This window comes from Leucobacter allii (assembly GCF_022919155.1).
In the GTDB taxonomy this organism is placed as follows: Bacteria; Actinomycetota; Actinomycetes; order Actinomycetales; family Microbacteriaceae; genus Leucobacter; species Leucobacter allii.
Genome location: NZ_CP095045.1, coordinates 2,546,964 through 2,603,308, shown reverse-complemented (window position 1 = coordinate 2,603,308; position 56,345 = coordinate 2,546,964). Strand labels below are relative to the sequence as shown.

The 56,345-nt window shown below is 69.6% G+C and carries 52 protein-coding genes, 2 tRNA genes and 1 pseudogene (1 of these 55 only partly in view); 24 read left to right on the top strand and 31 right to left on the bottom strand.

Features of this window, described 5'->3' with window-relative positions:
- Positions 1 to 407: the beginning of a phosphoserine transaminase gene (serC, locus tag MUN78_RS12075; protein ID WP_244726723.1), read on the bottom strand. It extends 709 nt beyond the left edge of the window; the window shows 407 of its 1,116 coding nt (coding positions 1-407); the start codon lies at positions 405 to 407; its stop codon lies off the left edge, out of view.
- A gap of 126 nt (positions 408 to 533) precedes the next feature.
- On the opposite strand from serC, the gene MUN78_RS12070 reads away from it, so the two are divergent.
- The 3 genes from MUN78_RS12070 to MUN78_RS12060 all read left to right on the top strand — a co-directional run bounded on the left by MUN78_RS12070 (position 534) and on the right by MUN78_RS12060 (position 3,651).
- Positions 534 to 1,226, top strand: a complete 693-nt coding sequence (locus MUN78_RS12070; protein WP_244690184.1) for an iron-dependent transcriptional repressor DtxR — start codon at positions 534 to 536, stop codon at positions 1,224 to 1,226.
- Between the two features lie 134 nt (positions 1,227 to 1,360).
- Positions 1,361 to 2,713 (top strand): NADP-specific glutamate dehydrogenase, encoded by a 1,353-nt coding sequence (gene gdhA / locus MUN78_RS12065; protein ID WP_244726720.1) that lies wholly within the window; start codon positions 1,361 to 1,363, stop codon positions 2,711 to 2,713.
- A 200-nt stretch (positions 2,714 to 2,913) separates the two neighbouring features.
- Positions 2,914 to 3,651, top strand: a complete 738-nt coding sequence (locus tag MUN78_RS12060) for an NlpC/P60 family protein (protein WP_244726718.1) — start codon at positions 2,914 to 2,916, stop codon at positions 3,649 to 3,651.
- A gap of 89 nt (positions 3,652 to 3,740) precedes the next feature.
- Here the strand turns inward: MUN78_RS12060 and MUN78_RS12055 are convergent.
- The 4 genes from MUN78_RS12055 to MUN78_RS12040 form a co-directional block, all read right to left on the bottom strand.
- A tRNA-Arg gene (locus MUN78_RS12055) sits at positions 3,741 to 3,813 on the bottom strand.
- Between the two features lie 375 nt (positions 3,814 to 4,188).
- Complete coding sequence (locus MUN78_RS12050) at positions 4,189 to 4,482, bottom strand: hypothetical protein (protein WP_244690180.1); 294 nt, start codon at positions 4,480 to 4,482, stop codon at positions 4,189 to 4,191.
- A 153-nt stretch (positions 4,483 to 4,635) separates the two neighbouring features.
- The gene (locus MUN78_RS12045) at positions 4,636 to 5,745 is read right to left on the bottom strand and encodes a GTP-binding protein (protein ID WP_244726716.1); all 1,110 of its coding nucleotides are present in this window, start codon (positions 5,743 to 5,745) and stop codon (positions 4,636 to 4,638) included.
- 191 nt (positions 5,746 to 5,936) lie between these two features.
- Positions 5,937 to 6,482: a hypothetical protein gene (locus tag MUN78_RS12040; protein ID WP_244726714.1), complete on the bottom strand. Its 546-nt coding sequence runs from the start codon at positions 6,480 to 6,482 to the stop codon at positions 5,937 to 5,939.
- A gap of 48 nt (positions 6,483 to 6,530) precedes the next feature.
- On the opposite strand from MUN78_RS12040, the gene MUN78_RS12035 reads away from it, so the two are divergent.
- The 8 genes from MUN78_RS12035 to MUN78_RS12000 all read left to right on the top strand — a co-directional run bounded on the left by MUN78_RS12035 (position 6,531) and on the right by MUN78_RS12000 (position 16,213).
- Positions 6,531 to 7,475, top strand: coding sequence for an EamA family transporter (locus MUN78_RS12035; RefSeq protein ID WP_244726712.1), 945 nt, complete (start codon positions 6,531 to 6,533; stop codon positions 7,473 to 7,475).
- Positions 7,476 to 7,484: 9 nt separating this feature from the next.
- The gene (locus MUN78_RS12030) at positions 7,485 to 8,267 is read left to right on the top strand and encodes a CYTH domain-containing protein (RefSeq protein WP_244726710.1); all 783 of its coding nucleotides are present in this window, start codon (positions 7,485 to 7,487) and stop codon (positions 8,265 to 8,267) included.
- Positions 8,268 to 8,313: 46 nt separating this feature from the next.
- On the top strand, positions 8,314 to 8,511 hold the full coding sequence (locus MUN78_RS12025) for an HPP family protein (RefSeq protein ID WP_244726708.1): 198 nt from the start codon (positions 8,314 to 8,316) through the stop codon (positions 8,509 to 8,511).
- Positions 8,512 to 8,718: 207 nt separating this feature from the next.
- The gene (locus MUN78_RS12020) at positions 8,719 to 10,140 is read left to right on the top strand and encodes an NAD(P)/FAD-dependent oxidoreductase (RefSeq protein WP_244726706.1); all 1,422 of its coding nucleotides are present in this window, start codon (positions 8,719 to 8,721) and stop codon (positions 10,138 to 10,140) included.
- Complete coding sequence (locus MUN78_RS12015) at positions 10,137 to 10,517, top strand: cupin domain-containing protein (protein ID WP_244726705.1); 381 nt, start codon at positions 10,137 to 10,139, stop codon at positions 10,515 to 10,517. The genes MUN78_RS12020 and MUN78_RS12015 overlap by 4 nt, the downstream gene beginning before the upstream one ends.
- Before the next feature lie 139 nt (positions 10,518 to 10,656).
- Positions 10,657 to 12,027 carry a uracil-xanthine permease family protein gene (locus MUN78_RS12010; protein WP_244726703.1) on the top strand — a complete coding sequence of 457 codons (1,371 nt, stop codon included), beginning with the start codon at positions 10,657 to 10,659 and terminating at the stop codon, positions 12,025 to 12,027.
- Positions 12,028 to 12,134: 107 nt separating this feature from the next.
- The gene (locus tag MUN78_RS12005; RefSeq protein ID WP_244726701.1) at positions 12,135 to 16,007 is read left to right on the top strand and encodes an AAA family ATPase; all 3,873 of its coding nucleotides are present in this window, start codon (positions 12,135 to 12,137) and stop codon (positions 16,005 to 16,007) included.
- Positions 16,004 to 16,213 (top strand): hypothetical protein, encoded by a 210-nt coding sequence (locus tag MUN78_RS12000; protein ID WP_244726699.1) that lies wholly within the window; start codon positions 16,004 to 16,006, stop codon positions 16,211 to 16,213. The genes MUN78_RS12005 and MUN78_RS12000 overlap by 4 nt, the downstream gene beginning before the upstream one ends.
- A gap of 94 nt (positions 16,214 to 16,307) precedes the next feature.
- On the opposite strand, the gene MUN78_RS11995 is transcribed toward MUN78_RS12000, so the two are convergent.
- Entirely contained in the window at positions 16,308 to 16,622 is a 315-nt protein-coding gene (locus MUN78_RS11995) for an FmdB family zinc ribbon protein (RefSeq protein WP_244726697.1), read from the bottom strand.
- 114 nt (positions 16,623 to 16,736) lie between these two features.
- Here MUN78_RS11995 and MUN78_RS11990 point away from each other — a divergent pair, with 114 nt between their 5' ends.
- Positions 16,737 to 18,203: a hypothetical protein gene (locus MUN78_RS11990; RefSeq protein ID WP_244726695.1), complete on the top strand. Its 1,467-nt coding sequence runs from the start codon at positions 16,737 to 16,739 to the stop codon at positions 18,201 to 18,203.
- A gap of 69 nt (positions 18,204 to 18,272) precedes the next feature.
- On the opposite strand, the gene MUN78_RS11985 is transcribed toward MUN78_RS11990, so the two are convergent.
- Positions 18,273 to 18,875: a 5-formyltetrahydrofolate cyclo-ligase gene (locus tag MUN78_RS11985; RefSeq protein WP_244726694.1), complete on the bottom strand. Its 603-nt coding sequence runs from the start codon at positions 18,873 to 18,875 to the stop codon at positions 18,273 to 18,275.
- 74 nt (positions 18,876 to 18,949) lie between these two features.
- Between MUN78_RS11985 and galU the strand changes: the two genes are divergently transcribed.
- From galU to MUN78_RS11965, 4 genes are all read left to right on the top strand, one after another.
- Positions 18,950 to 19,891, top strand: a complete 942-nt coding sequence (gene galU, locus MUN78_RS11980) for a UTP--glucose-1-phosphate uridylyltransferase GalU (RefSeq protein WP_244690152.1) — start codon at positions 18,950 to 18,952, stop codon at positions 19,889 to 19,891.
- A 2-nt stretch (positions 19,892 to 19,893) separates the two neighbouring features.
- Entirely contained in the window at positions 19,894 to 20,511 is a 618-nt protein-coding gene (locus MUN78_RS11975) for a GNAT family N-acetyltransferase (RefSeq protein WP_244726692.1), read from the top strand.
- Between the two features lie 63 nt (positions 20,512 to 20,574).
- The gene (locus tag MUN78_RS11970; RefSeq protein ID WP_244726690.1) at positions 20,575 to 21,693 is read left to right on the top strand and encodes a coiled-coil domain-containing protein; all 1,119 of its coding nucleotides are present in this window, start codon (positions 20,575 to 20,577) and stop codon (positions 21,691 to 21,693) included.
- A gap of 84 nt (positions 21,694 to 21,777) precedes the next feature.
- Positions 21,778 to 21,850 (top strand) — tRNA-Ala (locus MUN78_RS11965).
- Between the two features lie 559 nt (positions 21,851 to 22,409).
- Here MUN78_RS11965 and MUN78_RS11960 read toward each other — a convergent pair.
- From MUN78_RS11960 to MUN78_RS11860, 22 genes and pseudogenes are all read right to left on the bottom strand, one after another.
- A pseudogene (locus tag MUN78_RS11960) lies at positions 22,410 to 23,438 on the bottom strand (recombinase family protein); the annotation flags it as partial.
- Between the two features lie 56 nt (positions 23,439 to 23,494).
- A protein-coding gene (locus tag MUN78_RS11955) for an IS3 family transposase (protein ID WP_244726688.1) occupies positions 23,495 to 24,669 on the bottom strand; the annotation gives its coding sequence in 2 pieces (ribosomal slippage) (positions 23,495 to 24,390 and positions 24,390 to 24,669; 1,176 coding nt in all).
- Positions 24,670 to 25,138: 469 nt separating this feature from the next.
- A complete protein-coding gene (locus tag MUN78_RS11950) occupies positions 25,139 to 25,546 on the bottom strand; it encodes a hypothetical protein (protein ID WP_244726687.1) in 408 nt (135 codons plus the stop codon).
- Positions 25,521 to 26,324 (bottom strand): DUF2637 domain-containing protein, encoded by an 804-nt coding sequence (locus MUN78_RS11945; protein ID WP_244726685.1) that lies wholly within the window; start codon positions 26,322 to 26,324, stop codon positions 25,521 to 25,523. Before MUN78_RS11945 ends, MUN78_RS11950 begins: the two co-directional genes overlap by 26 nt.
- Positions 26,321 to 27,205, bottom strand: a complete 885-nt coding sequence (locus MUN78_RS11940; RefSeq protein WP_244726683.1) for a bifunctional DNA primase/polymerase — start codon at positions 27,203 to 27,205, stop codon at positions 26,321 to 26,323. The genes MUN78_RS11945 and MUN78_RS11940 overlap by 4 nt, the downstream gene beginning before the upstream one ends.
- 266 nt (positions 27,206 to 27,471) lie before the next feature.
- Positions 27,472 to 28,749 (bottom strand): hypothetical protein, encoded by a 1,278-nt coding sequence (locus tag MUN78_RS11935; RefSeq protein WP_244726682.1) that lies wholly within the window; start codon positions 28,747 to 28,749, stop codon positions 27,472 to 27,474.
- 156 nt (positions 28,750 to 28,905) lie between these two features.
- Positions 28,906 to 30,330 carry a hypothetical protein gene (locus MUN78_RS11930; protein WP_244726680.1) on the bottom strand — a complete coding sequence of 475 codons (1,425 nt, stop codon included), beginning with the start codon at positions 30,328 to 30,330 and terminating at the stop codon, positions 28,906 to 28,908.
- Between the two features lie 129 nt (positions 30,331 to 30,459).
- Complete coding sequence (locus MUN78_RS11925; RefSeq protein ID WP_244726678.1) at positions 30,460 to 31,554, bottom strand: DNA-methyltransferase; 1,095 nt, start codon at positions 31,552 to 31,554, stop codon at positions 30,460 to 30,462.
- A gap of 277 nt (positions 31,555 to 31,831) precedes the next feature.
- Positions 31,832 to 32,158 carry a helix-turn-helix domain-containing protein gene (locus MUN78_RS16820; protein WP_429952328.1) on the bottom strand — a complete coding sequence of 109 codons (327 nt, stop codon included), beginning with the start codon at positions 32,156 to 32,158 and terminating at the stop codon, positions 31,832 to 31,834.
- Between the two features lie 742 nt (positions 32,159 to 32,900).
- A complete protein-coding gene (locus tag MUN78_RS11920) occupies positions 32,901 to 33,815 on the bottom strand; it encodes an SDR family NAD(P)-dependent oxidoreductase (protein WP_244726676.1) in 915 nt (304 codons plus the stop codon).
- On the bottom strand, positions 33,812 to 34,147 hold the full coding sequence (locus MUN78_RS11915) for a DUF2316 family protein (protein ID WP_244726675.1): 336 nt from the start codon (positions 34,145 to 34,147) through the stop codon (positions 33,812 to 33,814). Before MUN78_RS11915 ends, MUN78_RS11920 begins: the two co-directional genes overlap by 4 nt.
- Before the next feature lie 2 nt (positions 34,148 to 34,149).
- The gene (locus tag MUN78_RS11910) at positions 34,150 to 35,010 is read right to left on the bottom strand and encodes an aldo/keto reductase (RefSeq protein ID WP_244726673.1); all 861 of its coding nucleotides are present in this window, start codon (positions 35,008 to 35,010) and stop codon (positions 34,150 to 34,152) included.
- A gap of 13 nt (positions 35,011 to 35,023) precedes the next feature.
- A complete protein-coding gene (locus tag MUN78_RS11905) occupies positions 35,024 to 35,650 on the bottom strand; it encodes an NAD(P)-dependent oxidoreductase (protein ID WP_244726671.1) in 627 nt (208 codons plus the stop codon).
- A gap of 364 nt (positions 35,651 to 36,014) precedes the next feature.
- Positions 36,015 to 36,596, bottom strand: coding sequence for a TetR/AcrR family transcriptional regulator (locus MUN78_RS11900; protein WP_244726669.1), 582 nt, complete (start codon positions 36,594 to 36,596; stop codon positions 36,015 to 36,017).
- 86 nt (positions 36,597 to 36,682) lie between these two features.
- Positions 36,683 to 37,999, bottom strand: a complete 1,317-nt coding sequence (locus MUN78_RS11895; RefSeq protein WP_244726667.1) for an FAD-dependent oxidoreductase — start codon at positions 37,997 to 37,999, stop codon at positions 36,683 to 36,685.
- Between the two features lie 26 nt (positions 38,000 to 38,025).
- Positions 38,026 to 38,778, bottom strand: a complete 753-nt coding sequence (locus tag MUN78_RS11890) for a dienelactone hydrolase family protein (RefSeq protein WP_244726665.1) — start codon at positions 38,776 to 38,778, stop codon at positions 38,026 to 38,028.
- A 46-nt stretch (positions 38,779 to 38,824) separates the two neighbouring features.
- The gene (locus MUN78_RS11885) at positions 38,825 to 39,913 is read right to left on the bottom strand and encodes an NAD(P)-dependent alcohol dehydrogenase (protein ID WP_244726663.1); all 1,089 of its coding nucleotides are present in this window, start codon (positions 39,911 to 39,913) and stop codon (positions 38,825 to 38,827) included.
- Complete coding sequence (locus MUN78_RS11880; RefSeq protein ID WP_244726661.1) at positions 39,910 to 40,770, bottom strand: SDR family NAD(P)-dependent oxidoreductase; 861 nt, start codon at positions 40,768 to 40,770, stop codon at positions 39,910 to 39,912. Before MUN78_RS11880 ends, MUN78_RS11885 begins: the two co-directional genes overlap by 4 nt.
- A 33-nt stretch (positions 40,771 to 40,803) precedes the next feature.
- Positions 40,804 to 41,502 carry an SIR2 family NAD-dependent protein deacylase gene (locus MUN78_RS11875; protein WP_244726659.1) on the bottom strand — a complete coding sequence of 233 codons (699 nt, stop codon included), beginning with the start codon at positions 41,500 to 41,502 and terminating at the stop codon, positions 40,804 to 40,806.
- Between the two features lie 102 nt (positions 41,503 to 41,604).
- Entirely contained in the window at positions 41,605 to 42,672 is a 1,068-nt protein-coding gene (locus MUN78_RS11870) for an ABC transporter permease (RefSeq protein WP_244726657.1), read from the bottom strand.
- 416 nt (positions 42,673 to 43,088) lie between these two features.
- Positions 43,089 to 43,415, bottom strand: a complete 327-nt coding sequence (locus tag MUN78_RS11865; RefSeq protein WP_244726655.1) for an acyl-CoA-like ligand-binding transcription factor — start codon at positions 43,413 to 43,415, stop codon at positions 43,089 to 43,091.
- 337 nt (positions 43,416 to 43,752) lie between these two features.
- Positions 43,753 to 44,490, bottom strand: coding sequence for a siderophore-interacting protein (locus MUN78_RS11860; protein WP_244726654.1), 738 nt, complete (start codon positions 44,488 to 44,490; stop codon positions 43,753 to 43,755).
- Between the two features lie 577 nt (positions 44,491 to 45,067).
- Here MUN78_RS11860 and MUN78_RS11855 point away from each other — a divergent pair.
- The 8 genes from MUN78_RS11855 to MUN78_RS11820 all read left to right on the top strand — a co-directional run bounded on the left by MUN78_RS11855 (position 45,068) and on the right by MUN78_RS11820 (position 54,626).
- On the top strand, positions 45,068 to 45,652 hold the full coding sequence (locus MUN78_RS11855; RefSeq protein ID WP_244726652.1) for a TetR/AcrR family transcriptional regulator: 585 nt from the start codon (positions 45,068 to 45,070) through the stop codon (positions 45,650 to 45,652).
- Positions 45,653 to 45,753: 101 nt separating this feature from the next.
- Positions 45,754 to 46,401, top strand: a complete 648-nt coding sequence (locus MUN78_RS11850) for an NAD(P)-dependent oxidoreductase (protein ID WP_244726650.1) — start codon at positions 45,754 to 45,756, stop codon at positions 46,399 to 46,401.
- A 2-nt stretch (positions 46,402 to 46,403) separates the two neighbouring features.
- Positions 46,404 to 47,207 (top strand): GTP pyrophosphokinase, encoded by an 804-nt coding sequence (locus MUN78_RS11845; RefSeq protein WP_429952180.1) that lies wholly within the window; start codon positions 46,404 to 46,406, stop codon positions 47,205 to 47,207.
- Between the two features lie 2 nt (positions 47,208 to 47,209).
- Complete coding sequence (locus MUN78_RS11840) at positions 47,210 to 47,929, top strand: ABC transporter ATP-binding protein (RefSeq protein ID WP_244726648.1); 720 nt, start codon at positions 47,210 to 47,212, stop codon at positions 47,927 to 47,929.
- A complete protein-coding gene (locus tag MUN78_RS11835) occupies positions 47,926 to 49,242 on the top strand; it encodes an ABC transporter permease (protein ID WP_244726646.1) in 1,317 nt (438 codons plus the stop codon). The genes MUN78_RS11840 and MUN78_RS11835 overlap by 4 nt, the downstream gene beginning before the upstream one ends.
- 105 nt (positions 49,243 to 49,347) lie before the next feature.
- Positions 49,348 to 52,878, top strand: a complete 3,531-nt coding sequence (mobF, locus tag MUN78_RS11830) for a MobF family relaxase (protein ID WP_244726645.1) — start codon at positions 49,348 to 49,350, stop codon at positions 52,876 to 52,878.
- A 204-nt stretch (positions 52,879 to 53,082) separates the two neighbouring features.
- Positions 53,083 to 53,418 (top strand): sulfate permease, encoded by a 336-nt coding sequence (locus MUN78_RS11825; protein ID WP_244726643.1) that lies wholly within the window; start codon positions 53,083 to 53,085, stop codon positions 53,416 to 53,418.
- Between the two features lie 233 nt (positions 53,419 to 53,651).
- Positions 53,652 to 54,626, top strand: a complete 975-nt coding sequence (locus MUN78_RS11820; RefSeq protein ID WP_244726641.1) for a hypothetical protein — start codon at positions 53,652 to 53,654, stop codon at positions 54,624 to 54,626.
- Positions 54,627 to 54,694: 68 nt separating this feature from the next.
- On the opposite strand, the gene MUN78_RS11815 is transcribed toward MUN78_RS11820, so the two are convergent.
- Together MUN78_RS11815 and MUN78_RS11810 are read right to left on the bottom strand one after the other, a co-directional pair.
- Positions 54,695 to 55,426, bottom strand: coding sequence for a DUF3644 domain-containing protein (locus tag MUN78_RS11815; protein ID WP_244726639.1), 732 nt, complete (start codon positions 55,424 to 55,426; stop codon positions 54,695 to 54,697).
- Positions 55,426 to 55,797, bottom strand: a complete 372-nt coding sequence (locus MUN78_RS11810) for a DUF3644 domain-containing protein (protein ID WP_244726637.1) — start codon at positions 55,795 to 55,797, stop codon at positions 55,426 to 55,428. Before MUN78_RS11810 ends, MUN78_RS11815 begins: the two co-directional genes overlap by 1 nt.
- Between the last annotated feature and the right edge of the window lie 548 nt (positions 55,798 to 56,345).

Below are 56,345 nucleotides of genomic sequence, written 5' to 3'. Positions count from 1 at the left end.
AGCGGTGCGGTCTGGGAGCGCGAACCCGCGTCGGCGCTGCGCACGTCGGGGTCCTCGAGGAACGGTGCGGCCTGCGCGGCCTTCGCGAACTTCGACCCGAACTCGCCGAAGGCGAGATGCTGACTGCGGCGCTCGATGAGCGAGTGGACCGCCGAGTCCCAGAAGGTGGTCGCGCCGCCGTTGGCGAGGAGCACCTCGTAGCCCTCCGGCGCGCGGAAGAGCTCTGCGAGCCCCGAACGGACGTTGCCGACGAGATCCTTCACGGGGGCCTGCCGATGGGAGGTGCCGAGGACGCGCGGCTGCAGCGTCGCGAGGAAGTCGAGCTGCTCGGAGCGCACCTTCGAAGGGCCGCACCCGAAGCGACCGTCGGCGGGCAGGAGTTCGGTGGGGATCGTGATGTCGGCCATGCGCACGAGTCTACCGATCCGTCAGGACCGCCCCGCGGCGTCGATGCGTGCGCCGATCCTCGCCTCCGCCGTCGTCGCGGCCATGCTCTAGGCTGTAAGGCGACCCTAAGTTGGAGAGGACCGCTGATGACGGATCTGATCGATACGACCGAAATGTACCTCCGCACCATCCTCGAGCTCGAGGAGGAGGGGATCGTCCCCCTGCGCGCGCGCATTTCGGAGAGGCTCGGGCACTCCGGGCCGACCGTGTCGCAGACCGTGGGGCGCATGGAGCGCGACGGGCTCGTCGTCGTCACCGACGATCGCCGGCTCGAACTCACCGGCCCCGGCCGCACCAAGGCCGTGCACGTCATGCGCAAGCACCGGCTCGCCGAGCGGCTGCTGTCCGACGTCATCGGACTCGAGTGGGCCTTCGTGCACGAGGAGGCGTGCCGATGGGAGCACGTCATGAGCGAGCGCGTCGAGCGGAAGCTGCTGACCATCCTCGACCATCCCACCGAGTCGCCCTACGGCAATCCGATCCCGGGTCTCGAAGAGCTCGGCGACGTGCGCGCCGGTTCCTTCCAGACCGGGGTCGTCGGGCTCGGGGAACTGCTCATCGATCCCGAAGCCAGCGTCACGGCGCGCATCAAGCGCCTGGCTGAGCCCGTGCAGACCGATCCCGAGCTGCTGGAGCAGCTGGCCTCCGCCGGCGTGCTCCCCGGCAGCCGGGCCTCCTTCTCCCGCCGCGGCACGACCGTGCACGTGGAGGTCGAGGGATCGAGCGAGGCGATCGACCTCCCGCTGGAGGTCGCCGCCCACCTCTTCGTCTCGCAGTAGGCGGGACGCGGCTCACCCGGGCGGCGCGCACGTCGCCCGGGTGAGGGCTGCGCGGCGCCGAGGAGCGGCGCGCACAGGAACCGTCCGGGCCCCGGACAGTCCACCAATGGAGTTGATAGACCGAGGAGTCGCTTGTGACGTTGCCCACCCCCGAAGCCCACCTGCAGTCCGTGCTCGAGGCGGTCGAGACCCGCAACAGCGGAGAGGCCGAGTTCCTGCAGGCCGCCCGCGAGGTGCTGGAGACCCTCGCCCCGGTGCTCGCGGAGCATCCCGAGTTCATCGAGGCGGGGATCCTCGAGCGGCTGGTGGAGCCGGAGCGCCAGCTCATCTTCCGGGTCCCGTGGACCGATGATGCCGGCAGGGTGCGGGTCAACCGAGGGTTCCGTGTGCAGTTCAACTCGGCGCTCGGCCCCTATAAGGGGGGATTGCGCTTCCACCCGACGGTCAACCTCTCCGTCGTGAAGTTCCTCGGTTTCGAGCAGATCTTCAAGAACGCGCTCACCTCGCAGCGCATCGGCGGCGGCAAGGGCGGCTCGGACTTCGACCCCTCGGGCAGGAGCGACGCGGAGGTCATGCGCTTCTGCCAGAGCTTCATGACGGAGCTCGTGCACCGCATCGGCGAGCACACCGATATCCCCGCCGGCGACATCGGCGTCGGGGCGCGCGAGATCGGCTACCTCTTCGGGCAGTACCGGCGCATCACGCAGCGCTACGAGGCGGGCGTGCTCACCGGGAAGGGCGTCGGCTGGGGCGGTGCCGAGGTGCGCACCGAGGCGACCGGGTACGGCGCGGTCTTCTTCGCGGAGGAGATGCTGCTGCGCGCGGGCGAGGCGATCGAGGGCCGCCACGCGGTGGTGTCGGGATCGGGCAACGTCGCCACCTACGCGATCGAGAAGATCCAGCAGCTCGGCGGGCGAGCGCTCACCGCCTCCGATTCCAGCGGGTACATCGTGGACGAGGAGGGCATCGACCTCGAGGTCCTCAAGCAGGTGAAGGGGGTCGAGCGCGCCCGGATCTCGGAGTACGCGGCCCGCCGCCCCTCCGCGAGATTCGTCGCCGGCGGCTCGGTGTGGGACGTGCCCGCGCAGCTCGCGTTCCCGTGCGCCACGCAGAACGAGCTCGACGCCGAAGCCGCGCGGACGCTGCTGAAGAACGGCGTGCGCGCGGTCTCCGAGGGGGCGAACATGCCGACCACGCCGGAGGCCGTGGAGCTCTTCCAGGGGGCGGGGGTGCTCTTCGCCCCGGGCAAGGCCGCGAACGCGGGAGGCGTGGCGACCTCGGCGCTCGAGATGAGCCAGAACGCGGCGCGCTCGCGCTGGGATCGCGACAAGAGCGAGTCCCGCCTGCACGGCATCATGCGCGACGTGCACGAGGCGAGCTACGCGGCGTCGGAGCGCTACGGGCGGCCCGGCGACTACGTGCTGGGCGCGAACTCCGCGGCATTCGTGACCGTGGCGCAGGCGATGCTCGAGCAGGGCGTGATCTGACCGTTGATTCGCTCGACGTCGAGAGATTCCGGGGCGTCTCGGCGCCCCGGATTTCCCGGTGTTTCCGGGCGAACCGAGGGTTGCCGCGGGTGAGCGTGACAATTTCGTGATCTTCGGTTACCCTTGAACGGTCGCGGTCCGGAAGGGCCGTTCCTCATGCAGGACAGAGAACAGTAAGCGAACGTTAGGCAGATATTCTCGTGGCTCAGAACCCCAGCACGGACCTCGCACTCGTCGGCGACGGCGCCAAGTCCACCAAGGCGAAGCGCGTCGCGCAGATGGCGGGAGCTGCCGTACTCAGTTTCGGCCTCGTTGGGACCTTCAGTCTCCCGGCGTACGCCACGAGCCCCGACCCCGAGGGCATGCCCGACGGCTTCGCGGCCGCGCAGACGCTCGAGACGGTCGACGTGGACGCCAGCGTGCTGCCGCTGACCGCGCCCGATGGCGAGGTCGGCGCGGAGATCCTCGAGCAGGAGGCCGCCGCCAAGGCCGCTGAAGAGGCCGCGGCCAAGGCCGCCGAGGAGCAGGCTGCTCAGAACGCCGCTGCTGCCGGCGGTGCGGGTGAGACCCCGAAGTCGAACGGCTACTCCGGCGCCGACGTGCCCGCGGGTGCCGGCGCTCAGGGCATCGTCGCCGCGGCGATGGCCCAGCTCGGCCAGTACCAGGACTGCACCGCGCTCGTCGAGCGCTCGCTGCGCGCGATCGGCATCCCCGCCGGCGACCTCGGCACACAGGTCGGCGAGTACACCGGCCTCGGCGGCACGCTCGTCACGAGCGGCGACTACGCCCCCGGCGACGTGCTCGTCTGGTCCGGGCGTCACGTCGCCGTCTACATCGGCAACGGCCAGGCCGTGCACGGCGGCTACGGCGGCAACCAGACCGTGATCGCGAGCGCGTTCCTCGACGGTGCGCCCAACGGTGTGGTCCGCTTCGGCTGATCCGCACGGCGACGACGTCGAAACGGGCGGGGCTTCGGCCCCGCCCGTTTTCGTGTGCCCGCGGCGCGGGAGCGGGCGTAGATGAGGAGTGCCCCAGAGAGGAATCGAACCTCCGACACCTTCTTTAGGAGAGAAGTGCTCTATCCACTGAGCTACTGGGGCGGAGCCGCGAACGGCCTCTGAGAGTCTAGCGCACGGCCCGCCCGCGATCCGCGCCGGGCCGTCGTCGCCGTCGCAATCGTCACCGTCATCGTCGTCACCGTCTTCGCACGTCAGAAGATGTCACTGCACGGTGCCTCAGGCCGCAACTTCTGACGTGCGTGGGGCTGGGGTGAGTGATCTGCGGCCGGATCCGTTCCCGCGGGTCGGGCGATGACACGACGGGATCCCGCGCGACGCGATCCTCTCGGAGCTCGGAGGACGCGTGGGGGAGCGACGTCGAGCGCGCGACGGGGCGCGCGGGGAGCGCGAGGGAGGGACGTCGAGCGCGAGGGCGCGACGACGAGCGCACGATGGAGAGAGCGGGGTCGCGAGGGGTCAGCCGGCGAGGATCCGGGTCAGGCCGACGGTCAGCAGCGAGGCGGCGAAGAGGAGGATGAGGGACGCGAGGACGAGGCCCGCGATCGCCGCCCAGAGGAGCGGCCCGCGTCGGCGCACTGCGCGCGCGCCGATGGCGACCGCGACGACCGCAACGGCCAGGTAGAGGACGTAGCCGGGCACGCCCTCCTGCACGAGGAACGGCACCAGCGCGGCGACCACACCGGCGAGGAGCGCCAGCAGGTGGCGGTTCCGACTCCGGACGGCGTCGGAACGGCTCTCGATCGGGGGCATGGCCGCCATCCTAACGAAGCCGAACCGGGCGCGGCGGCAGCACCGATGCCCCCGCGGCGTCTCATCAGTGCGCCGGCGCCCGTGCGCCGGTGACCGCCACACCGGCGACCGCCACGCCGGCGACCGGCATACCGATCACCGGGCGAGGGGCGCTCAGCGTGTCCCGTGCGGCACACCCGGCCACGAGGGGAAGGGGTCGGGGAGGCCGATCCAGGATGCGGGACCGGCGGCGAACTCGGCGTCGTCGAGTGCGGCCTCGTCGAGCGCGGCTCGCAATCCGTCGACGTCGAGATCGAGGCCGATGACGGCGAGATCCTGACCGAGCGCCAGCAGTCCGGCGGCATCCGCCCATTCGGATCCGAGCTCCGCCGTGACCCCGGCGTCGTCGGCGTCCCGGGCGGCGTCGAACCGGACCGCGGGGCCGTCGAGCGCCAGCGGATCGAAGGAGATCATCCGACCCACGTGGTCCCATCGGGCGACGACGCCGGGACGCGTGGCGAGGCGGCAGAATCCGACGGAGCGGAGCACCGTGCCGAACGCGGCCGCTTCGATGCGTTCGTCCAGGAGCCGCGCGAGCCGCCCCGGGTGGAACGGGCGGAGCTGCTCGTATCGGAAGGCCCGCACGCGCGGATCGGTCATATGCGGGTCGAAGTCGCCGTTCAGGATCGCGACCCATCCCGGTCGCTCCTGCGCGGCCCCGAAGCCGCCACCGCTCGCCCCTGCGGCTCCGGATCCGGAATCCTCGCCGTCGCGGTGCAGCCGCAGGCGCGCCGCGGGTGCGAGGTGGCTCACGAGCGCCATTGCGGTCGAGAGCTCAGGCGTCTCCACCGCCTCCCAATTCACGAGCACGACCGTCGAGGCGAATTCGATCTGCGTCGCGGCGAGCAGCGCCCGCGCGATCCCGTCGATGCCGGGTCGGCCCGGAACCCGTCGCACGGCGTAGTCGTCTCGGGCGAGCTCCTGCATCAGGTGGAGCGCGTCGACCACGCAGACGATCTCCCGCAGCTGCAAGTCCTCAGCGCCTTCCGCGAAGGCGCCGATGATCCTGGCGACGGGGACCTCCGCCGGGAACTCGACGACGGCGCCGGACGCCCGGTCGCTCCACGGAGCGAGCGCGAGCGCCTCATCGAGGGGGTCGGGGGACATCGCGAGGCGCGCGGCCGAGACGAGCATGCGGGGCGGGGCGGCTGCGAGGCGGCGGGCGTACTGCTGCCGTTCGGGGGCGCACGCGCCGACGACGGCGGTGATGTTCACTCGGTCCATGTGGTCCTTCCGTGTTCGCGCGCCGCCGATGCGCGCGCCGCCTGTGTGTGCGGCGTCGACTGGGGCGATGACTCCATGTAATGATAACGATTATCAACAAGAAGGGGAGGCGTGAGGATTCGCGCGTCGCTGAGATCGTTGCTGCGCCAACCGGCACCCGGAGCCGAGCTCGATCTCCGGCTCGGCCCGGCTCACGACCCGACGGGCGGATCGATGAGCAGCGCGACGCGTTCCGCGAGGAACGCCGAGAGCGCGGGGGCTCCGGCGAGCGGCGCCCCCGCGCGCCAGCGCACCCGGATCTCGCCCTCGGCGAAGCCCAGCGGGGAGCCCGGGTCGGCGAGCGCCGCGAGCCCCGCGGGGTCGTCGAGGGGGAGGGCGACGGCGTCGTAGTTGACGGGCGTGCCCGCTGCGTAGCCGCCGCGGAGCGCGGCCGCGGCGATCTCGCGACGCTCCTCGCGCGAGAGGTCCTGATAGCCGGGGCGCCCGCGCTCCGCCGCCCGCGTGGCCCGGCCGAGCGCGAAGAGGCGCCCGTCGGTGCCGAGCAGCAGCGCGCCGATCCGCCATGCCTCGCCGAGCGGGCGCATGGTCGCCGGTCGTGTGCGCAGCAGCCCCCGGCGCGGCGGCACGTACTCGGCGAGCGCCTCGGGCGCGACGTCCGCGGCGCGGAGACGCTCGACGGCTTCCGCGCAGGCCAGAAGGGCGCGCTCGCGCGCCGCCGATTCCTGTGCTCCGCTCATCCCGCCAGTGTATTCGGGGCGGCCAGACGCAGAGCTAGACTCGATGGGATGACCACTTCGTCCGGCGCGCAGCGCGCGGTGCAGCGCTCGGCCCGGACGAACACCGTGCGCGCCATGCTCCTCGTGCTCACGGGCTCCATCGGGATGCAGCTCTCCGCCGTCGTCGCCCTCGGGCTGTTCGCGCCGCTCGGCGTGCTCGGCACGAGCTCGTTGCGCATGCTCATCGCCGCCGCGATCCTGCTCGCGATCTTCCGGCCCCGCGTGCGCGGTCGGAGCCGCGCCGAGTGGTTCGGGATCGTGCTCTACGGCGTCGCGATGGCCACGATGAACGCCTTCCTCTATCTCGCGGTGGATCGGCTGCCCCTCGGCGTCGCGACCACGATCGACTTCCTCGGCCCCTGCGCGGTCGCCCTGGTCGCGGCCCGGCGGGTCAGGGAGGGGCTCCTCGCTGTCGTCGCCCTGCTCGGGGTCGCCCTCATCGCGGGCTTCGGCGGCGAGCTCGATCCCCTCGGCCTGATGTTCGCCGTGCTCGCGGGCGCCGCCTTCGGGCTCTACACCCTGCTGGCGGCGCGCGTCGGCCAATCCGAGGGCGGCCTGCCCGGCGTCGCGCTGTCCGTGACCGTCGCGGCCGTGCTCACGCTGCCGTTCTCCGTGCCAGCGATGCCGCAGCTGCGCCCCGAGCACCTGCTCGCGCTCGTCGTCTCGGCGCTGCTCGGCACGGCGCTCGCCTTCACGGTCGACACGATCGCGGGCCGCCTCACCTCGGCGCGCGTGCTCGGCGTGTTCTTCGCCTTCGACCCCGTGATGGGAACGCTCATCGGCGCACTGCTGCTCGGACAGCTCCTCACCCCGGTGGCGCTCTGCGGCGTCGTGCTGGTCGTCGCCGCGGGAGCCGGGATCGTCTGGCTCGCGGGCGGCAAGCGCCGGACGGCGGGGCCGCCCGGGTCGGGGACCGACGAGCCGGCGGCGCCCGCGCCGGATCCGGCGTCGTAGGCTGATCGCGTGAGCCATGCAGCGGATGCCCCAGAGCCCGGAGTCGCCTCCCTCGAGATCGAGCGGAAGTACGAGGCGAGTCGGGGGGTGCTCCTGCCGCGCGACTTCTCCGCGGCGGGCCTCGTCGCGGAGGCGCCGGTCATGCACCGGCTCGTGGCGCGCTACTTCGACACCGCGACCGGGAAGCTCGCCCGGCGCGGGTTCGCCCTGCGCAGCCGCGCGGGCGGCAAGGACGCCGGCTGGCATCTGAAGCAGCGCGGTGCGGACGGCGTCCGCGAGCTGCTGTGGCCGCCGGCGGAGGCGATGCCCGACGGGCTGCGCGCCGAGCTCCGGGAGCGGATCGGTGCGGCGGCCGACGCCGTGCGCGAGATCGCCGAGCTCCGCACGGAGCGCTCGGTCGTGGTGCTGCGCGACGCCTCGGGCGCGGCGCGCGTGGAGCTCGCCGACGACAGCGTGCGCGCGCGATCCTTCGCCGAGGGGGACGCGCCCGTCTCCCGGGCCTGGCGCGAATGGGAGGCGGAGCTCCTCGCGGGGGACGCGCGGATCCTCGATCTCGTCGAGCCCGTGCTCCTCGCGGCGGGTGCGACGCATTCGCTCAGTTTCGCGAAGATCGCGCGGGCGACCGGGCAGCTCGGCGCCGCCGCGCGGGCCGCGGGAGCCGGGGCGGAGACGCTCGCAGCGCTCGCGGCCCTCGACCGCGCGGATCGGGCGGCGGGGACCGCCGGGACGGCGGATGCCGGGTCGACCGGGGCCGCCGCGGCGGGCGCGGGAGCCGCTGACGCCGGATCCTGAGATTCCCGCGGCGAGCAGCCGGTGCGCGCCACGTAGGCTGGAGGGCATGAGCAAGGGATCGAAGCCGGGCAAGCCCGAGCAGCCCACCCCGCAGGCGCGGCGCAAGCAGATCATCGTCGGCCTCGTCATGGGCGCCGTCGTCGGCGTCGTCATCGGGGCGCTCACGCAGTTCTGGCTGTGGGTGCCGGCGGGCCTCGCGCTCGGCCTCGCGACCGGCGCGATCATGAAGCCGCCGGCCGCCTAGCGTCGCGGCTGCGCGGTGATCGGAGTCGCCGGAACCGTGCGAGCCGGGCGCGGCCGCGTGCGCCGGTGCGGCGAGACCGCCGGTGCGGCGAGACCGCCGGTGCGGCGAGAGCGCAGGTGCTCCGTGTAGTCAACGCCATTGACATGGCCATTTACAATGCGAGGCGGATGTGCGAGGATCGGGGGAGACGCCGAAACGGGGAGCCCCATGCAGTCCATCATCTTCGAAACCCACAAGCCCGCAGCCGGGATCGTCGACGCCTCGCTCGCGACCACGAAGCTCGGTTGCTTCTGGACCGACGACATCGCCGGCTCCGTTGCGGAGTACCCTGCCCTGCCGGGCGACGCCCGCGTGGACGACGCCGTGGTGGGCGGCGGCTTCGCGGGCCTCTGGACCGCCATCAAACTGAAGACCGAGCACCCGGAGCGGCGGATCGTGCTGCTCGAAGCCGTGCGGATCGGCTGGGCGGCGTCCGGCCGCAACGGCGGCTTCTGCGAGGCGAGCATCACCCACGGCGAGCCGAACGCCGAGGCGCGCTGGCCGGAGGAGACCGGCACGCTGCGCCGCCTCGGTTACGAGAACCTCGATGCGATCGAGCGCTTCATCGCCGAGCACGGCCTCGACGTCGACTTCGAGCGCAACGGCACCATGTCCGTCGCGAACGAGCCCTATCAGGTCGAGTGGCTCGGCGAGAGCGAGGACGCCGAAGTCGTGACGCTCGACGCCGAGGGCGCCCGCGCCCGCATCAACTCGCCGACCTTCCTCGGCGCCGACTTCTCGCCACGCGAGAACGCGAACGTGCACCCCGCGAAGCTCGCGGCGGAGCTCGCGCGGCACGCCGCGGAGATCGGCGTCGAGATCCACGAGCACACGCCCGTGCAGCGCCTCGACGGTGCGAGCGGCGCGCCGATCCGGCTCGTCACCGCCGCCGGCACCGTCACCGCCGAGCGGGTCGCGCTGTGCACCAACGTCTTCCCCTCGCTCCTCAAGCGCTACCGCCTCCACACGATCCCGGTGTACGACTACGTGCTCATGACCGAGCCGCTGAGCGAGGAGCAGCTCGCCTCGATCGGCTGGGAGGGCCGCGAGGGACTCTCCGACCTCGCGAACCAGTTCCACTACTCGCGGCTCACGAAGGACAACCGGATCCTCTGGGGCGGCTACGACGCGGTCTACCACTCCGGCGGCCGCATCAAGGCCGAGTACGAGGATCGCATGGAGAGCCATCGGAAGCTCGCGAGCCACTTCTTCACGACCTTCCCGCAGCTCGCCGGCATCCGCTTCACGCACCGCTGGGCCGGAGCGATCGACTCCTCGACCCGCTTCTGCGCCTTCTTCGGCCAGGCGTACGGCGGTCGCGTGCAGTACGTCTCCGGCTTCACGGGTCTCGGCGTCGGCGCCACCCACTTCGCGGCGGACGTCATCGCCGATCGCTTCGCCGGCCGCGTCACCGAGCGCACCGAGCTCCAGATGGTGCAGCAGATGCCGCTGCCCTTCCCGCCCGAGCCCGCGGCGTCGATCGGCGTGAACCTCTTCCGCTGGTCCTTCGACCGGGCGGATCACAACGGCGGCAAGCGCAACGTCTTCCTGAAGGCCATGGACGCCATCGGCTTCGGGTTCGACTCGTGAGCGGCGGGCTGCCCGAAGGGCGCAACGCCGTCGTGCGCGGCCTCGACGTCGAGCTCGAGCTCGAGCGGGTCGACGCCGCCGACACCGTGTCGGGGGAGCCGCGTCAGGGCATCCTCGAGCTCGGTGCCGTGGGCGCGACCCAGCTCGGCATCTGGGAGCTCCGCGGCGGCGCCGTCACCGACACCGAGGTCGACGAGTGCTTCGTCGTGCTCTCCGGCGCGGCGGTCATCGAACTGCTCGAGGTGCCGGGGCGCCCGGAGGAGGCGGGGCGCACGATCGAGGTCGGCGCCGGCTACGTCATGCGACTCGTCGCGGGGACCCGGACGCGCTGGACCGTCGACGAGCATGTCCGGAAGGTCTACCTCGCGGCGGAGTGACGAGCGCGGCCCCCCGGAGGGCGAGGGCCTCGGTGCCCCGGGGCTCCCCTGGGAGCTTCCTGAGCGCTAGGATGTGGGATTGGCCGCGCCGCCCGACGACGGGCGTGCCGCGAGACCCGCACAGACCCGAGGAGCCCCGATGTCCCTGCCCTGGAAGGCCCACGGAGACGGCACGCACGTCTCGCCCGACGCGATCGTGCTCCCCGAGGAGCGGCTGAGCTGGCCGCGCACCATCGGGTTCGGCGCGCAGCACGTCGTCGCCATGTTCGGCGCGACCTTCCTCGTGCCCCTGATCACGGGATTCAGCCCGACCGCGACGCTCTTCTTCTCGGGCCTCGGCACCCTGCTCTTCCTCCTCCTGACGGGCAATCGCCTGCCGAGCTACCTCGGCTCCTCCTTCGCCTTCATCGCCCCGATCGCCGCGGCGCTCGCCGGGGGCGCCCCCGAGCAGCCCGATCTCGGACGCGCGTCCTTCGGCATCCTGGCGATCGGCGTGCTCATGGCGGTCGTCGGCATCATCGTCACCCGTTTCGGCACCGGGTGGATCAACGCCCTCATGCCGCCGGTCGTGATGGGCGCGATCGTCGCGCTCATCGGCTTCAACCTGGCACCCGCCGTGAAGAACAACTGGAACGCGACGGAGCTCTCGGGATGGGTCGCCCTCATCACCATCGCCTCGGTGCTGCTCATCACCGTGCTCTTCCGCGGCCTCATCGGGCGGCTCTCCATCGTCCTCGGCATGGTGGTCGGCTACATCGCGGCGATCCTCATGGGCGAGATCGACTTCTCCGGCGTCGCGGGCGCCGCGTGGTTCGGGCTGCCCGCGTTCCACGCCGTCGGCAACCCCTTCGCCGATCCGACGCTGTGGGGGCTGCTGCCCGCCTTCCTGCCCGTCGTTCTCGTGCTCATCGCCGAGAACGTGGGCCACGTGAAGAGCGTCGGGCTCATGATCGACCGCGACCTCGACCCGGTGACCGGCCGGGCGCTGCTCGCGGACGGCCTCTCGACCATGCTCGCGGGCTTCGGCGGCGGATCGGGCACGACGACCTACGGCGAGAACATCGGCGTCATGGCGGCCACCCGCGTCTACTCCACGGCCGCGTACTGGGTCGCGGGCATCATCGCGATCCTGCTGAGCTTCTCCCCGAAGATCGGCGCGGTCATCTTCTCGGTGCCCGCCGGCGTGCTCGCGGGCGTCACGGTCGCGCTCTACGGCCTCATCGGCCTCATCGGCGTGAAGATCTGGATCGACAACAAGGTCGACTTCTCGAAGCCCATCAACCAGTTCTCGGCCGCCGTCCCGCTCATCGTGGGCATCGCGGACTTCGGGCTGCAGATCGGCTCGGTCGTCTTCAACGGCATCGCGCTCGGCACGATCGCGGCGGTGCTCGTCTACCACGTCATGCGGCTGCTCGGGCGCGCCAGGGGCGGGGAGATGGACGTCGCGGACCCGGTGGTCACGGCGAGCACGGAGATGAACGCGGAGGCGGGCGCGGACCCCCGCGGGTAGACGCGCCACGAAACTCCGACCGCGTTGCGCGGAATCCCGAGATCTCCGCTTAGGGTGGCGGTGTGTGGAGTGTAGAGCGGCGACGGCGACCCGAGAAGGGGCGCGTCGTGAACGGTGCCGAGGAGTCGGCGCGGCCGGGTGACGGCGGCGACGCCGTCTCCGGCGCGGACCGGTCCGCCCAGTCGGCCGCGGCCGCGGCGTCCGAGACGCACGGGGCGCCCGGGACGCAGCACCGCAGCGAGGGCGCGCTCGCGAAGGCCCCGCAGCCCTTCCCCGAATCGCGGGACGACGATCCCGCGGCGCAGCTCAGCGGCCCCGTCTCGCTCGTCGACGCCTACGCGGACGAGCACGCGGCCTGGCGCCGGGAGCTGGCCGCCATCGGCGGGCGCAACCCGCTGCTCCATTTCGACGACCGGCCCGCGAACCGCATCGAGCTCTCCACGACGCATCCGGGCGGCCTTCCGCAGTTCATCACGGGCAACAAGATCCTGCTCTCCGCGCTCATCCGCGACGATCTGGCGCTCCGCCACGCCCGCGTCGCCGCGGGCAGGGTCACCGACAAGGCGATTGAGATGCGGACGGTGCGCGGCCTCGAGACCGTGAACCTCGGGGTGGGCATCGCGAAGTGGAGCTTCGAGGGCGAGGACTTCTGCGCGCCGGTGCTGCTGCGCCCGCTCGCGATCCGCCGCTACGGCCGCGACTTCGAGCTGAAGCTCAAGCAGTTCCCCGTCGTGAACTCGGAGCTGATCCGCGTGCTGCGCGAGCAGTTCGGGATCGCGCTCGACGCGCGCTCGCTCATCGAACTCTCGCAGTCCGAGGGCGTCTTCAAGCCGCAGCCCGTGATCGACCGGCTCCGCCAGATGGTGGCCGGGGTGCCCGACTTCGTCGTGCAGCCGCGCCTCGTCGTCTCCTCCTTCCACAATCTCGCGCAGGGCATGCTCGCCGACGCACGGGATCTCGACACCCCGATCCTCGCCGCCGTGTGCGGCAACGAGCCGGCCAGGCGCCGGCTCGCCGCGGCCTATCAGCCCGTGAGCGCGACGCCGCCGGACGATCGCTCGCCCGACACGGATCGCTACCTCTACGACGCCGATGCCGAGCAGGACGATGTGCTCGCCCAGATCGACGCGGGTCATTCGCTCGTGGTGCACACCCTGCCGGGCACGGGCGGCACGCAGACCGTGGTGAACGCGATCGGCAGCCTCGTGCGCGCCGGCAAACGCGTGCTCGTGGTATCGCCGCGCCGCGCCACGCTCGACGGCATCACGCACCGCCTGACGCGGGCCGGGCTCGCCGGGCTCTCCGTGAGCCCGCGCCGCCTGCGCCGCAACCTCGTGGAGGCGATCAGCCGCAACGAGAACGCCCGCACCGAGCAGCTCCGCGATGTCGATGAGGCGCTCGTGCGGCTGCGCGGCGTGCTGCTCGACTACCAGAGCGCGCTCTCCGAGCGGGACGCGCGGTTCGGCGTCTCCCCGCTGGAGGCGCTCCGCACCCTCACGCTGCTCGCGCTCTCCGAGCGGCCGCCGAGCACGACCGTGCGGCTCGACGACCAGGCGCTCGGCCAGCTCACGCTCGATCGATCCTCGGTCGCGGAGGCGCTCACCGAGGTCGCGAGGCTCGGCCAGTTCCAGTACGGTCCCGAGGACTCGCCCTGGTACGGGGTGAGCTTCGCGACGACCGAGGAGGCGCGCGCCGCCTACGGCCGAGCGGTCGACCTCGCCGAGTCCCAGCTGCCCCGTCTCATCTCGATGGCGAACGAGGTCGTCGGGCAGACCTCGATGCGGCCCTACGACACGATCGCGGAACTCGGGGTCTACCTGCGCCTGCTCATGGGCATCCGCGAGACCCTCGACCGCTTCACGCCCGAGGTGTACGACCGCTCCCTCACCGAGGTGATCGCGGCGCACGCGCCCCGCGGCGGCGAGGAGATGTCCTCGGCCAACAGGCGGCGGCTGCGCAAGCTCGCCCGCGAGTACGTGCGCCCGGGCGTGCACATCACCGACATGTACGCGCGGCTCGTGCAGATCCAGCAGCAGCGGGTGCTCTGGCAGCGCTACACGACCGTCGTCGGCGCGCGCCCCGAGGTGCCCCTCGGCATCTCGGACGTGGTCACCGCGTTCCAGACGGCCTATCAGGATCTCGACGAGCTCGACCGGGTGCTCGGCACCGCGAGCGACGCCGACCGCCTGAAGAACCTCACCCTCGGTCGGCTCGCCGCGCGGATCTCGGATCTCGCCAGGGAATCCGAGGCGCTGCAGAACATCCAGGAGCGCACGACGATCGTCGAGCGCATGCGCGCCGCGCACCTCGAGCCCCTGCTCGACGACCTCTCGGCGCGGCACGTGCCCGCCGAGGATGTCGCGGCCGAGCTCGAGCTGGCTTGGTGGCAGTCGGCCCTCGAGCGGATGCTGCAGACGAACCCGGCGCTGCTGAGCGGCAACACCGGCGTGATCGAGCGGCTCGAGGCCGACTTCCGGCTCGTCGACGACGCGCACTCGGGCGCCAACGGCACGCTGCTCGCGGCTGCGCTCGCCGACGCCTGGCGGGTCGCGGTGCTTGATTTCAAGCCCGAGGCGCTCGCGATGCGCGAGGCCCTGCGCAGCGGCTACGTGTCCGCGGCATCGCTCGCCCAGCGCGCGCCCAATCTCCTCGCCGCCCTCGCCCCCGTGTGGACGATGTCGCCGTACGAGGTCGCGCAGCTGTCCGACGAGCTCCGCTTCGACACCGTGCTGCTCGTCGACGCGGGTGCGACGACGCTCGTGGAGAACATCGGGGCGATCCGGCGCGCCGGCCAGGTGGTGGCCTTCGGTGACACGATGACGCAGACGCCGTCCCGTTTCGAGATCTCCGTCGGCGCGTCCGTGGAGGAGGGCGCGGAACGCGAAGCCGAGGAGCTGCACGCCCGCTCGGCCTTCGCCCAGCTCGGCGAGGTGCTGCCGACCCTCACCCTCACCCGCAGCTACCGCGCTGGGGGCGAGGACCTCACGGACCTCGTGAACACGCGCTTCTACGACGGCGCGATCCAGTCGCTGCCGTGGGCCGGCAGCTTCCTCGGCCACTCGAGTCTCACCTACGAGTTCGTCCGCGGCGGGCAGGGCCTGCCCGATCAGCAGACCGGCGCGGTGGAGAGCACCGATGCCGAGGTGGAGCGCGTGGTGCAGCTCGTGCTGGAGCACGCGAGCGAGCGCTCGGGCGAGTCGCTCATGGTCATCACGGCGAGCGAGCGGCACGCGGTGCGCGTCTACCAGGCCGTGCTGCAGGCGTTCTCGAAGTTCCCGCAGTACCGCGACTTCCTCCTCGGGGAGCGGGCGGAGCCCTTCGCGGTGCTCACGCTCGAGCAGGCGACTGCGCAGAGCCGGGATCGCGTCATCTTTTCCATCGGCTACGGGCGCACCCCGCACGGCCGCGTGCTCTCCAACTTCGGCGGGCTCGGACGGCCGGGCGGAGAACGGCTGCTCGCGGTCGCGGTGACCCGCGCCCGGCGCGCCATGACGATCGTGAGCTGCTTCAAGCCGGAGGATCTCGACTCGGCGCGCATCAAGCACGGGGTCGTCGAGCTCGCGGAGCTGCTCGCCTTCGAGCATCCCGAGCCCGAGGCGCCCTCGCTGCCCGCGGAGCGCGACCCGATGCTCGGCGAGCTCGCGGATCGCCTCGAGGCCCTCGGCCTCGTGGTCGCGATGGACTACCGAGGAGCGATCCCGCTCGCGGCATCGCTCGGCGACCGCGCCATCGCGATCGACCTGGATCTCGGCGCCGGGGGCGACGGCGGCGACAGCATCAGGGACACCCTGCGGCTGCGCCCGGCGGTGCTGCGGCGGCTCGGGTGGCACTACCACCGCGTGCAGAGCTTCGACCTCTTCGCCGACCCCGACGAGGTCGCGCTGCGCATCGCCCGGATCGTGGGCTACGACGCGGACGCACCGGAACGGGGAGCGGGGGCGGCCGCTGGGCAGCCCACGGCCGCGATCGATCGGGCATGACCGAGGGCGCCGCGCCGCGCCGCGCCTCGCGTCGCGTGCGTCGGCCCGCCCCCGAGGGCGTCGACCCGCGCCCCTCCGAGCACCCGCTCGACGCCCGCGCCGGCGAGGATCGGCCGGAGGGCTGGGGCGAGGGGCAGTCGCCTGGCGGCGGTGCGCACGCGCACGACGAGGAGCTGCGGCGGGACCGCCCGCCGCACTGGGGATGACGGGGGCGCCGCGGGCGCGGTGCGCTCCGCCGACCCGTCGCGGTTCGGCCGCCGTGAAGCCTCGGCTGCCGTGGAGCCTAGGCCGCCGAGGAGCCTAGGCCGCCGAGGAGCCGGAGGACCCCGAACCGGAGCTGCTCGACCCCGAGCCGCTCGAGCCGGACGAACCCGATCCCGAGCCGCCGGACCCGGAGGAGCCCGCCCCGCTTCCCGAGGACCCCGACCCCGAGGAGCCCGCGCGCGAGTCCGTGCGGTAGAAGCCCGAGCCGTTGAAGGTGACGCCGAGCGAGCCGAAGACCTTGCGCAGGGCACCCCCGCACTCGGGGCACTCGGTCAGCGCATCGTCGGAGAACGACTGGTAGATGTCGAAGGCGTGGCCGCATTCGGAGCAGCGATAGGCGTACGTAGGCACGAAGCCCCATGATACTCGCTTCCGGGCCGGACCGGGCGGGATCGACGGCGGGATCGACGGCGGGGACGCCCCTCTGGCATCCCACATGCCGGTGATGCGGGCTAGGCTGGGGCGATGGACCCGAAGCAGCCGCGCCGCGCACGCGGCCGGGCGGTATTCTGGGCGCTCGTGCGCTGGGGCATGATCCTCGCGGTGCAGATCGCGCTCGGCGCCTTCGGCTGGCTGATCGATCTCTTCGACGTCGCCGAACCGGCGGACTTCGGCGATCTCGTGATCGCCGGCGTCGTCGCCGTCTTCCTCATCATGGGCCCCGCGATGATCGAGCTCGCGAGCGCGCACGCACGGGGCGTGCCGCTGCGCTGGACGATCCTCCGCGGCGTCGGCGTGCTCGCGCTCGGCCTCGGGCTCGGATCGGTGCTCCGCCTGTCCGTCGTCGACAACTCCGCGTGGGCGTCCTCCGAGCAGCTCGTGCTCCTCACCCGTTACTCCTGGTGGACGTGCGCCGCAGCGCTCGCCCTCCTGCTCCTCGAAGCACTGACCGCGCTCGTGCGCCGCATCGTCGTCGCGACGGCGGGCGCCCCCGCCCCGCCCGCGCGCTGGCCGGGGCCCGCCTGGGCGAAGTGGGGCGCCGGCGTGCTCGCCGTCCTGCTGCTCGCGGGCGTCGCCGGCCCGGCGCTCGGCCGCGCCGGCTGGCACATCTGGAAATCGACCGCGACGTCGATGGCGCCGGTCGCCGCTGCCGGCGCCGTGCCGGCCGGCGGCGGAGGCACGCGGGAGGTGATCGCGGTGCCATACGAGCTCCGGCAGACCTACGGCTTCTCCACGCAGTACCGGGTCGCGCTCTACGACCTCGCGACGGCGGAGCTGCGGTGGGACCGGCAGATCGCTCGGGGCAGCGCACTGCCGGCGCAGGAGGCGATCGCGGTCGACGCGGCGGGCGTGTACCTGCGGGAGACCGCGCCGGGCGCCGATCAGTCCGCGGCCGTCTGGCGGGTGCTCGATCCGCTCACCGGCGACACCCTGGCGGAGGCCCGCACCGCCGCCGAGCGGGACGCCGCGGTGCCGGCCGGGGTCCGAGCGGAGGCCGCCGCGCGCGACGAGCGCGTCGGGGACGACGGCATCGAGAGCGTCTTCGCCGAGACGGCGGACGGCGGCACCGAACTGATCCGCGTCTGGCGCTACGGCAGGGCGCGCATCGTCGACCCCGCGACCGGCAGGCCGGCCGGTGCCGACGCCGGGCTCGCGCTGCGCGGCTACTGCTGCCAGCAGGGGGCCTACACGGAGCTCACGGCCGACGACGGCGCGCTCGACCCCGAGGCGGAACGCCAGGAGATCGACGGCGATCGCGCCGAGGGCGCGCAGGAGGCGGCGGACGCCGCTGAACCCGTGCGCGGCGGGGAGCTCCTCGCGATATTCCCGCGGGCGCTGGGGACGGACGACGTGCTCGCCGAGACCGACGGCGGTCGGATCGCGCTGCGCTCGGAGACGTCGGAGGCGAAGCTCGTGCTCGTCGTCGCCGATCGCGGAGGGTTCACCACGGCGATCGTCGGCGACCGCGGCTGGATCCCCTGGCTGCGGTGAGCGCGCCGCGCCGAGCGGCCTCGGGTCCGGCAGCGGCGCACCACGACGGCGCCCTCGGGCCCGCCGCGATCAGGGGAAGCGCAGGATCCGGCTCGGCGTGACGACCCCGTCGATCGGCACGTCGTGGGGCTCCCGCGGCAGGGCTTCGACGAGCTCGGCGTCGTGCACGATCGCGAACACGGGCGGGGGAGCGGCCGCCGCCGCGAGCGAGGCCAGGGCGCGGTCGTAGTAGCCGAGCCCCCAACCGAGCCGAACGCCCGCGGCGTCGACCGCGCAGGCCGGGATCAGTGCGAGGTCGACCGAGGCGAGCGCATCGCCGCCGAGGCGCGGCCCCGTCGGCTCCAGGATGCCGTGGCGGCCGGGTGCGGCGGCGGGGCCCGCCCCGGCATCGCCGGCGAGGGCCCAGTCGAGCCGATGCCCGGGAAGCGAGACGGGCAGCAGCACCTCGACCCCGTGCTCCACGGCCCAGGAGATGAAGGCCGTCGGGTCGGCCTCGCCCGGCTGCGGCAGGTAGCAGCTCACCCGAGCCGCGCCGGCGTCGGCGACGAGTCCCGCGAGTCGTGCGGCGAGGCGATCCCGCGCGAGCCGCTGCGCCGCGGCGGGCATCTCGCGCCGGGCCGCGCGCACGAGTGCGCGCATCTCCTGCTTCGCCTCGCGGATGCCCTGCGCCATGGGACCAGCCTACGGGCCGCGCTGCGCGGCCCGGAATACCGCGGTTCCGGCGCCGCGACAGTAGGCTAGAGCCCATGACGGACGCACACATCCCCGCTCAGCGCACGGTGACGAAGGCGGTGGTGCCGGCCGCCGGACTCGGCACCCGCTTCCTCCCGGCGACGAAGGCGATGCCGAAGGAGATGCTGCCGATCGTGGACAAGCCCGCGATCCAGTACGTGGTGGAGGAGGCCGCGGCGGCCGGGCTCGACGACGTGCTCATCATCACCGGACGCAACAAGACGAACATCTCCAACCACTTCGACAGCGTGCCCGAGCTCGAACTCGCGCTCGAGCGCAAGGGCGACGAGGGGAAGCTCGACAAGGTCTACGAGGCGAGCGACCTCGCGCAGATCCACATGCTCCGCCAGGGCCAGCCCCTCGGGCTCGGCCACGCGGTCGGCTGCGCGCGCCGCCACGTCGGCGACGAGTCCTTCGCGGTGCTGCTCGGCGACGATCTCATCGATGCGCGCGACCCGCTGCTCGACCGCATGATCGCCGAGCACGACGCGCGCTCCGCGACGGTCATCGCCCTCATGGAGGTGCCGCAGGAATCGATCCATCTCTACGGCTGCGCCGCCGTCGAGACCACGGACGATCCCGATGTGGTGCGGGTCACCGGTCTCGTCGAGAAGCCCGCGCCCGAGGACGCGCCGTCCAACCTGGCCGTCATCGGCCGCTACGTGCTGCGCCCCGAGATCTTCGACATCATCGACGGGCTCGAGCCCGGGCGCGGCGGGGAGATCCAGCTCACCGACGCGCTCAACCACCTCGCCGAGGGCAAGGGCGAGGGCCCCGTGTACGGCGTGGTCTTCCGAGGCCGTCGCTACGACACCGGCGATCGGGCCGACTGGATCAAGGCGAACGTGCTGCTCGGCGTCGATCACGCCGAGCTCGGCGCGGAGATCTCCTCCTGGATCATCGAGTTCGCCGACCGCCTGCGCGCGCAGCGCGGATCCGGAACCGGCGCCGCCTGACCGTGGCTCCGCTCGGCCGCCCGCTCAACGAGCCGACCCCGCTCGTCGCCGGCCGCGTCGGGCTGCGGGTCGTGCGCCCGCGGGACGCCGAGCCGCTCCGGCGGCTGCTGCAGGCGAACCGGGACTGGCTGCAGCGCTGGGAGGCGACGCACCCCTCGGGGCGCGGACCCGTGCCGGGGACGGTGTCGATGCGGCCCACGATCCGCGCGATGCGCCGGCAGCTGCGCGCCGGCAGCGGCCTCCCGTTCGTCGTGCTCTACGACGGCCGGGTGGTCGGGCAGCTGAGCGCCTCCGAGCTGAGCGGCGGAGCGCTGCAGGCCGGGCAGATCGGCTACTGGGTGTCGCAGCACGTCGCCGGTCGGGGCATCACCCCGGTCGCCGTGGCGCTCGCCATGGACTACCTCTTCGGCGTCATCGGCCTGCATCGCATCGAGATCTGCATCCGGCCCGAGAACGCGGCGTCGCTGCGGGTCGTCGAGAAGCTGCGGCTGCGCTACGAAGGGCGGCGCGCGTCGTACATCCACATCGACGGCGCGTGGCGCGATCACGAGTGCTACGTCCTCACGCGCGAGGAGGCCGTCGGCGGCGTGCTCGCGCGGCTCGGGACCGCGGGAGCCTGAGCTTCGCCGGCCGCGCGGCGCGCCGGATGCCCGGCGCGCGCTCCGCGTCGTACAGTGAACCCCATGACAGGCGGCGTGCTCGGTGGCGGTGTGATCTTCGTGGTTGCGGCGCTCCTGTGGGCCGCCGTGCTCGTGCCGGCGTGGACCCGCAGGCGGGAGTTCCGCGCGGCGGAGCGCAACGCGCTGCGGCTGCAGCGCACGCTGAGGATCCTCGCCGAGACCTCCGAGGTGCCGCAGGAGGTGCGACTCGAGGCCACGGCCAAGGAGGCGCTCGCGCACGAGAAGCTGCTGCGCACCGCCCAGAAGCAGCAGCAGGCCGAGCGCGCCGCGGATCTCGCGGAGGCGAAGGCCGAGCAGCTCCGCGCCGAGATCCGCGCGCAGGAGATGCGCCGCCGCCAGGCGGCGGCGCAGCGCTCGGCGAAGCTGCGGCGCCCCGCCGTGCGCCGCCTGCGGGCCGTGTCGGCGCTCGGAGCGCTGTGCGGCGTCGTCGGCGCGTTCGTCGGTCTCGGGGCGGCCGTGGCCGGCAGCGGCCCCGCGATCCTCATCTGGAGCAGCCTCGTGGTGGCCGCGTCCGGCGGCGCGCTCGTGCTGCTCGCCCCCGGGCGGGTGAAGCTCGCCGAGATCCCGGCGGAGCGGGTGCCCGTGCCCGCGGCGGCTCCGGAGGCGCGGTTCGATGACGGCGCGGCCCCCGAGGAGGACGCCGCCGCTCAAGCCGCCGTGCACGCCGAAGCGCAGCGGGCCGCGGCGGAGCGCATCGAGCGGGCCCGGGCGCTCGCCCGGGCGCGCGCGGAGCGGCCGCGGGCGCAGGAGAACCAGCCCGACTCGATGCTGCTGCGCGAAGCCAGGGAGCAGGTCTCGCGGGCGCGGGCGGCCGAGGATCGCGGAGCGGCCCGAGCCGCGGACGGAACCGCGGATCAGCGCGTGGCGGCGTCACGAGACGCGGTTGCGGACGGGCGGGGCGTCGGGCGCACCCCCGGGCGGAGCGCCGGTGCCGGGGTCGGGACCTCCGCCGAGCCGATGCCCCGAGCGGCCGCGGCCCCCCGCCAGGCGCCCGCCGCGCGCGCGAGCGCGGAGCAGCGCGCCGCGGCGGAGCGTCTGCGCCGCATGGGCGTCGTGGGGGACACGAGCGTCGGCGCGCCCGACCTCGACGCGGCGTTCCGACGTCGGCGGAGCGCGGGCTGAGCGCAGACGACGCGCGGAGGACGCGCGGACACGCCGTCCGATTTCGTCTCGCACCCCCGGTGCTGCTAGAGTTGATCGCTGTCAGGGTCTGTGGCGCAGTTGGTAGCGCGTCTCGTTCGCAATGAGAAGGTCAGGGGTTCGATTCCCCTCAGATCCACCGTAGTTGACTTACTCGAACCCCCGACATGCGAAAGCGTGTCGGGGGCGAGTTCGTTGAAGGGCTCGGCGAGCTCGGCGACAGCTTGCTCGTCCTCGCCGATGTAGATCTTCTCGAAGAAGGCCTGGTTCGCCAGCCGTTTGGCCTCGTCATCGGACTGCCGGTACATGGTGGCGCAGTAGGTCAGCAGCTGCATGGCACTGGCGAGGTACTTCTTCTGGCCCGTGTACTGCTCGTGGTCGTTCTCCAGCTTCCGGTCGATGTCCGCGAGCCCTGCACGGATCCGGTCCTGGTGCCGCTTGAGGGTGTCGAGGTCGATCGCGTCGGCGAAATGCGCGGCCAGGAGCTTCTCGCTCTCGGACTCGAGTCGCTTGCGGGTCGAGGTCAGCTCGGCCAGTTCCTGAGAGCGCGATGCCAGGCGTTCCTCGAAGGCCTCATCGACCTGCCGCGCGAGGGCCTTGAAAGTGTCCTCGCCGATCCCGATGCGCTCGTAACAGGTGGCGACGAGCTGCTCGGCAATGCCGACGGGAACGGCCTTCCGGGTGCAGGTGGTGCGCTTGCTGGTACGGCCAGAGCACACGAAGTAGGCGTAGCGGATGCCCTGCTTGTTCCGGGCGAAGTCGAGGTGCAGCCTCGACTTGCAGCTCGCGCAGTACAGGATCCCCTTCAGGGGGTGCTCGTGCTTGCGGAAGCGCACGTCGGCTCGCGCCCGAACGTCGAGGAGGCGTTGCACGCGTTCCCAGACCTCGGTGTCAACGATGGGTGGGTGGTTGCCGTCGTAGACGGCGCCGTTGTAGCGGATCTGTCCGATGTAGTAGGGGTTGCGCAGGAGCTTGAAGAACCCCGATTTACTGACCGGGCCGGCCGGTCGCTTCGGCGTGGCCACGGTCGTCAGCCCCCGGGCGGTGAGGTCGGTGAGGATCTTCTCGACCGAGGTGTCTCCGGCGGCGTAGGTGGCAAAGGCCCACTGGATCAGCGGGGCCCGTTCGGGGTCGACCTCGACAGTGCGGTACTCGTGGCCGTCCTCGGTGAGCTTGCGGACGTTGAGGTAGCCCAGTGGTGCGCGTCCGGGGGTGCCGCCGGTGGCGATCTTCTGGGTCAGGCCCTTGGTGACCTCGGCGGCGAGGTTCTTGGAGTAGAACTCCGAGATCGCGGACATCACCCCGTGCACGAGCGTGCCGGAGGGGGTCTCGTCGATGCTCTCGGTGACCGAGACCAGGGTGATGCCGGCTTCGATCAGGTGTCGCTGGATCTCGAGGTCGACGAGTCGGTCGCGGGCGAGCCGGTCGAGCTTGTGGACGATGCAGTAGGTGACCTGGTGGGTTTTGATGTAGGCGAACATCCGCTGCAGGTCGGGACGGTTGAGGGTGCGCCCGGAGTAGCCGGGGTCGACGAATTCTTCGACGACGGCCGCGCCGAGGTCGTCGGCCTTGCGCTGGTTGGCCTGCCGCTGTGCCGGGATTGAGAAGCCTTCACTGCGCCCGCCCTTGGAGGCTTGCTCTGCGGTGGACACGCGTTGATAGGTGATCGCGGTCAGGTGCAGATCGTCCAGGCTCGGTGCGGGCCGGATCGCGGGTGTCGTTGTCATGAGAACCTCCATTGGCCCTCGGGAGGGTCTGCTGAAGGTTGTGTTGAGTCCGGGGTTTATGCCGCCAGACCGACAGCATCCATCATTATGGCTTCGAACTCGACCGGTGTCAGCTTCCCGAGCCGACGCTGACGCCGCTTCCGGTGATACTTCCCCTCGACCCACGACACGATCGCCAGCCGTAGTTCCTGCCTGGTTCGCCAGGATTGCCGATCGAGAACGTTCTTCTGCAACAGGCTGAAGAAGCTCTCCATCGCCGCGTTATCCCCGCACGCACCCACACGACCCATCGATCCCCGCAGCCGATACCGCCCCAGCGCCTTTTGGAAACGCCGAGACCGAAACTGAGACCCACGATCGGAATGCACGATCACGCCTTCGGGATAGCCGCGCTGCAACAGAGCGTTCTCGAGTGCACGAACCGCGAGCGACGCCTTCATACGCTTATCGATCGCGTACCCCACGATCCGGTTCGAACACACATCCTTGAACGCGCACATGTAGAGCTTGCCCTCGCCCGTCCAATGCTCGGTGATATCGACCAACCATTTCTCGTCTAGACGGTCAGCCGTGAACTCGCGCTGCACGAGATCATCACCGACCGGGGCACCAGCCTCCCTGTAGCGGCGTTTCCGTTTCGAGATGACGGACTGCAGGCCAGCGATCTTGCATAACCGCCACACGCGCCGCTCACTGATCTCGTACCCGAGATCGTGGAGATCATCAGCAAGGACCCGGTACCCGCCCTCGGGATCATCAGCATGCAGTTCACGGAGCACACCGATGAGGTGCGCTTCCTCGATCTCGCGCGGAGACTGGGGTCGGCACAACCATTGGTAGTAGCCCTGATGGCTGAACCCCAGTACCCGGCACGTCACCGCGACCGGCACCCGAACCCGGGCACCGGTCGCAGCAAGCTCTTGGACGAGCGGGTAGATCATTTTGGGGGCGTGATATGCACCTGCGACAGATATGCGGCCGCGCGACGCAGGACTTCGTTTTCCTGCTCGAGTTCGCGGATCCGCTTCAGGGCGGCCGTCATCTCGCGCCGTTCAGCGGGATCCGTTGGTGGGGTGATCCCGTGCGACTGGAACCTCGCATCCCGTACCCAGGCTTGGATCGCTGACCGTGAGATCCCGAGGTCTCTCGAGACTTGTTTCTGCGCGACGCCCGATTCCACGAGCGCGACCGCGTCGCGTTTGAACTCGTCGCTGTAGTTCCTGATGGGCATGGTCCTCATCTTTCCAGCACCGCACTCTGAGCGATGCAATCAAGGACTCAACAAAACCCTCAGCAGACCCGTACTTCGTGGTCGCGTAGACCATCAGCTCGGCAGCGACCGGGCTGGTCGACCAGGCATCGGAGGCGATGAGTTCTTCGATGACCTGCCGCAGTCCGTCGGGGGTGGTGAAGTCCACGCCCTCTCCGGGTGCTCGGCCATCGGGGGTCAAGGGTGCGTTGGTGCTCATGGCGACTCCCTCAGCATGTGTTGGTGGTATCCGTCAGGTACGGACCCCTGTCGGCCAGAAGGGAGAGGTCAGCCAGAAGGCACAGCGGTGCCCGTCCGGGCACCCGCACGGAGTCCCGGTGAGTGGTCGATCCGCGTCACCACGCGCGGTGCGTGGGCGCGGTCTCGGTGGTCGTGAAAGGGAGGGGCCCGGGTCAGTCGGCACCCAGACGAGTGCCGGACCGAGATGTGGTCACCGGCTCACCCCCTCTCGCCCGGGCGTGCGCACGCCGGTGCGCTCCGGACCGGTCACGGAGACGTCGGAGCTGCGAGCGGCCAGGCGCTGCCGCAGCGTGTCCCGCTGCTCGCGGGCGGCTTCCTTGACCGCGCTCATCAGCTGCTGGTTCAGGTCCTGCCCGCGTTCCATCACGCGGGTGCCGGCGCGGGCGGCCAGGTCGGTAGGCCGCACCCATTCCACGCGGGAGTGTCCGGCGGGAATCGGCCTCTCGGGCTCACTGGTGAGGGTCGGGTCCTTGTGCGTGGCCAAGCGGGACTCCTCGTCCTGGTCGGGGACCTCGACATGCTCGAGGGTCTCGCCGGGGGCGTCGTCCTTCGCCGCGGTGGGCGTGGTCTCGTCAGGGCTGGTCGGTGTCGGGCTCATGATCGTTCCCTTCTGGTGACTGGTGGGGACTGTCAGGTGCGTTCAGCCAGCGCGCGACGGTCGTCGGATGCACGCCGTGTCGGCGCGCGATCTCCCGGTAGGACAGTCCTTGCGCGGCCAGACGGGCCGCTTCACGACGGTTGGCCTCCCGTCCCTGACGCGAGGGCGACCTCGTGGCCGTCCCTGGTTGGTCCTCGGTCCGGGCCTGGGCTTCGGGCTCCGGCTCGTCGTCGGTTTCTGCGTTCTCGCCGGGCGCTTCCAACGCGGGTCGGTCGGGCGCGGGCAGCTGCTGCGCTTCGACGACCAGTCCCTGTCCTGGAGTGGCCGGTGGCGTGGAGAGTTTGGGGGCGGCGTTGCGGATGAGCTCGACGGTCAGATGCGTCATCGCGACCAGCACCAGAGGCGGCACCGACGCGACGAGGGCGGCCACCACAGCGGGGAATCGTTCGTCGGCGGTGAGAATCGCATGGGTGATGTTCGCGGCGACCGACACACCGGTTCCGGCGGCCAGCAGCATCCACGCGAACCGGCGCGCGCTCGTGTCGGCATCGCGCAGTGCCACCACCGAGATCGTCGCCTGCAGGATCACGCCGTCGACGATCAGCGGCCACAACCACGCCTGCCCGTCCGGGACGCCCGCAAGGCGGGCGAGATCCTGCAAGGCGCCGAACGAGAGCAGGAACGCGCCCAGAGCCAGCGCGAACGTGCCGGTGACCGCGGCGGCGATCACGCCGCGCGAGACCCCGCCCCGCCTTCCCGCCGGTGCCGCGGTCATCATCGGCCCCATCCGGTCACGCCACGGGGTCCCGGCCCTCTGGGGCCGGAAGGCGGCTGGCTGGTGCCGGTACGGTGGGCGGAGCGGACGGTCGCGAGGATCTCGCGTTCCTCCAGCCCCGTACTCTCCGCCGCCGCCGAGAGCTGGTTCAAGGTGTCGGACTCGGACGCGCCGAGCTCGACCATCCTGCAGGCCGCCCAGAACAGCGACGCGTTGCGGTTCCCCTCCTGCGCTCGGGACAGCCAGACGCGGAGCCGGTCGACCCGCTCGGACGCATCCAGGGGCACCGGTCGCGGTGGTGCCGGCGGACGCTGCGGGGTCAGCAGATCCCGGATCCGGTCTCCGTCGATCGGAGCCGCATCCGCTCGCGCGGCACCGACGGGCCGATAGGCGCGGGCGGCGCCGTCGATGGTGATCCGGGAGGGGACGGTGATGATGTAGCCCCCGCCGGCCCGCAGGTCGACGTGCGAGGTTCCGCGCGACCAGGAGCGTTGCGGCCGGCCCGGATCGGCCGGGTAGTACAGGTGCAGACCGCCCGAGGGCGAGCGCACGGCGTGCGCCCACTGGTCGATGAGCCCGGAGCGACGCAGGGCCTGCAACATCGGATAGCCGGTGCCGGTGGCGTGGGCGTCGATGTCCAGCACGTCCACGCGCAGCCCGGTGCGCAGGCCGATATTCGCGTCGGGGTCGCGCCGCCACCAGAAACCCACGCGGTCCAGATCGGTGGTGGCGTCATAGAAGCCATGCCTGGTCGCGGTGTCTTTGCTGCCCGGCCAGCAGGGGAACACCGCGAACCCGGCGCGGGCATAGGTCAAGGCCGCCTCGGCCAGGGGCATGTCGGCCACCTGGGCGAACGGCATCAGTGCCAGTTGCCTGTCGATCATCGCTCACCTCCCTCACGCGCAGCCCCGGACCCGACCGATGCGAGGCGGGTCCGGGTCTGCGACCGGAAGGTGCGGCACGACGACGCTCCACCGGGGGTGGGACGTCTGCGGTCGCGAGAGGCGGGCCTCCCGCGGGGAACCGGTGTCCTACCCATTAGCGGTCTTCGCGAGGCGAGAACAACCCCTGGGGTGCGAACGTGCGCGGCACCGTCGCAACGATGCGCGAAACGATGCAGATCGCGCCCGACGGGCGCGGGACCGAGTCGTCAGCGAAAGAGGTCGGTGTCTCCGGGCTGATCCCGCCCCTGGCGGCGGTTCTCGTCCGGGTGCAAGGACTGCGCACGCTGGGCGAGCAGGTCGCTGAGCAGGGCGCCGCGTTCGATCAATGCTCCACCATCTCCTGCGGTCCGGCCGGTAGCCGCGACCAGCGTGTCGATCCGCTCCACCACCCGACGCAGAGCCGTATCGGGGAGCACATAGTTGAAGTCGTGGTCCGAATCGGCCTGCGCGGCCTCTTCCAGGACGCGCGCGATCTGGTTCAACACCGTGCTGTCGTGCTCGGCGGGTGGGAACGCCGCCGACGCGGTTGCCGTGTTCCCGACCGGGCTGCGACCGACGACGACCCGGAACTCCCCCTGCCCGTCCGTGCCGGTCGCCTGGTAGACGCCCGGGATGATCCACCGGTGCGCTTCCGAGGCCTGGCCCTCGTAGATCGGCATCCCATCGGGCGAGTCCGGGTCGGCGATGCTCACCTCCGGGTCTGCGGCGAACAGCATGGCCGCCAGCTCCTGTCTCTGCTCCCGCCCGAGAAGCCGGCCCGTGACTGCCGTCGGCTGCTCGAGCAGCTCCCGCAGTGTCGTCACCGCCAGCAGGTCCGCCGGGATCCACTCCTGATGGAACTGGGCCGGCAGGTACTGCGTCCGTGGACCGCCGTCACGCACCAGCTGTTCGAGGGCCTCGTTCTGCATCAGCAGCGTGGTCAGGGCCTCTTGCTGCCAGACGCGCTCCGCGTTGCGGAACACGGTCTCGTCCACAGCATCGGTGATCGCGTCGTAGAAGTGCAGAGGGTCGGGGCGTGGCGACAGTACGTGGCGTTCCATGACGTCCAGCAGGCCGTCGCGCACCCTCTGGGTGTTCTCGAGCTCCGTCAGAAGCTTCGGCAGATGGGATGCTCCCACGGCCAGGGACAGACATTCGTCGCGCCACTGGTCGTGCGCCTCGTAGAAGGCGTCGGCATCAGGCTCGCCGTGCGGCAGGCGGAACTGGTCCTGGAGAGGTTCGGGCGGGAACATCTCCGCCACAATCTCCGGGATCCCAGAGTCCAGCAAAGGCTCCCATGCGTCCGGAAGGTCCTCACCGAACGACCAGGCACGCACACGATCGCGCCCCTCATCCTCGGCGTCCCGGCCGTCTGCGGTAAACGCCCTGCGCAGCGCAGCTCCGACTGTCGCCAGGGCGTCCTCGCTCGTGACGGCGTCGACATCGACGATCACGCGGACGCGTCGAGTCCGCCCGGTGCCGTCAGCGCTTGAATGTTCGGCCATCAGTTCCTCCTTCGATCAGGCCAGGGGGTTCCTGCACACAGGTATGGCCGGGCCCTCGCCTCGTCCCTACAGCCGACTGCGCCGGGTATGCGAGGAGTCCGGATGAACGTGCGGCGATCAGTGGACGATCTGCGCGTCACAGCAAGGTCGTCACGTTCAGGCAGCGGGCCCCGGCCACTCGTGCCCGCGGCGATGCGAGGGCCGGTCGTTGTCGGCGAGGCTGATGTCGGTCTCGCGCTGCCGCAGCACCTGGCTGATCGCATCCGTCCTGGCCGTGGTGGAGCCGGTGGGGGGATGCCAGCCGAGGACGCCGAACACGTCACCGTCGGCGCGTACCCGCTGACACTGCTGGACCATGGCGGGCGCGGCCGGCAGCGCGTCGCCGACGAGCGCCTCATCCACCAGCTCACGTGCCTCACCCAGGGTGCGGGCGGACACGTCGAACTCCACCGGTACCTGGTAGGTCCAGAGCTTGCCCTCTGGCACCGCTGCCGGCCGCGCGGTGGCCGGCTCCCGGCTTTCCGCCGCCGACTCCGGGGCGTTGCCGATGCCGATCTGCTCGTACCAGAACGCCGGGTACGGGGTCGCGGCGCGAAGGTCATCCAGCCATGCGACGACGTCCTCCGGTCCCTTCCATCCGTCTGGGGAGCGGTGGGTTTCGAGGAACTCGGTCGCGCCGGCGAACGCGTTCCGATCGGAGAGGGTCTCGTGCAGCACCGTGGCCAGCCGTCGGGTCATCGCCGTTGCGTTCGCGTCGGCGATCACCGTCGGATCCTGGCCCTCGATATCCGACCAGACGATCACGCCGATATACGCGCGAGAAGGCAGTGGCGCCGGTACGGGATCACCTTCCAGTGGTACCCACGAGGGGAAACCGTCCCGCCCGGTGGTGTTCACCCGTCGGCTGATCAGGCGCACCAGGTCCGTGAGTGACTGCTCGCGGTTGTGATCTCGCAGCAGTCGGGAGACTTCATCCAGTGCACGCGCATCCCGGCGGTCCGCGGGGATCGCTGCGGACATGCGGCCAAATGGGGTGATCTCGGATGGAGCCACGACGACTGCGTACTCCCGGTCGTCAGGGTCGAAACCGCGATAGACGCCCTCAGCGAGGTGCTCGCACGCCTCACGGGCATAGCCCTCGAACACCAGCTGCTCCTGACGTTCGGGATCCATCACCATGACCGCCGGGTTCACAGCATCCAGGGTCTGCTGGATCCGTTCCCGGGTCTGCTCCGGCAGCAGGCCGCCGCCCTCACGACCGTCGGCGCGCAGCAAAGCGATGAGTCCCTCGACGAGCGCGACATCGTTGACGAGCCCGGGGTACCGCTCCTGCACCAGTGCTGCCTGTGATGGGCGGGGTGGCACCGGCTGCCAGTCCGCTACCCCCAGCACCTGGCTCTCCGCAGCGTCGGGCGAACGGTCGCCGGTGATGAACGGCCACCCATCGGAGTCTTCCTGCTCCAGCGTGCGTTCCAGCAGGGCGCGGGCCTCTTGCATGTCGTGCGCGGCCACGCTGAAATCGACCCCGACGCGGTACGTCTGCACGAGATCGTCGTCGTCCGCGGTAGGCATGTCGAGCATCGTCGTTCTCCTTCAAGCAGGTCGCGCCCAGCGGTGGCTCGGGCGCCTACCTGACAGGTACGGTCATTACCGCTTCATGCCGTAGGCGCGGTCAGGGCTTGTTGATGGTCGCTTCCTTCCGGAGCGTTCTCAACAGGCCTGCCGTTCGTCTTCGACCCGGTCGAGCCGGGACTCGATCAGCGGCAGGTAGGAGCCGTCGCGTTCGATCGCCACGACCTGGAATCCGGCCCGGACGGCGGCCTCAATGGTGCTGCCCGACCCGGAGAACGGCTCGAGGATCAAGCCACCTGGCGGGGTCAGCAGCGTGATCAGCCACCTCATCAGCGCCACCGGCTTTACCGTGGCGTGGGAGACGCCGAATGCGCGGGGCCTCTCCTCCCGGTCAGGTTTCGCTTCGAACCGGAAGATCGGGAACCGTTTGGAGACCGGCTCGTCGGCGTCCCATGTTCCCGTCAGCGCATCTAGCGCGTCCGCCTGCCCGGGGTCCAGAGCCACGTTGGTCGGCCATTTCCCGTTCCCGAAACGCGCGTCGTCGATGTTCAGTGCGCCCGTGCCGTGCTGAAGGACCGTAGCGACCGTGGTGGCCGGCGACGGTTTGCGGGCAATGAGGATCGGTTCGAAGGCCGGTCGCATCGCCGTGCCCCAGCCCGCCCAGCGGATCGCGTCATCGGTGACCGGGGTGCCGTGATCGGCGACCGCACGGGTCGCGCCGAGGATGCCATCGTGGTCGCTGCTGTGCACGAGCCGGTCCGGGCGTCGCACGCCGTGATGCTTGTCGATCGCGTAGGAGATGTCCATGCTCTTGGGCATCCCGGTTGAGTGCAGCCATGCGATCTGGTCCCGGATCTCGAACCCTGCACGTTCCACCCCGCGCACCATGCGATGCCAAGTGCGTGTCCCGCCGAACACCGCAATGTATGCACCGGGTCGCAGCACCTGCAGTGCCCCGGACGACCATGCAGTGCACCACTGTTCGAACACCTCCGCGGGGTCCATCCCGGTGGTGTCCAGATCGGGGAGGGACTCCCGGAAGCCCGCGACCCCGTCCCAGGCGTTGCCATTGAAACCGAGCCCGTAGGGAGGGTCGGTGATCAGCGAGTCCGCCGACTCCGGCTCGAGGGCCGGGAGGAGGGAGACCGCGTCTGCCTCATAGACCTGCGCGCCCAGCCTCTCGATGGCCGGCGCCGGGGCGGGGGTAGAGAGCTGAGGCGTTGGATCGGACACGAGCGACCTCCCGGGTGGTAGCCGCGCCGTCCGCGGATCGGGGCGGCGTCGGCACCTGGCAGGTGCGGGTATTGACCGTGTGCGAGCTCGGTCTCAGACCAGCACCCGTCCGAAACCCGGGCATGCGAATCTCAAGCCGCGGACCTCAAGGGAGGACGGACGTTCCTCGGGCCGGCGCGGCGGTGCCGGTCTCTTCCCGGGGCCCGCAAGCTGGTCCACGCGATCGGCAATCGACGAGTATGGTCCGCCCTGTTCAGCCGGCGCTCGTGCTCGAGTTCTATGCCTCTTGCAGGGGTGGGGAAATCGTAGTTGTTTGCCTGCGCGAGAACGCAGCGAACTCGCGAGGGCTCGCCCCGTACCTTCTCTTGAAGCACCTGGACGCCACAGTCGCATTCATCCAGCCGACTTCCCGGGCTACTTCTGACACTCCCAGGTCCGTGCTCATCAGGAGCTCGGCCATCCTGTCGACCCTGAGCCGGGTCAAGTACGCCGCTGGCGAGAGGCCGGTGTGCACGCGAAAGACGCGGTTGAGTTGTGATGTCGACAACGAAACCGCTCTGGCCAACTCTTCGCACCGCCATGCATGATCGACACGTGATCGCATAAGGTCGATTGCGCACGCCACTTCCCTTCGCGGTCGAATCGAGATCGTGTCTGTCGCGAGGCCTCGCTCCGAGAATCCGACGAATCTCTCGACGGTGCCTAGGATTTCTGAAGCCAACGACAGCTTGGCGAACTCACTCTGCGCGTCTGGTTCGATGTGAGCGAGTCGCGCTAGCGATGGCGTCAAGTGATGCATTGCAGACGGCGGCACCTGAAGACACTGCAACCCTGCATCGTCAGCGAGCGACCGCTTCAGCTGATGCACCATAGGATGAGCAGACGTGAGCCATCGCACCTGGTCGGCAACGTAGTCGCGGTCAATGTAGAAAGTGACCGTTCGCGCATGTCCGGTGGGAAACCCCAAACACTCGAGATTTGCCGGGATCATGAGTATCGTTCCGGGAGATATGACCGAGACGTCTTCGGCGGTCCTGATTTCAGCCCAACCGGATACCGTAAATACCACTTTGACGGCCTCAGCCGTCACTGATCCGGAAGGCGCGACCGCGGTTGCGTCGATGACACGTAGGGGCAACCCGAGATCGCCAAAGAGTCCTTGGGTGGACAACACTGTCATGGCACTTCGAGCCTCAGCCGCGGTGGGAGGTAGGCTCGGCAGCCCGATGTGAGGATGCGCGTGAGTGGTAACCGACCCTGCGACTTGTCGCGGGGTGCTCTCGGTTCCCCCGGTGAAGGATGCGCATGCGATCGTTTCCTGCATGTCGTCGCCCGACGGTATCGAGCTACACTCCAACCATCTCTGCGCTCTTCTCCCAGAGGCCGTCGCGCTGAGCATCGTCGAGCGCGAGCGCTGACGGCGAGGGATAGGTCAACTCGCCGCGGACGATGGAGGCGTACACCTTCCCAGGTGGTGGAGTCACCGTCCCGGTCGCTAGGCCTGCGAGGACTTCGCCTGCGCGCTCTGGCTTGCCGGCGCTGAACTCGGGTTTGAACCGACCGACGATGCTGAAAATCGGAACCACGAGCGCTGCGAAGATGCGCTGGGTGCGCGGGCTGCGTCCGCCGAGGTTGGTGCCGACAGTGAAGCCTGGGTTGAAAGCTATGACGGTGATGTTGCGCTTGGCCAGCTCGGGGGCGTCGGCGAAGGAGCGGGCGGTGAGTAGGTTGCACAGCTTGGAAGCTGCGTATGCGCGCATGCCCGAGCCGAACCCTCCGCCGGTGGGATGGGCCAGTGCAGCAGGATCGAGCGACTTCGGCCCGAGCGGTGTTACCGCGGGATCGTGGGTATCGCTCGTGGTCAGAATGAGACGGCCATTGTCGGCGACGCGGGGTGCGAGGAGCCTAGCGAGAAGGTAGTGAGCGAGATGGTTGACGCCGAAGGTGGTCTCGAATCCATCGGAGGTGCGGCCCTTCTGGTCGGAGGCTTGGGTGCCGGCGTTGAGGATTAGGGCGTCGATCGGTGCGTCATCCAGTTCCGCGACAACCGCATCGGCGAAGGCGCGGACACTATCGAGCGAGGCGAGGTCGAGGGCCAGCACCTCGACGCCGGCTGGCAATGTCCGCCCGGTGCCGCGGGCGCCGACGATCACTCTGGTGCCGGGCTGGCGGGCGAGGCGCTCGATGGCGGCGGCTCCGATGCCGTTGGTGGCCCCGGTCATCACGATCGTTCTGTAGGCGGACACCGCATGGTCGTTCATCGTGCTTCTCCTCGGGCGGCTACGGCGCTGAAGTCGTGCCGGGGTGGGATGGTCATCGTGAACCATTGACGTGCCTTGGCGCGGGATGCCTCGGTGAGGACGGTGTGCTCCGTCGGTTCGCCACCCGCGTCGATGACGGCCTGGTGCAGGTAGTCGCGGACCAGCCAGATGTGGGTCGGGTCGCCGCCGGCTGCCATGCGGATCGCCTTGTCGAGCTGGTCCGTGGTGATGCGCAGGTCGGCTGCTACCTCGTCGCGGGTGAGGCCGGATCGGTCGAGGTCGGACAGGAGCGTCTTGGTGACGGCTCGGCGTTGGAAGATATTCAGGGACATGGTCAGGCCAGCTCTGCGAGGTCGTCGTCGGACAGCACGATTGCGCCTGCGGCGATGTTCTCCTCGAGGTGTTCGACGGAACCGGTGCCGGGGATGAGGAGCGTCACCGGTGAGGCGGCGAGAAGCCAGGCCAGAGCGATCTGGTGGACGCTGGCCTCATGTCGGTCGGCGACGCGCTGGAGTGCGCCAGCACGCAGGTCGGTCATGCCGCCGCCGAGGGGGAAGAACGGCACGAATCCGATGCCCTGGTCCTGGCAGGCGGCGAGGAGCTCGGCGTCGTCGCGCTTGCCGGCGTGGAACTGGTTCTGCACGGCAGCGACGGGGGCGATGCGCTGTGCTTCGGCGAGGTGGTCGGTGTCGACGTTGCTCAGCCCGAGGTGGCGGATGAGGCCCTCCTCGCGCATCTGTGCGAGGACCTCGAACTGGACGGCGATGGACTGGCCGTGCGGGGGTTCCATCTGCCCGACGCGCAGGTAGACCAAGTCGAGGCGCTCCAGGCCCAGACCGGCGAGGTTGGCTTCGATCGCCGGACGGAGTGCGGCGGGGTCGTCGGTTTGCTCGATCCGACCGTCGGGATGCTCCCACGGGCCGACCTTGGTGGCGATGACGAGGTCGTCCGGGTAGGGCGCGAGTGCGTCGCGGATGAGCCCGTTGGCGGTGACGGTGCCGTCGTGGCTGCGGTAGATGGTGGCGGTGTCGATGTGATTGACGCCGAGCTCGAGTGCGCGCCGTAGCACGGCCTTGCCGGTCTCGGGGTCGCGGGCGGGGCCGGTGAAGCCGGTCGCGGATAGGCGCATCGCGCCGAATCCGATCCGGTTCACCGGCATGTCGCCGCCGAGGAGGAACGTGTTCGTGGTGGTCATCGTGGATCTCCTGTCAGTCGGTGAGGACGGCCTGGCGGCCGATCCAAACGGGGTCGTGGACGGCGAGGTGCATGAAGTGGCCGACATCGGCGCGGCTGATGGTCGGGGCGCCCTTCATCGGGACGTGGTCGTCGACGGTGTAGGTGCCCTTGGCGGGGCCATTGGTCAGCGTCGTGGGATAGACGATGGTGAGATCGAGTCCGGCCGCGCGAAGGGTCTCCTCGGAGACGGCCTTGTCGGCGTAGATGTTGCGCAGGAACGTCTTGTACATCGCTTTCTGCGTGGTGCTCGACTCCGCGAGCGTGTCGCCGACACCGAAGGACGACAGCCACACCAGGCGTCGCAGCCCGGTTTGCCGGGCCGCTTCGGTCACGGCGGCCGCGGCGCCGCTGAACAGTCCGTCCGCGCGCACCGAGGTACTGCGACCCAGTGCCGAGATCGCGGCATCCTGTCCCACCATCGCCTGAGCGACGTCCTTCGCAGAGGTGGCGTCCCCCTGCGTGATCGTGATCTGGCTGGCTAGGTCATGGAGTGCTTCGGGCCGGCGGGCCAGGGCGGTGACCTGGTCGCCGTGATCAAGCGCGCGCTGGACGACGTGCTGTCCGGTGGGGCCGGTGGCCCCGAGTACGAGGAGCTTCAATGGATCGCCTTCCCGCTTACCAACCGGACGATTGTCCGCTTGCTCTGAGCGTACCGGACGACTGTCCGTTTAGCAAGGTGGGGCCGAGGACCCGCCTTGCCTCTCGAGAGGGCGACATCGCTGACCGCGCAAAGGGGAGCGCGACTACTTGGCGGGGTGCGGCAGTGCTCAGTCAGCGTCGGCAGAGTTGGTCAGCGGTGAGATGTTCTTGTTGTGATGCAGCACATCGTGGGCCCCATGCCGTTTTGGCTGCTCGGAGCCCAAGATGTGGCTCTTGCGGCGAGATGACTCGCGGTCCAATCGACCTCTATGGCCAGGAGGCGGGGATCGACTTCGCGCTACTGACGATTGAGCGTCCGGCGAGTCACGAACCCGGGTCGGCCTGAGCGCTGAGTGCGATGACGATGAGATCCAGCAAGCGCTGAGCGCGCTGCTCGCCGTCGGCGTCGGATCGGATCTGCCACAACCCCGCGACCAGAGCTGTAAAGTCCTGGGCCGTGGCGTCAGGCCTGATGGTGCCCGCCTCCCGGTTGGCGGCGAGGAGCGTCTCGATGGTGTGGACAACGCGGGCGTAGCCGGGCCGGGCGGCCTTGGTCTCGGGGCTGATGGGCTCGTTGATCGCTCCGCCGAGGTCGGCCTTGGTTAGGGCGAAGCGGGCCAGGTGGGACATCCACTCCCTCAGGGCCCGCTGTGGCGTCTCCTGTTCGAGGAGCTGGTCGGCGCGGACGACGAGGTCGTCGACTTCACGCTCGTAGACGGCCCAGATGAGCGCTTCACGGTCGGGGAAGTGGCGGTATAGGGTCCCCTGTCCGACGCCGGCGCGCTTGCCGATCGCACTCAGGGAGGCGCCGCTGTCACGCGAGAGGGCTTCGACTGCCGCTTCGAGGATCCGCTCGCGGTTGCGTCGCGCATCCGCTCGCAACGGCGTTTCCTTCGGCTGGGTCATTCACGCTCCTTCAGTACTCCCCGGACAAGTGTCCGTTTCCTATGGTACTCGCGCTCCCGGCGACGGTAGGTCAGGGCACTGGCCGATTACTGCCTTTCCGGTCCGCCGCGGCGCGCTTCGCCGGAAGACATGGAGCTGCTGCCAGCAGGAGAGGGTGAGTCGTCGTAGACCGGTAGGGTCCAGGTTCCACGATCTCTGTTGCTGTCTCGACCAGTCGCCGTCGAGAAGCGTGCTCGGACCTTTGAGATTCCGAGCATGATCGTGCGTGCGCCTTGCCCGAGGGTGTGGAACAGGCGAATGCCCAGCCGGGTACTGGGGAGCAGGATCCGGTAGGAAGCGAAGCTGGCGGGCTCTTTGGACTTGATGAACGGGCGCATCGCTGCCTCGTACCGGGCGAATGCCACCGAGGGGTTGTCCGGGGTTCGCGCCAGCTCGTGGGTCATGATGTAGGAGCCGACGATGCTCGAGGTCACGCCCCACCCCGCCGGGGGGAGGCCGTGTGCGGCGTCGCCGAGGAGGACAACGCGGCCCTGGTGCCAGCGGTCGGCGACGATCTGGACGACTTCGTGGCAGTAGAAGTTGTCGCTGGTCTCCAGGGCGTGGAGGAAGCGATCGGCCTGCCAGCCGGCCCCGCGCAGCTTGCCGGCCCAGAACCGCTTCTGCTCGTCGACCGGCTTGCGGTGGATGGCCCTGGTTTCGGGGGAGTCGTCGCGGAGGAAGAAGTAGATCTGGGTCTCGTCAGCGCTGTGGCTGCGGCGGATGAGCAAGCGTCCGCCGGGGGCGTTGTACATCGTGGCGATGTCGGTGTCGGTGTTGTCGCGGGGCACGATCCAGTAGGCCACGTGGACGCCGGAGCGTCGGTATGGGTCCGGAGCGCCTGCGGGCAGGATGGCTTTGCGGATGCGCGACCCCTGGCCGTCGGCGCCGACGAGCAGGTCGAAGTCTTCGGTGGTGCCATCGGCGAAGTGGGCCGTGACCTTCTCATCGTCCTGCTCGTACCGCTCGAGTTTCGCGTCGAACCGGAACTCGGCCCGGTCCTTCGCGGCGTCGTGGAGCAGGCGCAGCATGTCTCCACGCATGATCTCGTACTCGGCGGTGATGGACTCGGTGCCGGTGCCAGAGGTGTTGGCCATCATGCGTGACTTCACGGCGCCGTGCTCATCGATCATCTCGAAGCCGATTTCGTGGACCTGTCTGGCCTCGACCGCGTCGAGGAGACCCATGCGTTCGACGATCTCGACGCCCGGGGTGCGGAGGTCGACTTGCGCGCCGGAGTCGCGCAAGGCCGCGCCGCGTTCGGCGATGACGACCTGGTGGCCGTGGCGGCCGAGCCAGTAGGCGGCAGAGAGTCCGGCGAAGCCGGCGCCGACGACGAGGATTTTCTTCTGGGGGGCGTTCTGCATCTCTTTCTTGCTCCTCTTTTCGGGGTTCAGGCTCGCGGCGTCGGCTCGGAGAGCACGGCCAGGGTGCGGGGCCAGGCCTGGGCGCGGGCAGCGGCGTCAGCGTCGGTTTCACCTTGGCCGAAGCCGTGTCCGATGCCGGGGTAGTACTCGTAGGCCGTCGGCGCGCTACGCTCGCGCAGCTGGGTGATGAGGGCGTCGTAGACGTCCTGCGGGGTGAAATCGTTCTCGGGGTGGCAGATCTGTACCGGCCCGCGGACTGCCGAGGCTCCGGCGATAACGTCCATGGTCTCGCCAGGGAAGTCCGCGCCGCTGAAGCGCATGGGCCCGAACTCGACGACCTGGTCACCCCAGATGGTGGGGTTGTAGGCGGCGACCGCGCCGATGCGTGAGTCGAGGCCTGCGTGCAGGAGCGCGACGCGGCCTCCGAAGCACCACCCCCATGCACTGAATGAGGTCAGACCGAGTTCGTCTTCCATGTAGTCGAGCACCTTCGTCACAGAGGTGATGATGTCCTCGTCCTGGAAACTCTTGGACAGCTCCAGCGCGGCGGGTCGGCCGCCGGCGGGAGGGTTGCCGTCGTAGGGGTCCCAGACCACGGCGGTCAGGCCTTCCTCTGCCAGGGTCGCGGCCTGGGCGCGCATGTGCTCGTCGAGACCGGCGATCGTCGGATAGAGCAGCACGCCGGTGGCCGATCCGCCGGACGGGCGGGCGACGTGGATGGCCAGCTCGTCGATTCGGGCGTCGGATGCTGTGATGCTCTGCTCGGTGGTGTCTGTCATGGTCGGGTGTTCCTTTCGAGGGAGGAGGCTGCTCGCGGGGCCCGGGTCAGGGGATGAGGATCGCCTTGGCGGTCGTGCCTGCCCGGGTGTCGGCAAGCGCCCGGTCGATGTCGGCCAGCGGGTAGCGGGTGATGACGGCGTCGAGGTCGATTAGGCCGCTGCGGTAGAGGTCGATGAGTCGGGGGATGAACACGTGGGGCATCTGGTCGCCGACGAGCACGTTCACCACGGACTTGCCGGTGGCCACCGGTGACTGGGCGGCCTTGGAGAATCCACCGGCGGCCAGGGCGATGCGGCCGTCGGCCTTGAGGACGGTGACGTCGGCGAGGACCGCATCCGGAGCACCACTGGCGTCGAATGCGACATCGGCCGGACCGCCCAGGGCCTCGTGGATGGCGGCGGCGAGGTCCTCTCTCGCGCCGTCGACGGTGTGGGTCGCGCCGACGCGGGAGGCGAGGTCGCGGCGGGACGGGAGCATGTCGACGGCGACGATCCGGGTCGCGCCGGCGGCGCGGGCGGCCATCACGGCGGCCAGGCCCACGGAGCCGGCCCCGGAGATGACGACGTGGTCGCCTGCGGTGACGCGCAGCGCGTTCAGGATGCTGCCGGCGCCGGTCTGCAGGGCGCAGCCGAGGCCGGCGACGATCACGGGGTCGAGGTCGTCGGGGACGACGATGACGCTGCTGGCGGGCACGAGGACGTGGCTGGCGAAGGCGGACTGGCCCATGAACCGGCCGCTGACCGGAGCCCCGTCTTCGGTGTGCAGCAGGTGAGAGCCGTCTGCGCGGACGCCGGAGAAGTTCAGCTCCCGCATGCTCGCGCACCGGGTGGGGCGGCCCTGCAGGCAGGCCGCGCAGTGGCCGCACCAGGCGAAGGAGGTGGCGACGTGGTCGCCGACCTTGACGTCGGTGACGTGGTCGCCGACGCGCTCGACGACGCCGGCGCCTTCGTGTCCGAGGACCGCGGGCCATTCGAGCATCGGGTGGTCGAGGGCGGCGATGTCGGAGTGGCACAGCCCGGTCGCGCCGATCCTCACGACGACTTCGTCGGGTCTCGGGTCGTCCAGGTCCAGGTTCTCGATCGTGAACGGGGACTGCGCTCCTCGGGATACGGCGGCGGTGATGGTGGTGGTCATGGCTTTCCTCCTGTGCTCGGCTCCAGCTCGGTCAGCTGGACGCTCTTGTCCCACAGCCGTCTCCACTGCTGCGGGTCGTTTACCTGGTCCCCACGCATGCTCGTCTCCTTGCCTCCTGAGAACATGCGTCCGCTCACGCCGTCGACCGACGGGTCGCTGGCGAGGAGGATCGAGGTCCTCGCGGCCTTCTCCGGCGATCCGGAGATCAGGCGCATCGCGGTACGGGAGAGCCACGACTGGTCGTCCATGATCGACGTGCGCGCCACACCCGGGTAGAGGGCGTTGGCGGTGACTCCGGTGCCTTCGAGGTGTCGGGCGAGCTCGCGGGTGAACATGACCACCGCGAGCTTGGAGATGCCCAGGGCGGTGAACGGGGTGTACTTGCGCCGCTCCATGGCGAGATCGTCGAGATCGACGACCGCGCGGGGGATGAGCGCCCCGACCGAGACGATCCGCGCCGGCGCAGAGGCGATCAGCCGCTCCAGCAGCAGGTTGGTCAGCAGGAAGTGGGATAGGTAGTTCGTGGCGAACATCTTCTCCACCCCATCGTCGGTGAGCTGCCGTTCGGGCAGCATGATCCCGGCGTTGTTGATCAGGACATGGATCCGTGGGTGCGCGTCGAGGATCTCGTGCGCTGCATTTCGGACGGAGTCGAGGTCAGCAAGATCGACCTGGACCATCGAGCCGCGATCGTTGCCGGTCGTCGCCGCGATACGGGCCAGGGCCTCCTTGCCGCGGTCCCGGCTGCGGCCCAGCAGGACGACCTCGGCTCCCTGGCCGGCCAGCGCGGTTGCGGTGGCCAGCCCGATCCCGGCGGTGCCGCCGGTGATGACGCAGGTCTTGGCGTCCATGTTCATGGCTTCTCTCCTTCGGTCGTGTCCCAGGGGCTCTCAGAGCGTGGCGAAGACGTCGTCGGCACGGGCGCGGATGGACACCGACGCCCGCTGGTCGAACGGGGTTGGCTTGGGGTTGACCTGGATGATCGTGGCGGACGCGCTGATACGGCCGAGGTAGCCGCCGTACATGCCCTTCGAACCCACGGTCAGAATGAGGTCGGCCTCCGAGACCCACTGCTCGGCTTCCTGGTACGCGGTGTCGTTGACACCGACGCGGGTATAGACCGGGAAGGAGACCATGACCCCACCGCAGTCGCGGCACCGCGGCGCCCGCCCCCGGTCCCAGATCCGCACATCGTCTTCGTGCCTCTTGCAGGACACGCACCGGTTGATTGCGTAGCTGCCCTGGATCTCCGCGACGCTCTGCGATCCGGCCAGGGAGTGCAGATGGTCGATGTTCGTGGTGACCATGCCGCGGATCAGCCCACGTTCTTCGAGTTCGGCGATCTTGCGGTGGGCGGTGCTCGGTCCGGTGACGAACATCGGATCGAGAAACGATGCCCGCAACATCCGGTAACTGCGCTCGGGGTGCAGCCGCACCAGCGGCTCGAGGCTGGTCTGCATGACCCGGGCGACGTTCATGTGTTCCATGTCCTTGATGCCCGAGCCCATCGAGATCCCCGCACCGGTGACGACGACGGTGGAACTGCTCGCCTTCAGCGCGTCGTGTAGCTGGATGATCTGCTCGTCCATGGTGGTGCTCCTCCTCGAATCCCGTGGTGGAAACCTCCCGGCCAACCGGACACCTCTCCGATTTACAGATTAGTGGACGGGTGTCCGGTTAGCAAGGGAGGGTCACGCGCCGACCAGCTGCTCCTGCGCGGGAGTCGTCTCGGCCTCGGGCTGGGTCTTGGGTCGACGCACGGCCCGTCCGATGAGGGTCAGGATCAGGCCGCCTGCGACCCAGCCGGCCAGGACGATCCAAGGGAAGCTCATGTCTGCGTTGGGGAAGTAGGAGAGTTCTCGAATCAGGGTGGCCGAGGCTCCCGGCGGGAACCACTGTCCGACCTGCCCCCATGCGCCGGGCAGGAACTGCGCGGGCAGAGCGGAGCCGGAGATCGGGTTGGCAAAGAGCATCATCGTGGCCAGACCTACAAAGGTCCCGGACTGGCCGAGCAGGGCGACGAGCCCGACGATGGGGGCAGCGATCGCGGCAACGGCGAGAGAGAACGCACCGACATTGACCAGGTAGTCGCCCTGGATGGAGCCGAACCACAGCTGCAAGATGCTGGCGAGCACCACGCCGCCGACGATCGCGTAGACCCCGACGGCGAGGACGCGCCGCGAGGTGCCCTTGATCAGCGTCGTGATGAGCACCCCGCCGAGGATGCCTCCGAAGAGCATCGGGAAGAACGCCGAGGACAGCAGGCTGCCGTTGGGGTCGCCCTCCGACAGTGGTGCGACATCGGTGACGGTCAGTGATACCTCCGGTGCGTCGACACCGGCGGCCTCGGTGGTCGCCTGCGCCTGGGCGGTCAGCGCGGTCTGTAGCGGCTCCTCGAGCTGGGTGATGACCTGGTTGATGGTGCCGTTCGCCGAGGCGGTGAGGAGCTCGGGCTGCTCACCAAGGATAATCGCGCCGAAATAGTCGCGCTTTTCGATGCCCTCCACGGCCGCGGTTCGGTCGTCGATGACGGTGATGTCGTACACCCCGTCGCTGTTCTCTTCGAGCTGGTCGGCGATCGCGGTGGCGGCCTGCTCGGGCCCGACGACGGCGATCGCGACATCCTTCGGCTCGGCGGTCACGGCCGGCCAGGAAAAGGCCAGCACGATGATCGCGATGATGCCGGTCAAGGCCGCGGCGATGATTGAGGTGCGCAGGATCGGTGTGCGCTCTACCGCGGGTGCGGTGGTGTCAGACATGGCGTTCCTTCCAATAAAAACGAAGTCTCGTTCTTTATAGTACGCGGAGTCGGGCGGAAGGTCACCTCTGGCTACGAGGTCTCGCTCACACCGTCGGAGTTGTCGCGCGGTTCAACTCGCGGCGTGTGTTGGGGAGGAAGTTCTGCAGTGCTCTCTTGGGTGCGCTGCTCGCCGAGCTGTCTTCCGACCGTCTCGAGTCAGGGACGCGGTATGTGGGGTCCGTGCCCATTCCAACGCCTTCGACTTCACGCTGTCTGCGTCGATCGGATCGCAAGCTCATCCTTCCGGCGGCGCAGACAGCGCCGCGTCCACGGCATGCAGGTTGCCGACAGCATGTAGGTGACTGCCTCTGGCGGGTGATTGCGTCGCGCGGGTAGGTGGCCTCCAGCTGCGAGAGTGCGAAGGGGTTCGCCTTCTCAGCAGGGGTCGTTGAGAGCGTCCATCTCCTGCCCCAGGAGGTCCGCCATGGGTGCTGCGCCGTCGCTCTCTATCCAAGCGTCAGTGGCGGCGTCGAGGCATGAGACTGCGGAGACGACGAGGGCGCTAGCTCGAAACCTGTTGCTGAGCTGATCGCCGCCGAGGCGACGTGTGACCTCAGGTGTCAGCAGTCTCTGCCGACCCTGCATCTTCTCCCAGCGGCGGGTGATCAAGGCACGAGCATTGCTGAGCAGTTGCATCTGACTCAGCGATCGCTCCGAGTTGCCATCCTCTGGTTCGGTCACGATCGGCACAACGCCTGCCATGGCGACTCGTCCTGGGGCCGGCAAGAGCGTCGGCGACGCGGATCGACTCTAAGAATGGCAGGACTGGGCCGAAGTATCCGCCGACGCAGAGTCCGGCCAGTCGCCCGGGCCTGGTGCTTCGTCGGCCGTTTGGGAGTAGAGGAGTGGGCCGAACACGGCAGCTGCCGACGGGGATCGTTAATGCCCGGACCGGACGCGGTCGGCTAAGCACCCACCGACGCAGTCACCGTCCGCCTGAGGGCATTGGTGGCGAGAATATCTGCAAAGCACAATTAGCGCAGTATCCCGAATGGCCTCGGAAAAGTCAGGGAAGTCTCCGTTGCAGTCAGCGCCCGTCTCACTCCGTGGGAGGGGCGACGTGCGGGGCGTGGTACTCGGCCTCGCCGCGCTTCCAATAGCCCTTCACGACGAACCGGTCCGAGTCGATCCTCCACCGGTTGGCGAGGAGTGCGCGGGCTGGACGGACGATGGACTGCTCGGCCGCGACGAACCCGAACACGTCGCCCTCGGGTCGCTCATCGGCGGTGACCGCATCGAGCCGGGCCTCGAGGGCAGAGCCGGCAGGTGCCTCGCCACGGTGGACGTACTGGACCGGCGCGACCGTGTCGATCGTGACCTCGTGGGCGGCGTCGGGGACCTCGATGAGGACGGTGGCCGGGGCGCCTTCGGCGATGAGCGCGGCGTACCGGCGGATCTGCGGGATCGCCGTCTCGTCGCCCGCAAGCAACCATCCGTCGGGCTGGCCTTGGACCTGCAGCGAACCCCGCGGGCCGCCGAGGACAGCCGGCGTGCCCAGGGAGGCCTCCGCGGCCCACCGGGCCGCGAGACTCTCCTGGCCGTGTACGGCGAACTCCAGATCCAGCCAGCCACCGTGGTCCGTCGAGCCCCAGTACAGCGGGGTGTATTCGCGGCTGGGAAGCGAACGCATCACATCGAAGGACTCGACGCGCTCCTGGCCCGGGAAGATCCGCAGGTGATCATCCTGCCCGGGGAGGGAAAAGTCCAGCAAGTCCTCACCCTCAAGACGGATGCGCACGTAGTCCTCGGCCAGCCACTCGCGGGCGGCGAGCTTCACTGACCGGATTTTGAGGTCGACGGGGTGACGTACTAGTTCGAAAGCGCGCGGCGAGGCGGTCACGGGCGGTGGTCCTTTCATCGGCGGGTTCCAGGAGGAAGAGTGCCGAGGCCATGCGTGCCCGGATCTGATCAAGTCTGCAGCACGCCCGCCCATGAGTACTGACGGCGTCATCGCTGCGCCAGGCCTCATCCCTGGCAGTGCCGTCGGGTCTTGACCACACGCGGTGCCGCTGCAGCCATCCGATCTGGTTGGCATCTTCTCTTCCTGGTAGCATACCGGACAGATGTCCGTTTATGCAATGGGCTCCTCGGGCGGGCGCCAGCCAGGCGCGACGCGGCGTGCGGGGGTGTGCCGCCTCGCTCATCTGGGCACCGCAGGCGGGGGGCAGTGTTCTATCGACGGATGGGGCGGGAGGGTGTCCCCGGAATGCCTCCTTGCGGTGGCGCATTTACCAACGCGTTCGCTCCTCCTCGAGCGCACCCGGAGCCGGACGGGCCCGTTGCGGAGTGGCCCTCAGCGTGTGCGGTGCACCACAAGAAAAACGAAGGCTCGTTCTTTATGGTATGATCGGGCCATGCCCAAAGTCAGCGAAGCCCATCGAGCCGCCCGCCGCGGCGAGATCCTCGACGCCGCGCAGCGCGTGTTCGCCGCCCACGGCTACCGGGGGTCGTCGATCACCCAGATCATCAAAGAGTCCGGCCTGTCAGCCGGAGCGATCTACAGCTACTACTCCGGCAAGGAAGAGCTCTTCCATGCCGTGGTCAAGCGCACGTTCGCGACCCGAACGACGGCAATCACGCAGGCCAGCCCGGACACACCACGTCCGCCTGGGGAGCTGCTGAGCTCGGTGATCACCGACCTGGGCGAAGAGATCCACACCATCGCCCCACAAGTCTGGGCCGAGGCGGCCGTGGAGCCCGAGGCGCGCGCCGCCGTAGCGGGGGTGTTCGCCAGCCTCGGCGACCTGCTGCGCGCCGAGCTGACCGAGTGGGGAACCTCTCATCCCGAGCGTGCGGGAGACGACCCCGGCACCTGGGCTTCTCGACTAGCCCCGGTGCTGGTCGCGGTCATTCCCGGATTCATCTTGCAACGGCTGACGATGCCCGACTTCGACGAGCGGGCCTTCCTCGACGCTCTCGCGCAGACCCTCGACCCCTGAGCGCCTCGACGCCTGGAACGTGCCGAATAGATGGACCGCCACGCAGAACAACCAGATCGGCCCGCTATGCAGCTGGCCGACATAGCAGAAGGAGTACGGATATGAAGATCGCACTGTTGGGTGCCACCGGACGGACCGGCACCGAGCTCATGAGCCAGGCGCTGGACGCCGGCCACGAGGTCGTGGCGTACGTGCGCCGACCCGACGCCCTCACCTCACGCGAGGGGCTCAGCATCGTCGGAGGACAGCTTGATGACCGTGAGGCGTTGACTCGCGCGTTGGATGGGTGTGACGCCGTCGCGGTGGCGTTGGGGCCGAAGATCAGTCAGCACAACGCACCGATCATGGCCACCGCCGTCCCGCCTGTGATCGCCGCCGCGAAGGCCAACGGCGTCAAGCGTGTCGTGGTGCTCTCGGCGCTGGGAGTGGGCGACACCTTCGCCAACACTCGCTACCCGTACCGGTTCGGGTGCCGGACCTTCCTCGCCGCGAACTTCCGCGACCATGTTGCCGGTGAGTCTCAGCTCGCCGGCAGCGGTCTGGACTGGACCACTGTGCACCCCGGTCCGCTGTCTGACGCGCCGCGCACCGCGAGGCCGCTGATCGTCGACGCTAAGAGCGGGACGAAGATGCCGCGCGCGCCCCGCACGCGCCGCTCCGACGTGGCCGCGGCGATGCTGGCGATGATCGAGGATCCCGCCACTATCGGAAAGCAGATGCTCCTCACCTCCGCAGTCCAGGTCGCCTGATCGTGAACGCAGAGGCGGGCGCGGGGCCCGTCGCGAACGAGGCGACGCCAATGCCGGACGGGCCCGAGTTGCCGGGCGCTGACATGGTGGCGGCGGCACGGCAGCTGCGCCGCGAGTTCGAGCTGATCCAAATGGAGAGTGAGTTCGCAGTAGAAGAGGTCCTCACCAAGATCTCCATCCTCCGCCAAGAATTCGTGCGACTTCGCCGCTACAACCCCATCGAGCACGTGAACTCGCGGGTGAAGACTCCGGCGAGCACGCTGCACAAGGCGATCCGGCTCGGCGTCGACCCGACCCCAGCGAGTATCCGGGAAGGTGTCAAAGACATCGCCGGCGTGAGGATCACGTGCAGTTTCATCGCTGACACCTACCGCGTCCTCGACGCCCTCACCGCGCAGGCCGACGTTCGAGTGCTCTCGGTCAAGGACTACATCAAGGCACCCAAGCCCAATGGCTACAAGAGCCTGCACGCGCTGGTCGAGATCCCCGTTTTCCTGTCGACTGGGCCGGTACATGTACCGGTCGAAGTGCAGGTCCGCACCATCGCGATGGACTTCTGGGCAAGCTTGGAGCACAAGATTCACTACAAGTACGAGGGCGAGGTCCCGCCACGCCTCGTTGAACGCCTGACCGCGGCAGCGAAGGCGTCCGAGCGGCTCGACGAGCAGATGGAAGGCCTGTACGCCGAGGTGCGCGAGGCCCGGGAGCCGACGACGGACGAGGACGAGGAAGGCCTGGACGACCAAATGTTGATGCGGCTGTGGAACAGCACCCGCGACGGGCACGCCATGCACCGGGAGGAATAGGCATGACCGAGAGGACCGCGCTCATCGAAGTCCGGGGCCTGACGAAGAGCTACGGCACCGGCCAGAACCGATTTCGGGCCCTGACGGACGTCGCCTTCGACGTTCAGGAGGGCGAAAGCGTTGCGATCGTCGGAAAGTCCGGTTCGGGCAAGTCGACCCTCATGCACATCCTCGCCCTACTGGACACCCCCGACACCGGCAGTCTCGCCCTCGCCGGTGTCGAGACGTCCTCGCTGAAGGGCCGCAGGTTGGGCCGAACCCGCAACGCCACCTTTGGCTTCGTGTTCCAGCAGTTCTTCCTCACCGCCAACCAGACGGTGCTGGAGAACGTGATCCTGCCGCTCAAGATCGCCGGAGTCGGCCGATCCGAACGCCGCCGTCGAGGGATGTCGGTACTGGAGCAGCTCGACCTCGCCGACAAAGCAAAGAACAAAGCGACCGCCCTCTCCGGAGGCCAGAAGCAGCGCGCCGTGATCGCCCGCGCTCTGATCAACAACCCGCGTGTCATCTTCGCCGACGAGCCCACCGGTAACCTCGACACAGCCACGGGCGCGATTGTCGAGGACATCCTGTTCGGGCTCAACCGAGACCAAGGAATCACGTTGATCGTCGTCACCCACGACGACGAGCTCGCCGCGCGCTGCGACCGCCGCATCCAAATCAGCGACGGCCGAATCGTCTCCGACGACGCCGTCGCATTCGCCGAAGGGAGCCGGCGATGAGAGCCCTCGACATCATCGGCACCGCCATGACGAACACCCTGCGGTCGAAGACCCGAACGCTGCTGACGGTCCTGGCGATCTTCGTCGGCGCCTTCACCCTGACACTGACCAGCGGACTCGGCACCGGTATCAACCGATACATCGACGACACCGTTGCAGGCATCGGGGCGAGCGACGTCATGACAGTGACCAAGGACTCCGGCGCGCAGACCGACGGAGGCTTCGGCAGCTCAGACGGGCCGGTCGAGTACGACCCCGACGCCGTCCCCGCCGGGCAAGGCCAGGCGGCCCCGGGCATGTCTTCGACTACGACTGCGCTCACTCCCGAGGATCTCGACGAGCTCGCCCGCGTTCCTGGCGTGCTGCGCGTCGAACCGACCCGCTCGATCACCGTCGACTATGCCCAGCACAGCGACGGCGTCCGGTACACCGTGTCCGTCGGGAGCCTCGTGCCTGGCCAGACCGTCCAGCTTGCCGCCGGCGAAGTGCCCGACGACTCCGAGGACCTCGAGGTCGTCATACCCATCGACTACGTCGACGCCTTCGGCTTCGCCTCAGTTGAGGACGCGCTCGGCCAGGACCTGACCATCGCCCTCAGCGACGGCGTACGCACCCAGCACACCGTCACCGCGACCGTCACCGGAGTAGCCGAGGAAGCGCTGGCAGGCGCGGGATCCAGCCTGATCCCGAACGACGCGCTAACCGAGGAGCTGTGGGACCTACAGAACACCGGTGTGCCCGAAGACCAGCAGTATCGGTACGCCAGCGCCAGCGCCTGGTACGACCCCGACGCGAGTGAGGAAGATGTGGAGGCCCTGAAGTCCGCGCTCGACGAGGCCGGATTCACGGGAACGACCGTCGCCGATCAGCTCGGCGCATTCCGGACCGTCATCGATGCCATCGTCCTCGTACTCAACGCCTTTGCCGCGATCGCGCTGCTCGCGGCTAGCTTCGGCATCGTCAACACCCTGTACATGTCCGTGCAGGAGCGCACCCGCGACATCGGGCTGATGAAGGCGATGGGATTGGGCTCCGGCCGGGTGTTTGCTCTGTTCAGCCTCGAGGCCGTGTTCATCGGACTGCTCGGCAGTCTCATAGGCGCGGGCGCGGCGATCGCGATCGGCACCGCTATCAGCGAAGCCCTCTCCACGAGTCTGTTCTCCGATCTTCCCGGCCTGACCGTGATCGCCTTCGACCCTCTGACCGTCGGAGGCATGGCGATCGTTGTGATGGGCATCGCCTTCCTCGCCGGGACGCTGCCCGCAGCCCGCGCTGCCCGGAAGGACCCCGTCGTCGCACTGCGCTACGAGTGACTTGCCCCGGGCGCACCGCGCCCGGCAGGACAAGAGTCTCAGGACTCGTGCAGCAGCGCAGTGACTAGCTAGTGGTGGCACCTTCAGTTGGCGTACCTGGCCTGTGTGACGATCTCGATTCGGGTGATGACGGCCGGGCAGGGGTATCGGTACTTGCTGAACAGCGTGGTCGTCGGTGATGGTGACCGGGACGCGGCGACCGCGCTGACGCGCTACTACGAGCAGTCCGGGACCCCGCCGGGCCGCTGGCACGGGTCGGGACTGGCCGGTCTCGAGCAGCCTGTCGCTCCTGGCTCTCAGGTGTCCGAGGAACAGCTCCGACGGCTCTTGGGCCATGGGCATGATCCGGTGACGGATACGCCCCTGGGCCGCCCGTTCCGTACGTTCGTCCCGGAGAAAGAGCGGGTCCAGGCCCGCGTCGATCAGCTCCCCAACTCGCTGACCGGTGATGAGCGGGCAGCGGAGACGGCGCGGATCGAGGCGGAGGAGGCCGCGAAGCCGGTCGCGGCCCCGGTGGCGGGGTTCGATCTGACCTTCTCCGTGCCGAAGTCGGTCTCGACGCTCTGGGCGGTCTCGGATGCGGGCACGCAGGCGCTGATCGCGGAGGCGCATCATGCGGCGATGAACGACGTCATCGACCTGATCGAACGCGATGTCGCGATGACCCGCGTTGGCGCGGCTGGCCCCCGCGGTGCGGTAGCCCAGGTGGAGATCCGTGGTCTGCTGGCCACCGCTTACGATCACTACGACAGCCGCTCGTCCGATCCGCAGTTGCACACGCATCTGGTGGTTGCGAACCGTGTCCAGGCTGTCCGCGATGGGAAGTGGAGGACGCTGGATTCTCGCGCCCTGCACAACGCGGTCACGGGGCTGTCGGAGCACTACAACGCCGTCCTGTCCGATCACCTCGCCCGCGCGCTGGAGGCGAAGTGGGAAGCCCGGGAGCGAGGACCCGGCAGGTCCACGGCGTGGGAGATCGCCGACGTCCCGCAGGAGCTGATGGACGAGTTCTCCTCCCGCACCCGCGACATCGAAGACGCCAAGAACCGCCTGGTGGATGAGTATGTCGCCAAGCATGGCCGTAAGCCGTCGTCGAAGGTGCTGTGGCAGATCCGCCAGCAAGCCACCCTGGAGACCCGCCCTGAGAAGGAGCACCACTCCCTGGCCGACCTCACGACCAGGTGGCGGGAACGCGCCGAAGCGACACTGGACGCCGACCCGTTGGCGTGGGCGCGAGAGATGCTCGCGGGTGCGGAGTCGGAGCCGCTGCTTCGGGCCGATGACCTCCCGTCCGACACGATCACGGAGCTCGCCGACATCGTGGTCGCGACGGTCGCGGACCGCCGGTCGACGTGGCGGCGGTGGAACCTCCACGCTGAGGCGGTCCGGCAGTCGATGCCGTGGCGTTTCGCCTCGGCGGAGGACCGTGACGCCATCGTTGGGATGATCACCGATGCCGCCGAACAGGCCTCCCTCGCCCTCACTCCGCCCGAGCTGGCTTCGACGCCGGAGAGGTTTCTGCGCTCGGATGGGTCGAGTGCGTTCCGGCCCCGGCATGCGACCGTGTACTCCTCGACGGACCTGCTCGCTGCGGAGGACCGGCTCCTGGCCGCCTCCCGCGACCGCGACGCCCCCACCGTCACGCTGCAGGCACTCGAGCACGCGGCCCGCACCCCAGCGAGCCGGGGTGAGCCGGTGCTGTCGATCGATCAGGAGCAGGCGATCAGCCAGATCGGGGTCTCCGGCCGCGTCCTCGACGTCCTGGTCGGACCCGCCGGGTCGGGGAAGACCTCCACCATGAAGGCCCTGCGCCGCGCCTGGGAGACCGAACACGGGCTTGGCAGCGTGGTCGGGCTCGCGCCGTCGGCCGTCGCTGCAGCTGTCCTGGGGGAAGACCTCGGCATCCAGACGGAGAACACGGCGAAGTGGCTGTTCGAGCACCGCCGCGGCGCCTGGGACCTGCAGGCCGGGCAGCTGCTCATCGTCGACGAGGCGTCCCTGGCCGGGACTCTCGCTCTGGACCAGCTCACCGCCCACGCCAGGCAGGTCGGGGCGAAGATCCTCCTGGTCGGTGACCCGCACCAGCTCTCGGCCGTGGACGCTGGTGGGGCGTTCGGGCTGATCGTCCGCGACCGCCCAGACGTGGCGCGCCTGGCCGAGCTGCACCGCTTCCGCCACGCCTGGGAGAAGCGCACTTCCCTCGCCCTGCGCCTCGGGGACGCGGAGGCGATCGATGAGTACATCAACCGGGACCGGGTGCATGACGGCGACTACGACGACATCCTCGAGGAGGCCTACCAGGCGTGGCGCGCCGACCAGCAGGCAGGCAAGGCATCGCAGTTGATCGCGGAGACCATCGACACCGTCTCCGCCCTGAATGCCCGCGCCCGCCTCGACCGCATCGCGACCGGCGAGGTCGTCGACGAGCCCGGGGTGACCCTGCATGACGGGAACCACGCCTCCCGCGGGGACGTGGTCGTCACCCGACGCAACGAGCGGCGACTCGCGCTCGGCCGAGGCTGGGTGAAAAACGGCGACCGGTGGATCGTCACAGGCACCCGCGAGGACGGCTCGGTCGCCGTCCGACGGGAGAATTCGAGATGGCGCACCACGATCACGCTGCCGGCCTCCTATGTCGCTGACGAGCTCGAGCTCGCCTACGCCGTCACGGCCCATCGCGCGCAGGGGTCGACCGTGGACACGGCGCATGCGATCGTGCATTCCCCTGAGATGACCCGGGAGAGCCTGTACGTGTCGATGACCCGCGGCCGGGAAGCCAACCACGTCTACGTCGCCACCGACCAGGCGCACCTCGAGCAGCACCAGTTCCGCGACGATCTGGAGATGAGCGGGCGGTCGGTGCTGTACGGGATCGTGCAGCACACCGGCGTTGAGGTCTCCGCGCACGAGATGATCGAGCAGGAACACGAGGACGCTTCCTCGATCGCGCAGCTCGCCGCCGAGTACGAGACCATCGCGGTCGAAGCCCAAGCCAACCGATGGCTCACCGTCCTCACCCACGCCGGCCTCACCGGCGAGCAGCTAACGGAAGTCGCGGATGCGGACTCCTTCGGCGTCCTCTCGGCCGAACTACGCCGCCTGGAGGCCTCTGGTCACAGGGTCGAGCAGCTCCTGACCGCGGTCGTCCGGGCCGGGAGACTGGAGAACGTCGAGGACATCGGCTCCCTGCTCCGCCACCGCGTCACCCGCCTCGCCGACCGCTACCAGCCGTCCCCGCCGCCGCGGCCCGGGCTCATTGCCGGCCTCATCCCACGCGCACAAGGAGCAATGAACCAAGACGACCAGGCGGGATTGTCCGAGCGCGAGGCCCTGATCGAGCAGCGCGCCCAAGCCGCCCTCGACCGCGCCCGCGACCAGCACGAGCCCTGGCTGACCGGACTGCCGGAGCCGGAGAGTGTGCAGCAGCAGGCGTCGCTGCGGGTGATCGCGGCCTACCGTGACCGGTGGCGCATCACCGGCACCGACCCGCTCGGCCCCGACCCAGACAACGACGCCCAGTGCCTGGACTACCGGCGCGCTAGCGCGCACCTCGAGATCCTCTGCACCGCCACCGACGACCCCACCGGGCACACGCCGGCCGCGCCGAACACGGGCAGGGACGCACCGCAACGCTGACCGAGAATGAACCCGCCGAGGTCCCCGCGAGGGGGGTGGTGGTTGTCGGCTCACGGTCGTATCCTTGGTGGCGAGCAGGAACACAGATGTCCGACCCAGCGAATCGCAACCTGGGCGGAAGACCCTCTCGCCATCGGGAGACCCACCAGCACAGGCCTGCGACATCACCACTTGGGTATCCGCCTGTGCTGAAAGAGGCCCGACATGTTCACCGGATTGTGGAACCTCAGCGTCCGCACCCACACCCTGCTGCAGCGATACGCGCCCACCAACCGACTCCTGAACCGGCTACGCACCCGTGAAGGACTGCGCTGGGGCGTCCCCGCGATGCTCCTCGGACTCGCCTACCTGGCCGCGGCCGTCGGCTGCGCCGCGCTCGTCCAGGCCGGCTGGACCGAATGGCTCTACCTGCCATTCCTGCTCTTCTTCTACAACGCCCTGAAGTTCCTCATCTTCGGCCCCTGGAGCCTCGTCCTCCTCGCCCGCGCCCGCATCCGCGAACGCCGCCAGCGCAAGCAGTCGACAGCACTACGTGCCTGAGGTCCCGGAGCCACGCCCTCGGCCGGAAGTGGAGCCAGGAGTCGCGCGGGGCAGCCGCGGAGAAGGAGATCGATTGCTCGTGCGGCCTCGGCTCCACGGCGGTCCGCTATCTGCGGGAGGCGGGAGAGGACGGCAAGTCGAGCCGGATCGAGCGCGAACTGCACGGGCGGTAGCCGCTGTTTGTCGTTGGGATCCGAGCCGTTGCAGTCGGTGACTGATCGGAGAATGGGGCCATGGAACGACGCATTGACTTCTCGCGGGACCGCTGCATGCTGTGCGCAGGCTGCGGCCGCGAGTTCCTCGTCGACCTCGGCTGGATCGACCGCTGGGAGCAGACCGAAGAGAAATGCCCCGGCTGCGGCCTGACCTGCGAGCACGAGCACGCGCCCCGGGTGACGATCGCTCCTCGCGACCCAGCGCTCGACAACGAGCGGGTTCCCCAGTTCTTCTGGTACCACACGAGCACCTGTCCGGACTGGCCGGCGAAGCACTTCGACCCGGCTGCAGACCTGACGGCCGAGACGCGCCTGAGGATGGGCGGCGAGGAGCACGTCGCCGCGTGGACAGCGCGCCAGCGCTCAAAAGCGCTCCACGTCGGCACATACGAGGCCGCGGTCCACAACATGCTGCGGCGAATGGACGACCAAGCCGACAGCCGCAACCAGTTCTACCTCTACAGGGTGCGGCTCAGGCCGGACGTCGTGGTGCGGGAGGGCTGGCTCGTCGATCCCAGCGACTGGCTCGGCGACGTGGTGCTGACCGAGGTGTGTCCATCGGGCATTGATGTCGCGCGGTACCTGAACTACCACGAGGATCCCGGCGGGCTTTCGCTGGCGCTGGGTCGGAACGCGATCGCCAGCGTCCAGGAGATCGCGATCCCACTGCCCGATGCATGGGACGGCGGCTGGGCGCGCGAGGCCATCGCCACCCTCGAGAGCGCATCCGACGTACCGGTCCCTGCGACCGGGAAGCTGGCGCGTTTCATGCCGCCGTCCTCGCCGCGGGCGACCGAGGGCCGCGAGCTCGGCCGGGCGCTGGCCGGTCGGCTGCCCGTCAACCTCCGGCGTCAGTTCGAGTCGGCCGTGTCGTTCGACGAAGGGACCGATCCGGTCCCGTGGGCTCGCCGTGCGAGCAGCCTGTGCGGCCTGATCGTGGATCCGCAGCGCGTCCTGGCCGCGCTGGACGCTGCGGAACATCGCGAGGTCTGACGCTCGGCCCGGACCGCAGCACTCGGCCGCCCCCATTGGCATGGGCTCAGGAGCGGAGCGAGAACAGATCAGCTCGCGGAAGAAGACGGGGAACTCGTGCTGATCGTGGCCTTCGGACGGGCCGTCATGCCTGTGGTCTCCTTGAACCCCTCCGTCGTCCCGCACTTCTTGATGAGGTGGTTCACGTACGCCTTCGTGTACCGGTAGGACTTCGTCGGCTCGTCGTACTCGCAGAAGTCGCTGTTCGTCCGGTCGGGGTTCGGGTCGCCGTTCGGTGGACGGACCTCCTTCCTCTTCCACGCGGCGGTGAAGTGGCTCTGGTTGAACACGAACGGGATGCCGGCTTCGACCTCCGCTGCAGCAGGTTTCGGCATGAGCCTGCCGAGGCCGGATACCGGCTGCTTGCGGTCGCGCACGATGACCTGCCCTCGCCGTCCGAGCTCCTCGACGGCAGCCCGCTCGTCATCGGTCATGTCCGCGTAGTGCGTGAACTGCATGGCGACGGCGTCCGGGTCCTTGGGGGCCAGTTCGACCATCGCCCGCAGCCGGAACTCGTAGCGCGGGTCGGCGGTCACTGCCTCGTCGAGGCCAGACTCGTACTCAGTCACGAAGGTGCGCAGGTCGGCCGGCAGCGTCTTGCGGAACCGGCGGAGGGCCTGCTTTCCCTGGGGAGTGAACGTGCCGACGAAGATCGGCAGCCGCAGCCGGAGCGCCAGTGACTGGTTGTCGCCGAACTGAGCCGTGAGCTCGGACTCGTAGTTGACGAGCAGGGCATGGGCGTGGCCGGAGAGGTTGAGCATCAGCGCCTCGTCCGCGTGCGCGTGGCGGTGCTCGAGCCGGTTCCGGAGCCGGATGAAGAGAGAGCGAGGTTGGCGCGGGCCGGATCCGGGTCCGCCGGCCAACGCTCCTTCATCGAGCGTTCCAGCTCCCACCGCTTCGGCTCGCCGTCGACCTTGAGCAGGCGCTTCTTGAAGCTCGGGTCCCAGTAGCGAAAGTCGACGTCGTCGCGGACGAACTCTGCGTGCAGCAGGTACAGCCATGCCAGGTGCATGTGGACGACGAATCCCTCGAACGCCCGTGCCTCCGCCGAGTCGTTGTAGAGGCGCACGGCCAGGCACGCCTCTTCGATGCTGGCGTCGAGGGTCGCCTGCCATCGCGGAGGTCTTGCCATGAGCCGAGGATATTGGGGGAACTGTGTGCACGGACGTGCCTCGTGAACATCACCTATGTGAGACGCTGCCCAGCAGCCGCAGCGGAGCTGACGATTGCGTCGCGGAAGTTGGCGTCGTGACTGGTTGAGGTGAAACCACGATTTTGGGACATGTTTTCCCAGCCGCGCGACGAACTCGGGAAAGGTCGGCATCCGATGTGTCGCATTGACGACCGCAGGAGTTGGCACAGGGGCCCTCGAGCTTGGCTCACCGTGGCCGCACCCCTGATTGCTTCGTGTGCTCCCACACCGTCATCCGGTGGATGTTGAACTGCTTCGCGATCGATAGCACGCTCTCGCCGTTCGCCCGAGCGGTTTGAATAGCCTCTACTTCCTTCACCGTCAGTGGTGTTCGATTACGTCTACTAGGGTTCGAGACCACCCCAGGATCGGGTTCCTCGTCGACGCTCGACTCATGTGAGCCACCTCGATCGCCCTGCTCCCACGCGGAAACCAGGCGATCCAGCCGCCTCTGGGAGTTCCGATTAGGTCCACCACCGGCCACCACA

Excerpts from the sequence above, each read along its gene's own strand:
- MUN78_RS12035 (WP_244726712.1), top strand. The coding sequence starts at position 6,531 with ATGACCACTTCGTCCGGCGCGCAGCGCGCGGTGCAGCGCTCGGCCCGG.
- MUN78_RS11985 (WP_244726694.1), bottom strand. The coding sequence starts at position 18,875 with ATGGCGCAGGGCATCCGCGAGGCGAAGCAGGAGATGCGCGCACTCGTG.
- MUN78_RS12020 (WP_244726706.1), top strand. The coding sequence starts at position 8,719 with ATGCAGTCCATCATCTTCGAAACCCACAAGCCCGCAGCCGGGATCGTC.
- MUN78_RS11970 (WP_244726690.1), top strand. The coding sequence starts at position 20,575 with ATGACAGGCGGCGTGCTCGGTGGCGGTGTGATCTTCGTGGTTGCGGCG.
- MUN78_RS11915 (WP_244726675.1), bottom strand. The coding sequence starts at position 34,147 with ATGTCCCTGAATATCTTCCAACGCCGAGCCGTCACCAAGACGCTCCTG.
- MUN78_RS11840 (WP_244726648.1), top strand. The coding sequence starts at position 47,210 with ATGACCGAGAGGACCGCGCTCATCGAAGTCCGGGGCCTGACGAAGAGC.
- MUN78_RS12010 (WP_244726703.1), top strand. The coding sequence starts at position 10,657 with ATGTCCCTGCCCTGGAAGGCCCACGGAGACGGCACGCACGTCTCGCCC.
- MUN78_RS11885 (WP_244726663.1), bottom strand. The coding sequence starts at position 39,913 with ATGACCACCACCATCACCGCCGCCGTATCCCGAGGAGCGCAGTCCCCG.
- MUN78_RS11930 (WP_244726680.1), bottom strand. The coding sequence starts at position 30,330 with ATGCTCGACATGCCTACCGCGGACGACGACGATCTCGTGCAGACGTAC.
- MUN78_RS16820 (WP_429952328.1), bottom strand. The coding sequence starts at position 32,158 with ATGCGATCACGTGTCGATCATGCATGGCGGTGCGAAGAGTTGGCCAGA.
- MUN78_RS12050 (WP_244690180.1), bottom strand. The coding sequence starts at position 4,482 with ATGCCCCCGATCGAGAGCCGTTCCGACGCCGTCCGGAGTCGGAACCGC.
- MUN78_RS12070 (WP_244690184.1), top strand. The coding sequence starts at position 534 with ATGACGGATCTGATCGATACGACCGAAATGTACCTCCGCACCATCCTC.
- MUN78_RS11920 (WP_244726676.1), bottom strand. The coding sequence starts at position 33,815 with ATGAACGACCATGCGGTGTCCGCCTACAGAACGATCGTGATGACCGGG.
- MUN78_RS11950 (WP_244726687.1), bottom strand. The coding sequence starts at position 25,546 with ATGAGCCCGACACCGACCAGCCCTGACGAGACCACGCCCACCGCGGCG.
- MUN78_RS11855 (WP_244726652.1), top strand. The coding sequence starts at position 45,068 with ATGCCCAAAGTCAGCGAAGCCCATCGAGCCGCCCGCCGCGGCGAGATC.
- MUN78_RS11870 (WP_244726657.1), bottom strand. The coding sequence starts at position 42,672 with ATGTCTGACACCACCGCACCCGCGGTAGAGCGCACACCGATCCTGCGC.
- MUN78_RS11825 (WP_244726643.1), top strand. The coding sequence starts at position 53,083 with ATGTTCACCGGATTGTGGAACCTCAGCGTCCGCACCCACACCCTGCTG.
- MUN78_RS11935 (WP_244726682.1), bottom strand. The coding sequence starts at position 28,749 with ATGGCCGAACATTCAAGCGCTGACGGCACCGGGCGGACTCGACGCGTC.
- MUN78_RS11945 (WP_244726685.1), bottom strand. The coding sequence starts at position 26,324 with ATGATGACCGCGGCACCGGCGGGAAGGCGGGGCGGGGTCTCGCGCGGC.
- MUN78_RS11895 (WP_244726667.1), bottom strand. The coding sequence starts at position 37,999 with ATGCAGAACGCCCCCCAGAAGAAAATCCTCGTCGTCGGCGCCGGCTTC.
- MUN78_RS11810 (WP_244726637.1), bottom strand. The coding sequence starts at position 55,797 with ATGGCAAGACCTCCGCGATGGCAGGCGACCCTCGACGCCAGCATCGAA.
- MUN78_RS11890 (WP_244726665.1), bottom strand. The coding sequence starts at position 38,778 with ATGACAGACACCACCGAGCAGAGCATCACAGCATCCGACGCCCGAATC.
- MUN78_RS11865 (WP_244726655.1), bottom strand. The coding sequence starts at position 43,415 with ATGGCAGGCGTTGTGCCGATCGTGACCGAACCAGAGGATGGCAACTCG.
- MUN78_RS11820 (WP_244726641.1), top strand. The coding sequence starts at position 53,652 with ATGGAACGACGCATTGACTTCTCGCGGGACCGCTGCATGCTGTGCGCA.
- MUN78_RS11880 (WP_244726661.1), bottom strand. The coding sequence starts at position 40,770 with ATGAACATGGACGCCAAGACCTGCGTCATCACCGGCGGCACCGCCGGG.
- MUN78_RS11910 (WP_244726673.1), bottom strand. The coding sequence starts at position 35,010 with ATGACCACCACGAACACGTTCCTCCTCGGCGGCGACATGCCGGTGAAC.
- MUN78_RS11990 (WP_244726695.1), top strand. The coding sequence starts at position 16,737 with ATGGACCCGAAGCAGCCGCGCCGCGCACGCGGCCGGGCGGTATTCTGG.
- MUN78_RS12025 (WP_244726708.1), top strand. The coding sequence starts at position 8,314 with ATGAGCAAGGGATCGAAGCCGGGCAAGCCCGAGCAGCCCACCCCGCAG.
- MUN78_RS11835 (WP_244726646.1), top strand. The coding sequence starts at position 47,926 with ATGAGAGCCCTCGACATCATCGGCACCGCCATGACGAACACCCTGCGG.
- MUN78_RS12040 (WP_244726714.1), bottom strand. The coding sequence starts at position 6,482 with ATGAGCGGAGCACAGGAATCGGCGGCGCGCGAGCGCGCCCTTCTGGCC.
- MUN78_RS11850 (WP_244726650.1), top strand. The coding sequence starts at position 45,754 with ATGAAGATCGCACTGTTGGGTGCCACCGGACGGACCGGCACCGAGCTC.
- MUN78_RS11875 (WP_244726659.1), bottom strand. The coding sequence starts at position 41,502 with ATGGACGAGCAGATCATCCAGCTACACGACGCGCTGAAGGCGAGCAGT.
- MUN78_RS11815 (WP_244726639.1), bottom strand. The coding sequence starts at position 55,426 with ATGCTCAACCTCTCCGGCCACGCCCATGCCCTGCTCGTCAACTACGAG.
- MUN78_RS11940 (WP_244726683.1), bottom strand. The coding sequence starts at position 27,205 with ATGATCGACAGGCAACTGGCACTGATGCCGTTCGCCCAGGTGGCCGAC.
- MUN78_RS12000 (WP_244726699.1), top strand. The coding sequence starts at position 16,004 with ATGACCGAGGGCGCCGCGCCGCGCCGCGCCTCGCGTCGCGTGCGTCGG.
- MUN78_RS12045 (WP_244726716.1), bottom strand. The coding sequence starts at position 5,745 with ATGGACCGAGTGAACATCACCGCCGTCGTCGGCGCGTGCGCCCCCGAA.
- MUN78_RS11900 (WP_244726669.1), bottom strand. The coding sequence starts at position 36,596 with ATGACCCAGCCGAAGGAAACGCCGTTGCGAGCGGATGCGCGACGCAAC.
- galU (WP_244690152.1), top strand. The coding sequence starts at position 18,950 with ATGACGGACGCACACATCCCCGCTCAGCGCACGGTGACGAAGGCGGTG.